The organism is Burkholderia sp. APQ4-4ca (assembly GCF_057837105.1).
Window position 1 is genome coordinate 4,790 of the sequence record NZ_JBYQCG010000172.1, and the last position, 46,347, is coordinate 51,136.

Below are 46,347 nucleotides of genomic sequence, written 5' to 3' on the forward strand. Positions count from 1 at the left end.
GCGACGATATTGTCTTGGACGTCGATATCGACAGCGAGCGTCGACGAAGTACCGGCCCCGTCAAACCCTCCCCCTCAACCACTCCAGCAGCGCCGCCTGCGCACTCCCGTCCACCACCGGCGCCGGCGTCAACAGGTAGTAATCCGATCCATCCTCGACGAACCCCATCGGCGCAACCAGCACACCGCTTTCGATGTCGTCGCGCACCAGATGCCACGGCCCGATCGCCACGCCGAGCCCCGCGACGGCTGCTTGCAGACTGAAATAGAAATGATCGAACTTCTGCCCACGCCCGCGCGCGGCCGGCTGATTCGCCGCCCCCGCCCACGTGTTCCATGCGTCCGGCCGGGTCCGCGTATGCAGCAGCGCGGCGTCGGGCTTCAACGTGCGGCCGCCGCGACGCGACGCAAACCACGCACCGACCTTGTCCGGCCGGCAAACCGGCCCCACCCGTTCGGCGAACAGATGCTCGGCGTGACATCCCGCCTGCCACGCGAAATCGTTGCGACGAATCGCCATGTCGACCCCGCTGTCGAACGAGAACGGCCCGCCCGCGGCGGCCAGATGGATGTCGACGCCCGCATGCCGCGCCTGGAAATCCGGCCAGCGCGGGATCAGCCAGCGCATCAGGAGCGTCGGCTCGCACGACAGCACCGAACGCCGCGCACGGGCGGCTTCGCTGCGCAACGCGTGGGCGGCGTGACGCATCAGGCCCAGACCGTCATGGACAGCCCGAGCGAGCGTGCGGCCCGCATCGGTCAGGAACACGCGCCGGCTGCGCCGCTCGAACAGCGCCACGCCCAGATCGTCCTCGAGCAAGCGCACCGCGCGGCTGACCGCGCCATGGGTCAGGCACAGCTCGTCGGCCGCGCGACTGAAATTCTCGTGACGCGCCGCCGCGTCGAAACAGCGCAGCGCCATCAGCGACGGCAGGTTCGTCCGAGTCGATTGTGATTCAGACTCACCATTCTGGTCAGAAATCATCGTTTTTCCTGATGTAGCACGATCGATACGATTGTGCCATCAACATATCCGTTCCAGGAACAACGCCATGACCGAACTGATAGTCGTAGTCACCATTACGCTGCTCGCCGTCGTCAGCCCGGGGCCGGACTTCGCGATGGTCACGCGCAACAGCCTGATGCTGTCGCGTCGTTCCGGCGTGCTCACCGCATGCGGGATCGGGCTCGGCGTAACGGTCCACGTGAGCTACACGCTGCTGGGCGTCGGGCTCCTGATCCGTCAGTCGCCGTGGCTATTCAATGCCGTCAAGCTGATCGGCGCGATCTACCTGATCTACCTCGGCGCAAAGATGCTCATGACGAAAGCCGGCAACGCGCAAAGCGACGCCAGCGTGGCGCCGCTGTCCGATCTCGCGGCGCTGCGCACGGGCTTCCTGACCAATGCGCTGAACCCCAAAACCACGGTGTTCATCGTCAGCCTGTTCATGCAGGCAGTGCGGCCCGACACGCCGTTGACCGTGCAGATCGGCTACGGCGCCTTCATCGCGGCCACCCATGCCGGCTGGTTCAGCCTCGTGGCGATCTGTTTCTCGGCCACGGCGGTCCGCGATCGCCTGCTGTCGCTGCGGCACCGGATCGATCGCACGTTCGGATGCCTGCTGGTGGGCTTCGGCGTCGCGCTCGCCATCGCACGCGGCGGGCGCTGACATGCGACCCGCGCCGGATGCGCGGCGGCGCCGGACGCCGGCGCCGGCAACGTCAGAACGTCGGTGCGATCGCCCGTGCTTCGTCGAGCGCCCGGCTCCGGTCGGCCTTCCCGTCCGGGCCGAACAACGTGCGCTCGACGACGATCCCCGTGATGTCCGTCACGCCCACGAACTTGAGCCACGTTTCCATGTAAGGGCGCTGCAGATCGAATTCGGCGGCCGGCGTAAACGACCCCGGCGACTGATAGGCGAGCCCGCGTGCGTAGACCACCGCCGCCTTTTTCCCGGCCAGCTTGCCGGTGAAACCCGCTCCGTCGAACGTGAACAACACGTCCTTCTGCGAAATCACGTCGATCAGGTGCTTGAGCTTGTACGGAATGCTGAAATTCCACAGCGGCACGCCAAACAGGAATTTGTCGGCTTCGTGGAACGGCGCCGCGAGCCGCTCGATCCGCTGCCACGCCGCCGCCTGCTCCGGCGTCAATGCCGTGCCGCTCAGTCCGGCATATTTCGCGGCCAGCGCCGCGGCGTCGAATTCGGGCATCGGCAGATCCCAGATATCGATCTTCCGGATCTCGTGATCGGGATGAGCCTGCCGGTACGCGTCGAGAAATGCATTGCACACCTCGATCGACGCCGAATAGCCCTTGTTGGGTGAGCCTTCGATATAGAGCACGCGTGTCATCGCGCCAGTCCTTGCCAAGAGTGACGACGGCGCGCGGGATGCGCGCTCGCCCACTTCGCTTCCAAGCCTATCGGGTCGGCCTATAATCCGGAAACGATATTAATTGATCGAATTAACCTGAATTGGTGATGGATGAATACTCCCCTCGACACGGCGCTGCTTCATACCTTCGTTGCGGTTGCCGACGTGCGCAGCTTCACCGGCGCCGGGCGTCGGCTGAACCTCAGCCAGTCCGCGGTCAGCGCGCAGATCCTGCGTCTCGAGGAACAGGTCGGTCAGGCACTGCTCGTGCGCAACACGCGCAGCGTCACGCTCACCGGGCATGGCGAGACGCTGCTCGGCTACGCACGCGCGATGCTCAATCTGAGCGAGGAAGCGCGCGCCAGGCTGGGAACGGGTGACGCCACCGACGTCAAGCTGCGGATCGGCGTGTCGGAGGACTTTGCAGGCGGCTGGCTGCCGGACCTGATGCGCCGCCATGGCGCCGCGCGGCGCGGGCTGCGGCTGGATCTGGTCGTCGACATCGGCGACAGCCTGTTTCGCCGGCACGCCAACGGCGAATTCGATGTCGTGATCGGCAGCCGATGCTCCCACGCGGGCCACGGCGCGACGTTGTGGCAAGAGCCGCTCGCCTGGGCGTTCGCGCGCCACGAGCCGCTTCCGGAAGGCGACGTGCCGCTCGCGTGTTTCCCCGATCCGTGCCCATACCGGGGCGCCGCCATCACGGCGCTCGCGCGGGCCGGCATGCGCTACCGGATCGCGTGCGAAAGCCCCAGCGTGACCGGCATCCGCGCCTTCGCACGAGCCGGCATCGCGATCGCGCCGGTGCCGCGCAGCGTGATCGACGACACGCTTCGCGAATTGGGGTCGCCCGAAGGTTTGCCCGAACTGCCGGAGATGGAGTTCGTGATGATGCACGACGCGCGAATGCCGGCCGCCGTCGAGTTCGCCGCGACGATTCTGGACGAGACGGCTGCCCGCACGGGCGCGGGCAAACGCAGTCGGATGTAGCGGTAGCGCCCGCGTGCGTATTGCCGGCGCAAGCATGGCACTTCGCCGGACTCGAATCGCCGGCGGGGACGACGTTCAAACCACCTCGAAGCGCAACCCGGCATGGCGAATCAGGCGTTCGATGTAGCGTTCGTCGAACATCGTCGCGGGCGTCCAGAACCCGCCGCCGCGCCCGGTCTTCACGCCGTCGCGACTGCAATCGATCGCGAGACCGATCGCGGCCTGGCCGAGCATCTTGCCGGTGGAGCCATAGCCCGGATCGCGATCGCCGGTGACTTTCACACGCAAGGTTCGGCCGTCGTCGGCGCGGCCGAAGAAGCGCAAATCGTAGCGGCCAGCCTGCTGGGCCTCGACGCTCGGGCCTTCGCCGGGCTTCGGCAGCAGGAAGCGCTCCATCAGGCCGCGCACCGGCGCGATGAGGACACCCATCATGAACGCACCGAGGCCCGCCACCATCGTCAGCGCGGCCAAGCGCCCCTTCAGGCCCGCGCCGGTCATCACGGCTTCGTCATAGGTAAAGCGGCTGCCGTACGCGTTGCCCGCCAGCGCATTGGAGCGGTGCACGACGCGCTCGTTGATCGCCGCCATCACGAACGGCGCGATCCACGCTTCACAGTCGCGATCGAATTCGGCCGATCGAACCGCATGCTGCCGCACCGTGAAGCCATGCCGTTGCGGGCACAACGAATAAGGATCGAGCAGTTCCCTGCGCAATGCGGGATCGGCCGCCGCTTCGCGCACCACGTTGATCACGCTGGCCACGGTGCCGCCCGACGCACCGCCCTTCAGCGTTTTCACGCGCATCTTCACGCGAGCGGCCGGCACGCCCCACTGCTGCCGCGCCTGTTGCTGCAGGAAGAAAACGCCCATGTCCGACGGCACCGAATCGAAGCCGCAGCAATGCACGAGGCGCGCGCCCGATTGCCGGGCCGCGGGCTCGTACTTGTCGATCATCCGTTTGATCCATTGCGTCTCGCCGGTGAGATCGCAGTAGTCGGTGCCGGTCTGCGCGCAGACGCGGACCAGCGGCTCGCCGTATAGCGCGTAAGGGCCGACGGTGGATACGACCACCCGCGTTTGCGCGCACAGCGCCCGAAGCTGCGTTTCGTCGGCCGCGTCGGCGACGATGATCGGCACCTGCTGCCCGGCCGCGCCGAGCGCATCCCTGACCTGCCTGAGCTTCGCGTCGGATCGGCCTGCGATCGCCCAGCGCAGCGACTCGTCCGCACCGGCGTCCGCCAGATAATCGGACAGATAGCGGGCCAGGATCTGCCCGACGAAACTGGTGGCGCCGAATACGACGAGATCGTAGGTCGGTTGGGGCATGGACGACTCCTTCGGTGCGCGCACGTCGCACGCATCCGTATCGTTAGCGTGGCTTTCCGGGTTCATCGAAGGCCGTCAAGGGCGTGGGCAGATTCAGCACCAGTTGCGCATCCTTGACCACGTCGAGACGCATGATTGTGGATGCGCCGAGCCCGTCGAGCAACTGGCTGAGCGGCCCACCGTGCCGCACGAGCTCGACGTTGCGCGGCAACAGGCGCTGCGCGAACGACAGCATGTTGGTCTGCACCGACGCCTGATGCCACGCGCCGTCGATGCGGTTGACCATCGTCGTCGTGCCCATGTGCGATTGCGACGGCACGCTGGTCAGCGCGGGCAGCGGCACGCTCAGGCTCAGATCCGGCCGCCCGCCCGGGCCGGCGATACCCGCGCGCGCCGTGGCGCCGATGTTCACGTCGATATCAGCAAGCCACTTGGGCAGTTGGTAGCCGTGCACGCCGCGCACCCGCGCGATTTCCGTCGTGACCGGCAGCGCCAGCACGTGCGCGAAGAAACTTCGACGCCGCATCGAGTCGATCAGCTCGAGCGCGTGCGAGCCTTTCGCGCCGGGCCGGCGGATCACCACCGCGACCGATACTTCGTCATACGGATCGTTGTCGCACACCGCGTACGAAAAGAACGTCAATGCGACGAGCCCGTATCCGGGCAATGCCCGCAGCGGTTCGAGCGGAACCGGCAGCATGGTGCGCAGGCGTTCGAGCGGCGCAAGAAACAGCAGTTGAATGCTGCTGGAACGATAGTAGAAGTTCGGCGCCCAGGTCGGCCCCCCTCGCGACATCACCTGACGCTTCGGAATCCGCCGGAAAAAATCGATGTTCCCCGCGGCGGGATCGCGCGCCACCGCGTCCAGGTCCGGATTCATCCGGAATCGGTCGTAGTACCCGCCCTCTGGCACGTCGACCGTATGCGGCCCGAATTCGACCTGTGTAAAACGCCTGTCCATGTTCGTTGTCTCCCGTCGATGGTCGAGCAGCGGCAGGCGAGATACGAAGCCTGCCGATTCGCTGTCGTCGGCGAGCACTCTAAGCTTCAAGTCAACTTCAAGGTCAAGGCGACGAGTAGAGGAACCTGTCGGAGTGCGGCGGCACGGCGGGCGGGCAACGCCGCGAATCGAACAGGACGATCATGTCGCGTATATGCGATCGGCTTGCCGCCGACAGCGTTGGCTTATAGTGCCGGTTGCCCATTCGACGAGGAGAACAACCATGAAACTGCAGGCCAGCGGTCCATTCGAGGTGAAGCTGAATCCGCAACCGCTGAGTCACGTTGCGGAAAGCAGCGGGCTCGGCCGCATGTCGCTGGACAAGCATTTTCACGGCGACCTCGAAGCCGTCAGCCAGGGAGAAATGCTCGCGTTTCGCAGCAGCGTCCAGGGTTCGGCCGGCTACGTCGCGATGGAAACCGTCAAAGGCGTGCTCGGCGGACGCAAAGGCAGCTTCGTGCTGCAGCACAGCTCCACCATGACGCGCGGGCAGCCGACGCAGTCGATCACGGTCGTGCCCGATTCCGGCACGGACGAATTGGTCGGCCTCTCCGGCACGATGCGCATCGATCTCGACCACGGCCAGCACGCATACCGCTTCGACTACACGTTGCCGGACGCACCGCAATAAGCGCGCACGTCACGCGTGCGCCGCTTCGTGCAGCCTGAACTGCGCGACCGCCGCGCTCAGCCGCGCGCCCTGTTCGTCGAGCGACAGCGCCGCGGCCGCCGCCTCCTCGACCAGCGCGGCATTGCGCTGCATCGTCTGCTCCATCTGGATCACCGCGGCATTCACCTGCTCGATGCCCGACGACTGTTCGTCGAATGCCTGGCTGGTTTCGCCCATGATCGCGTTGACGCGCTCGACCGCCGCGACGAGCTCGGTCATTGCCGAGCCGGCCCGCGCGACGAGCCCGCTGCCGTCTTCCACGCGTCGCGCGGAATGGCCGATCAGCTCGCGAATTTCCTTCGCCGCCGCGGCACAGCGCTGCGCGAGCCCGCGCACCTCGGTCGCGACGACCGCGAACCCGCGCCCCTGCTCGCCCGCGCGCGCGGCTTCGACGGCGGCGTTCAACGCGAGGATGTTGGTCTGAAACGCGATGCTCTCGATCACGCCGACGATGCCGGAGATGCGCGTGGAGCTGGTCGAAATTTCCGACATCGTCTCGACGACGCGCTGCATCGCTTCGCCGCCGCGCGACGCGATGCCGGCCGCGCCCTCGACGTACGTGCGCGCATCGCGCGCGTTGTCCGCGTTCTGGCGCACGGCCGCCGTCAGTTGCTCGACGCTCGCGGCCGCCTGCTGCAACGACACGGCCTGCTGCTCGGTGCGTGCCGACAGGTCGACGTTGCCGCTCGCGATCGTGCGCACGTCGCCGACGATCGTCTCGGTGCTCGCGCGCACCTGGCTCACGGTTTCGACGAGGCCGTCCTGCATCCGCTTCAGCGCATTCAGCAGATACGCCATCTCGTTCTCGCCGGGAACGACGACCGCGCCGGTCAGGTCGCCTTTCGAGATTTTCTCGAACTGGTCGACCGCGAGATTGATCGGCTCGATGATCGCCTTCGCGAGCACGCGCTGCGCCAGGAACCCGACGACGAGCGCCAGCCCCGCGACCGCCCCCATCCCCCACACGATCCGGTGGAAATTGACGCCGGCCGCCTCGTAGCGCGCCTTCTGGCGCGTGACCTGGAACGATTCGAGCGCGTCGATCGCCGCCTGGTACGCGGCGAACAATGCGGGCGGCGCGGTGCGTTGCGTGTCGAGGAAGTTGAACGCGTCGTCGCCGTCGAGCTGCGACAGCGCCTTCAGGAACACGCGGTCGAGCAGCGCGCGACGGTGGTTCTGCAGCGTGTCGAACAGCGCCTGCTCGCCGGCGTCGCGCGCATGCAGACGCGTGTACGCGTCCAGTTCGTCGTTGCTCTGCTTGAGCAGCGTGTGAAGTTGCGCGACTTCCTCTTTCGCGGGCTGGCCCGCGCTGATGATCTGCGCGACGTCGCTCATGCGTTCGCGCAGCACCAGCATCCGCTCGGAACTGGTCTTCAGATGCAGCAGCGACGCGGTATCGTCGCGGTACATCGCCTCGAGCGAGCCGTTGCCGACGTAAAGCGCCGCGATGCAGGCGCCGACCACCAGCACGAGCAGCACGGTATAGCCGGCGATGGTCGCGACGAGGCCACCACGGATAGTGAGTTGTTTTCGCATGACGTTCCCTTGAGCCGGCCGGGCATGGCCAGCGGCGGATGTGAATTCCGGAACACGAACGACGCGCGCCGTCACGCAATACGCGGCGCGGGGGCTGCGTACGGGTTAACGGCGCGGGGAACGGGCGGCTTTTATCCGCACGCGACGTGAATCTTGACAATTGCGACAGCGGGACGCGAAAGCAGCGCGACTGCCGGCCGTCGCCGGGCCTGGAGCGAATCGCTTCGGGCGAAAGGTCGCGCTGGTGCGTGGCGATCTGCCAAACGTTTCCCCACGCGCCCTTCACCATCGCCCGCCGGTCGCCGTACGGCATGTCGGCAGGCGGTTCCAGCGGGATCGCTTGCGCCGCGAGCGTGCGTCGATAGGTGGAATCGGTGTCCTCGACGTTCACGTACAGGAACGCCGGCATCGGGTCACGCGTCGGTCTCGTAAAACAGGCCGTATTCGCCGTTCGTTCGCCTGATGCGCGCGAAACCCGGTTCGCCCAGATGCATGCCGGCGATCAGCAGCCCTTCCGCGCTGACCCGGTCCAGCAGCCGCGAACGCGTGGCCGCCGCCTGCGGCGCATCCTGATCGAACGCAATCGACACGTCCGGCCGCTTGATCTGGATATGCGGAAAATGCACGACGTCGCCCCACACGAGCAGGCCCTGATCGCCGGATTCGAGCACATAGCCGGTATGTCCGTCGGTATGCCCCGGTAGCGGTATGGCTGCGATTCCGGGCAGCACGTCGCCTTCATCGAAGGTCCGCAGCGCGTCGCCGTAAGCGTCGAATGCCCGGCGCGCGATCCGGAAATTGCCGCGGGCGCGTTCGCTGGCGCGGCTCAGGTTGCCGTCGTCGCGCCAGAATTCGACCTCGCGTCGATGCGCGACCAGCTCCGCATTCGGAAACGCCACGTGTCCGGCCGCATTCACCAGCCCGCCGACGTGGTCGGGATGCGCGTGGGTGAGCAGGACGGCGTCGATCGCGGCAGGCTCGATGCCGGCGAGCCGCAAATTGTCCATCAGGCGGCCGCCCCATTCCTTGATACCGCCGGCTCCGGCATCGATGAGAATCGTGCGGCCCGCGCCGCGCACGACGTAGCAGTTGATATGCACGGCGGACGGCTCCTCCTGCCCGGCCGCACGCTGCATCCCGGCCGCGTCGGTCGCATCGATATTCGACAGGAAATCGAGGCTCGCCGTGAGGTAGCCGTCGCTGATCGCGGTGATCGTGAAATCCCCGACACGCCGGCCGGGAAACGTAACGTTGGACATCGTGCTTCTCCGCAGTGGCTAGTTTCGGGCGTGAAGGTCCGGCGCGGCATGACCGAAGCAACGGATGCGCGCCGTCAGCCCCGTGCGGCGAACGATCGCGTGATCCAGCGTCTCCATGAACGCGTTCATGAGCGCGGGCGGGCGAGACGACGCCGCGCGATACCGGATTTCCGCGAAAACGGGGTGCCCGCAGCCGTGCCGGACCGCCACGTAAATGACGTGGACGTTCGTCAGTTCCGCCTGAAGGACATCCGTACAGAGTTCGATGCAGTCGCCGGACAGTTCGGCGAGGCGCGCGTCGGGCGGCATGCGCTCCGCATCGATATGGAACGTCACGTTAGGCATCGCGGGCGGCCTTCGTCAGTTGTTCGGTCATCGGTGCGTAAAGGTGAAGCCCGGCCGGCACGCTCCCGGCAAGCGGCGCATCGCTGCGCGGCAGGACCGCGAGCCAGCGGCGCGCCGGACACTGCTCCAGTGCGACGGCCTGCATGGCCAGCGGCTCGAGGCCCAGTTCGATCAGCGAGTCGGGCCCGCGGGCACTCAGCGCGAGCAGTTCGTCGGCATTGACCGCCGGCGCACGACCGATATCGCCATAGAGGTTGCGGTGCCAGTCGGTGATGTGTTGCTGCCACCGCGCGAAATTGCCGCCGCCCTTCTGCCGATAGTCATCGCCGGTCAGCACGTCGAGGCCGTCGATCGTGTGAACGGCCAGATACACGGGGCAACCGCCGCTGATCGCCCTGAAACGCTGCGACGTGTGAAAACCGGCCACCGAGATGAGGGCCGGCAGCTTGTCGAGGCTGTAGAAATCGTTCCATTCGGCTTCGCTGGCCGGGTCGGCGAAGCTGCATTCCACGGTGTAGATCATCGGTTCGTCCTCTGCGTCGATTGACGGATATTCAGTGCAGTGACGTAATGCTAATCTGCGGTTTCCCGCGTAGATATCGACTTAAAGTCAGCATTCAGTGACATTTGATCAAGCTGACGGTCGAACGCGCTCCGACCGGCGAGACCCCGATGCGACGCAAGATCCCGAGCAATTCCGCGCTCCTGGCCTTCGAGGCCGCGGCCCGGCACGGCAGCTTCGCCCGCGCCGCCGACGAACTGGCGCGCACCGAGGGCGCGGTCAGTCGGCAGATCGGCCGGCTCGAGGCGTTCCTTGGCGTGACGCTGTTCGAGCGCGTCGGCAACCGGGTGCGGCTGGCGCCCAACGGCACGCGATACGCGGTACAGGTGCGCGAGATTCTGGATCGGCTGGAACGGGACAGCCTGTATCTGATGGGGCAGCCCGTCGAAGGCGCGAGCATCGACATCGCCGCGATTCCGACTTTCGCGACCCGCTGGCTGATCCCGCGGCTGAAGCGCTTTCAGGCGCGCCATCCGAACGTCACCGTGCACATCGCCGAACGGATGGAGCCGTTCCTGCTGGCCGGCAGCGGCTTCGACGCGGCCATTCATTTCGCGCATCCGGCCTGGGCCGGCATGCATCTGCATCCGCTGCTGGAAGAGGTGCTGGTGCCCGTCTGCAGTCCGGCGCTCGTCGAAGGCGCTGGCGCCAATCCGTCGCTGGATGCGCTGCCGCGCCTTCATCGGCGGCAGAATCCGGATGCGTGGCAGGTTTACGCGGAAGAGGCCGGCATCGTGCTGACCAATTCGGCGGTCGGCCCGCGATACGATCTGCATTCGATGCTGATCGAGGCCGCGCTGGCCGGCGTCGGCGTCGCGCTGGTGCCGCGCCTTTACATCGGGGCCGAGCTCGAGCAGGGGCGTCTGGTCGCGCCCTGGCCCGACGGCAAAGCGGTGACGAAAAATTTCTGCCTCGTGCTGCCCGAGCCGATCGAATTGAGCGCGGCGCCGGTGCGGGCGTTTGCGGAGTGGGTGGTGGGCGAGGCGCAAGGTGGGGCCGGTTGAGGCCGCCCCCGTCGTTCATCGCGGTACGAATCAGGAAAGCCCTTTACGGATGATGCAAACCGACATCGAAGCCCCCGGGCCTGCCGGCCCGCTGCGCGGCACGCTGTTGTCTCCTGCGACGGGCGATGTCCCGGTGGTGCTGATCGTGCCGGGATCGGGCCCGACCGACCGGAACGGCAACAATCCCTACGGCATTCAGGCATCGATCTATCGTTTGCTGGCCGAAGGATTGCTCGGTCAAGGTATCGCGTCGGTTCGCATCGACAAGCGCGGCATGTACGGTAGCGCGTCGGCGATCGCGGATGCGGACGACGTCACGATCGACGATTACGCGGCGGACGTTCGCGCGTGGGTGGCCGCCATCCGGGCGCGGACCGGTGCGCGCCGCGTATGGGTGCTCGGACATAGCGAAGGAGGATGGGTCGCGTTGTCGGCGGCGCGGCAGACGGCCGATATTAGCGGCCTGATCCTCGTAGCCACACCGGGACGGCCGCTCGGGCAGGTATTGGCGCGGCAACTGCAGTCGAACCCCGCGAATGCCGGTGTCCTGCGCAACGCGATGTCGATACTCGAATCGCTCGAAGCCGGCAAGACGGTCGACGCGGCCGGCATCGATCCCGCGCTGATGCCGTTGTTCAGGCCGCAGGTTCAGCGGTTCCTGATGAGCGAACTGGCCATCGATCCGGCGGCCCTTCTCACCGGCTATACGAAGCCGGTCCTGATCGTGCAGGGTGCGCGGGATATTCAGGTTGGCGTGCAGGATGCGCAGCGGTTGAAGGACGCGAATCCACGCGCCCGGCTGACGATCGTCGCGAATGCCAATCACGTGCTCAAAACCGTTCACACGGACGCGCGGGATGAAAACCTTGCCGCGTACTCACACCCGGATCTTCCTTTGGCCAGCGGGGTGGTGGAAGCCATTTCGGCATTCGTTCGGGAATCGACCGGCGGCGGGATGGGTCGCCCTGCACTTTCGCAACGGAAAAACGCGCGATGACGCACCTGATTCGATTCCGGGTTCGGCCTGTTTATCACGGTAGCGATCTGCTGGTCGAAATACTCGACGACCACCGCGCGGCCGATTTTCCGGATCTCGCCGGGATTCTCCGGGATGCGCTGCACGCCGTCCGGCTCCCGCATCCGGACGGCCTCGACGACCCGCACGTCGCCTTGTCGCAGGACCGCTATTTCAGCTATTGGACGTACGATCGCGGCCACTATGAAATCGACGACGATATCTGGGGCTGGTGCGTCACCGCGCCGGTGAACAACCGGGCCATCGTCGCGGACATCGAGCGGGCGCTGCTCGCGACCGGCAGATTCAGCAAGGAAGCCGTGGATTTCGGCAAGTTTGCGTGACGCAAAGCGATCGCCTCCGCCGGTACGTCGAACCGGTCCACTCCTCCGCTAATCGAGGTACGGCTTCAATACGCCCCCGGTCCAGTCCATGACAGCCCGCCCACGCGGCGAAAGGTTGCGCCGATGCGCGACGACGAGCGACGCGGCGCAATAGGACCGGCGGCACTTCATCCGCGCTTCGGCACGGGCAGTGGCGAAGCTGCCCGTGTCGAACCGGGCGCGCGCATCCTCGCGAACGCATCGCGCAAATCCGCGCAAAACGCATCGCCGATCATCGACAGCGGCTGCGACGCGGACGTCACCAGGTAGAAGTGATCGGGCACGGCCGGTTCGAACGGCTTGACGACCACACGCTCGCCCGCGTACGCGGCCGTCACCGGATCGATCAGCGCGACGCCGGCGCCGTTCGCGACGAACGCGACGATCGTCCGCGACAACTGCGCCTCGATCGACAGCACGCGCGACACGCCGGCTTCGACGAATACGCGGTCGATCGCGCTGCGCGCCTCGAAACTCGGCGGAAACGAGATGAACGATTCGTCGCGCAGGTCGGCCGGGTGCACGACGCGCTTGCGCGCAAGCCGATGCCCGCGCGGCACGATGCAGCACATCGCGCTTTCCGCGAGCCGCTCGCCGCGCACGGCCGGATGCGGGACGGGTTCGGCGATCAGCCCGACGTCGCATTGCCCCGACGCGACCTTGTCGACGACGGTGGACGCACTGTGCGCGAGCAGCGTGATGTCGACGCCCGGATGCGCGACCGAAAAACGCGTGACGATTTCCGGCAGCAGGTCGAGCGCGACGGCCGGCGAACCCGCCACGCGCAGCGTGCCGCGCCGCATCGCGCGGATCTGTTCGGCGGCCTGCGCGACGCGGTCGAGGCCGACGAACGCGCGTTCGACCTCTTCGTACAACACGCGCGCCTGCGCGGTCGGCGTGAAGCGCCCCTGCTGCCGCTCGAACAGCACGAAGCCGATCCGCGCCTCGAGATCGGCGATCAGCCGGCTCACGGCCGGTTGCGAGATATGCAGATCGCGCGCCGCGCGCGTGACGGTATGGCGCTGCATCACCGCGCGAAACGCTTCGATCTGGCGAATTCTGAGCGAGGGCGTGGTCATAACACTGGATTATGAGTCGTTGATCAAGCTGTATTGGACAGCCCATTTTGCCTGTCCGAACATCGGTTCCGCAACGTACTGAAAGCAAGGAGCCCTGCCGCCATGGGATATAACACGCAACCGCCTCACCCGCGACACCGGAGCCGCGCATGACCGTGCGCCGCTTCGACGTCGTCGTGGCCGGCGGCGGTCTCGTGGGCATGGCCATCGCGTGGGGCATCGCGCGTCTCGGCCAGCGCGTCGCGGTGTGCGACGGCGACGACATCGCGTTTCGCGCGGCGCGCGGCAATTTCGGGCTCGTATGGGTGCAGGGCAAAGGCGGCCGCTGCCTGCCGTATGCGCGCTGGTCGTGCGAATCGTCGGCGCGCTGGCGCGCGTTCGCCGCGCAGTTGCAGCGCGAAACGGGCGTGGACTGCGCGTTCGACCGCCCGGGCGGCATCGAGTTGTTCGAGCAGCGAGCGGAACTCGATAGCGCAACTGGCCTGCTCGAATCGCTGCACCGGCAGGACGCCGCGCTGTCGTACAAGGTGCTCGATCCGGCGGCGCTGCGCCGACGCATTCCCGCGGCGTCGGCATCGCTGGCCGGCGCGCTGTGGTCGCCGAACGACGGTCACGCGAATCCGCTCTACACATTGCGCGCGATGTTGCACGCGTTCCAGCAGTGCGGCGGCGTCTATCTGCCGCGCAGCGAAGTCACGGAGATCCGCCCGCGCGCCGGGCGCTTCGAGATCGACACGCGTCACACACGGCTCGAAACCGGGCGCGTGGTGCTCGCGGCCGGCCTCGACAACGCGCGGCTCGCGCCGATGGTCGACCTGCGCGCGCCGATCTCGCCGCTGCGCGGCCAGATCATGGTCACCGAGCGCCTCGCGCCGTTTCTCGACTATCCGACGCTCGTCGTGCGCCAGACATCGGAAGGGTCGGTGTTGCTCGGCGACTCGGCCGAAGACGTCGGCTTCGACGACGGGCAGACGCGCCAGGCGATGGTCGACATCGCGCGCCGCGCCCGTACCGCATTCCCCGTGCTCGCGCATGCACGCATCGTGCGCGCATGGGGTGCGCTGCGCATCATGACGCCCGACGGCCTGCCCGTCTACGAGGCGTCGGCCACGTACCCCGGCGCGTTCATCGCGATCTGCCACAGCGGCGTGACGCTCGCGGCGACCCACGCCGATCTCGTCGCGCCGTGGATCGCCGGCGGCGCCGCGCCGGCCGACCTGTCCGCCTTTACCACCGCGCGCTTCGCCGCGCCCACGGAAGCCCGGCATGTTTGAATCCCTCGTTCCCGCCGCCGCGATGCTCGAACGCGTGCGCATCCATATCGACGGCACGCCGCACGACGTGCCCGCGCAATACAGCGTCGCGGCCGCGATGCTCGCCGCCGGTTCGGCCGCGTGCCGCACGAGCGCGGTGAGCGGCGCGCCGCGCGGCCCGTTCTGCATGATGGGCGTGTGCTTCGACTGCCTCGTCGACATCGACGGCGTGCCGAACGTACAAGGCTGCATGACGCCCGTCGCCGACGGCATGCAGGTGCGCACGATGCACGGCAAGGCGAGGCTCGCATGACGCGCCGCCAGTGCGACCTGCTGATCGTCGGCGCCGGGCCGGCCGGGATGGCGGCGGCGACTGCCGCGTGTGCGGCCGGCTTGTCGGTCGTCGTCGCCGACGAAGGCCGCGCGCCCGGCGGTCAGATCTATCGCGACGTGGCCGACGCGCCGGCGCCGCTCGCGCAATGGCTCGGCGCTGACTACACGGCAGGGCGCCCGCTCGTCGACGGCCTGCTCGCCAGCGGCGCGCATTACCTGCCGCGCAGTGTCGTGTGGCAAATCGCGTTCGAGCCGGAACCCGTCGCGATGCTCACGCAAAGCGGTCCGTCGCGCGGCACGCTCGAAATCGGCGCACGCGCGGTGCTGATCGCGACCGGCGCGCAGGAGCGGCCGTGGCCGGTGCCGGGCTGGACCTTACCCGCCGTGATGGGCGTCGGCGCCGCGCAGACGTTGCTGAAAGCGTCGGGGCTCGCACCATCGGCCGACGCCGTGCTCGCGGGTAGCGGCCCGCTGCTGTGGTTGTTCGCCGCGCAATTGCTGAATGCCGGCCGGCGCGTGCGCGCGCTGGTCGACACGACACCGCGCGACGCGTGGCGCCGCGCGCTCCCGCATGCGCTGCCGGCGCTGCGCGGCGCCGACTATCTGCTCAAGGGCTGGCGCATGTTGCGCGCGGTGCGCGACGCCGGCATTCCGGTCTATCGCGGCGCGACCGATATCCGCATCGACGGCGACGACCGCGCCGAACGCATCCGCTTTCGCGACGCGCAAGGCGTCGTGCAAACGCTCGACACGTCGCTCGTGCTGCTGCATCAGGGTGTCGTTCCGTCGACGCAGCTCGCGCGTTCGCTCGGCTGTGCGCACGAATGGGACGAATCGTCGGCATGCTGGCGGCCGCGGTGCGACGCGCGCGGCCGCAGCAGCGTGCCGCACGTGTGGATCGCGGGCGACGGCGCCGGCATCGGCGGCGCGCGGGCGGCGGCGCTGGCCGGCGAAGTGTCGGCGCTCGACGTCGCCGCGCGACTCGGTGCGCTCGACGTGCAACGGCAGGCCGCACGCGAACGCCCGGTGCTGCACGCGTTGCGCCGCCATCTCGCGGTGCGCCCGCTGCTCGACGCGCTGTACACGCCGCCCGCCGCGCTGCGCCGCCCCGATGACGACACGATCGTCTGCCGCTGCGAGGAAGTCACGGCCGGCGAGATCCGCCAGCTCGCGGCGCTCGGCTGCCAGGGGCCGAACCAGATGAAGGCGTTGACGCGCTGCGGGATGGGCCCGTGCCAGGGACGCTGGTGCGGCACGACGGTCGGCGAACTGATCGCCGACGTGCAGCAGCGCAGCGTCGGCGACGTCGGTCACTACCGGATCCGCGCGCCGATCAAGCCGGTGACCGTCGGCGAGATGGCCGACGCGCTCGAACTGTCGAACGATTTTCAGCGCGGCGAGTTTCCGAGCTGACGCGCACGCCTACGCTTCCCCACCCGAACGGAGCCTGACCATGAAGACGCGCATCACGATTCTCCTTTCCGCCGCCGCGATGGCCTTCGCGTCGCCGGCGTCGGCGAAGGAATGGACGACCATCCGCATCGGCGTCGATCCGACCTACCCGCCGTTCGAGTCGACCGCGACCGACGGTAGCGTGAAGGGTTTCGACATCGATCTCGGCAACGCGCTGTGCGCGAAGCTGAATGCGAAATGCGTGTGGGTGTCGAGCAGTTTCGACGGACTGATTCCAGGGCTGCAGGCGCGCAAGTTCGACGTGATCCTGTCGTCGATGGCCGCGACCGAACAACGGCGCCAGCAGATCGACTTCACCGATCGCCTGTATCGCAACCAGACGCGATTGATCGCGCGCACCGGATCGGGGCTGCTGCCGGATGCGGCGAAGCTCGCCGGCAAGCGCATCGCGGTCGAACAGGGCACGATCCAGGAAACCTATGCGCGCGAGAAGTGGGCGGCCGCGAAGGTCGAGGTCGTGCCGTACCCGAGCTACGACCAGGCATATGCGGATCTCGTCACCGGGCGCGTCGACGGCGTGCTGATGGATGCCGTGCAAGGCCAGCTCGGGTTCCTCGCGACGCCGCGCGGCAAGGGCTTCTCGTTCGCGGGCGGCGTGGTGTACGACGCGAAGATCATGGGCAATGGCGACGCGGCCGGCGTGCGCAAGGCCGACATCGACCTGCGCGACGCACTCAATCGCGCCATCGCGCAGATTCGCAGCGACGGCACGTACAACAAGATCCAGTCGAAATACTTCGACTTCGACATGTACGGGAATTGACGGCGAATACGGGTTCGGTTCGACTTCGCCCGTGCGGTTCATGCGAGCGCCGCGTCGTGCAGCGCTCGGCGGGTGCCGCGCCGCGTCAGCCGTCTCGAGGTTGCGTGGATAAGTCCTTTCTGGACATAATCCGCCTATCTTGAGTCCGATAAGGTCTGACATGCTCGACATCCGCCAGCTTCAGTACTTCATCGCGGTCGCGGAAGAAGAACACGTCGGCCGCGCCGCCGAGCGTCTGCATATTTCGCAATCGCCGCTCAGCCGCCAGATCGCGCAGCTCGAGGAAAAGCTCGGCCTCACGCTGTTCGAACGCAGCCAGCAGCGCATTCGCCTGACGCGCGACGGGCGCACGTTCCTCAGCGAAGCGCACGCATTCCTGCGCCATGCGAACCGGCTCGAATCGCTCGCGCGCCGGCTCGGTCGCGGCGACGAAGGCGGGCTGTGCATCGGCTACCTCGAAACGGCCACGCACTCGGGCGTGCTGCCGCGCGCGCTGAAAACGCTGCGCGCCGAACGCCCGTCCGTTCATATCGCTTTGTATAACTATCAATCGGCCGCGCAGCTCGAAGGCTTGCGCGAGCGCAGCCTCGACATCGCGCTCGTCACCGAGCCGCCCGCGCCGGACGATCCCGAGCTCGAATCGACGAAGGTGCTGGACGATCCGATGCTGCTCGCGATGCCCGACGGGCATCCGCTCGCGAAGAAAAAGACGCTCGTCGCCGGCGATCTCGCCGCGCAGGCATGGATCGGCGTCACGCAGCAGGACAGTGCGCCGCGTCACGGTGCGTTCGTCGCGGCCTGCGCGAAGGCCGGCTTCTCGCCGGACATTTCGGTGGAAGCAACCGAGCCGCTCGCCGCGCTCGGCCTCGTCGCCGCCGGGCTCGGCGTGACGATGATCCAGCAGAGCCTGCGTCACCAGGTGCCGGAAGGCGTCGTGCTGCGCGAGCTGCCGTGGTTCAGCTATCGCACGCCGCTGTGGGCGGCGTGGCACAAGGTCAACCTGCGGCCGCTGGTCGGCATCTTCCGCGAGATCCTGACCGGCGAGGACGCCATCGCGACAGTCGGCAAATAACTCGACGAAAGCGCGGGGCGGCGTTGCAACGCCTTGTGCGCCGGTCGCGCGTGCGTCGAGCTTTGCGGATCAACGATCGGCCGGCAGCGGTGCATTGGCCGCGATCAGGCCTTGTTCGCGCATCTCGCGCCAGAAGTCGGCCGGAATCGCCACGTTCAGCGCCGCCTGGTCTTCCGCGATCCGCTCCGGACGGCTCGCGCCCGGGATCACCGCGACGGTGGCCGGATGCGACATCGAGAACTGCAACGCGGCGGCCTTGATCGGCACGTCGTAACGCGCGGCGATCGCCTTGATCCGGTCGACCTTCGCGAGGATGTCCGGCGAAGCCTTCTGGTATTCGAAGTGCGTGCCGCCCGCGAGCACGCCCGAGCTGTACGGGCCGCCAACGACGATCCCGACGTTCCGCGCGGCCGCCGCCGGCATCACGCGTTGCAGCGCGCGCTCGTGGTCGAGCAGCGTGTAGCGGCCGGCCAGCAGCATGCCGTCCGGTTGCGGTTCGGCGAGGTCGAGCACCAGTTCGATCGGTTCGACGCGGTTCACGCCGAGGCCCCATGCGTTGATCACGCCTTCTTCGCGCAGCTTGCCCAGCACGCGGAACGCGCCCTTGCGCGCCACTTCGAATTGCGCGAGCCATTCGTCGCCGTAGAAGTCCTGCGCGATGTCGTGCACCCACACGATATCGAGGCGGTCGGTGCGCAGGCGCTTCAGGCTGTCCTCGATCGAGCGCAACGTCGCATCGGCCGAATAGTCGTTGACGATGCGATTCGGCCGGCCGTGCTCGAACAGGCCGCCCTTCTCGCCGAGATCGCGCGCCGACACGTCCTCGATTTCGTCGAGGATCACGCGGCCGACCTTCGTGCTCAGCACGTATTCGTCGCGCGGATGGTTCGCCAGCGCGTCGCCGAGGCGGATTTCCGCAAGACCGGCGCCGTAGAACGGGGCCGAATCGAAATAACGCATGCCGTGTTGCCACGCGGCTTCGACGGTGGCCGCGGCTTCCGCGTCGGGGATATTGCGAAACATGTTGCCGAGCGGGGCGGTACCGAAACCGAGGATCTTGTTGCCGGGCAGCTTGTCGTTGAGACTCACGATTTTTCTCCAGGGAAGGATGGAAAGCGAGTTCAGTCTAGGGGCGCGGGTTAAGTCTGTCCAAGACGGAATTCAACATAGTTGAGTCCCGCGAGGTCTGATTCGGCGATTGGCGGCGTGTTTCGATCCGTGGCGCCGGCGCGCTGTTCGGGCGAACTGCCCGACAGGCAAGGCTACCGAGCGAATTCACGTTCGATTCATGACTCAGGCTCAAAAATGACTTGGCCGGGCGGCCATTTTTCCCGGTCGCCGCGATACCTATATTGGGTGCACTCGCAACGACATCGACGTGGTCGACGTGGATTGCGGCTGACTCCACCCCACAGGTACCCATGATGAAAACGCGCGTTTCCTCCACCCTCGCCGCCCTGCTCCTTTCCGCACCGGCGCTGTCGTTCGCGCAACAAGCCGGCCATCCACCGACCCGCGCCGAAGTGAAGGCCGAGATGGCCCGCCTCGCGGCGGTCGGCTACACCCCGGCGCTGGATCACAACCAGTATCCGGCCGCGATCCTTGCCGCGGAAAAGCGCGTGCGCGAAAACGCCGTCGCGCAGGGCGCGCCGAACGCCGCCCCGGTCGCCGTCGCGCACCGGTCCGGTGACGACGTGCCCGGCCGCGACGAGCCGCGCGGCCACCGATCCGCCGATGTAGCCGGCCGCGCCCGTCACGAACATCCTGAGGCCTTTCATCCGTTGCTCCGGGCGCGAGACGGGCCATGCGGTACGCGTCCGGCAAGATGTCGTGTGTCGCAGTATCGACGGCCGGCGCCGGCGGCGAAAGGCATGAGTCACTAAAACAGTTTCGCGCGCGGCGGGATGATCGACCGTGTCAGACGAAGCCTTCTTCGACCAGCGTGCAGCCGTCGGCCGTGATCTCGTGCCGCTGGCCCGAGCCGCCGACCACGCGGCTCCAGCTCGCGGATACGAGCACGGCGGCGGCGCCGTCCGTGCGCAGCGCGTAGTCGAAGCCGCCATACATGCCGGGCACCACGAACCACATGCGGTCGGCCTGCGCGTCGTATTCGAGCAGCGGTTCGAGTTCGGGCAAACGTAGCGCGTCGAGCCGCAGGTTCGCGATGCGGCCGACGATCATGTCGTGGAAATGGCGTTGAATGGCGCACAGCGTGCCGTCGGGCACGAAACGCCGCGGCTGTGGCGTCAACAGCTCGACCAGATGCCGATGTCCGCGCCGCGCGGCGATATCGACCGGGCGCTCGCGGCGCGCATCGCGCAGCGTGCGCCATGCACCGAGCCGCAGCAGTTCACCGACGACCTCCCGCGGTGCGCCGCCATACGCGGCCTGATGCAGCGGCGCGTAAAGCGACGTGCCGCCCGGCCGCGTCGCGTTGACGAGCGCCGGCTGTTGCGCCAGGCGTTCAAGCAGCGTCGTCCATGCGCCGTCGCGCGCCGCGTCGGCCAGCGCATGCCGGCTCGCCAGCTGCGCGCCGTCGAGCACGTTCACGCCCGTGATTCCGTCCCATGCGATGCTCAATCGGCTGTCCTCCGTCGCCCGGTGCCTCGCTCGCCGGGCACCGGATTGCCCGCCCATCATAAGCATTTCCCGACGGGCGAGCGTGGCGACGTTACCGCGCGTCGCCGAGCGCGCCGAGAATCCGGTATGCGGCCTTCACGCGGTCCTCGATCGGCACGTTGCCGTTCGCGAGCATCACGATTCCGATCCGCTTCGCGGGAACGAACGCGACGTACGTACTGAAGCCACCGGTCGACCCCGTCTTGTTGATCCAGGTCGCGGGGTTCGGCGCGAGCGGCGGCTGGATCGCGCTCGCCGGCACCGCGTCGAACAGCATCTTCGGCGCGTTGCCCGCGAGCAGCGTCGGCAGCGCGACCGGGTACGGATACTGTTCCCAGATCAGATCCTGCGTCAGCGGCCCCGCGCGGAAATAGCCCGTGTGCGTGCGTTCGATCGCGCGCTGCAGGCGCGGCGCCGTCGGGATCATCCCCATGTTCGCCTGCACGAAGCGCAACAGGTCGGCCGCCGTGGTCCGCACGCCGTACGCCGGCTGCCACAGCATGCCCTCCGTCATCCGGACCGGCTTGCCGTCCTTCGTGTAGCCCTGCGCATAGTCGGCCATGCGCGCGTCGGGCATGTCGATGTACGTGTGCGTCATCCCGAGCGCGGGAAAGAGCCGCTGCGCCATCAGCGTCGCGAAGTCCTCGTGCGCCGCCTTCGCGGTTAGCCAGCCGAGCATGCCGATCGCGACGTTCGAATACTTGCGATGCGTGCCCGGCGCATACGCCGGCCGCCACGCGTCGAGATAGCGGACGAGGCTCGCGTCGTCGCGGATGCTGTCCGGCACCTGCAGCGGCGTCCCGCCGGGCGTGTGCGTGCCGAGCTGGAGCAGCGTCACGACGCCAAACGGCCTGCCTTGCAGCTCGGGCAGATATTGGGCCACGGCGTCCGCGAGCGACAGTTCGCCGCGCTCCTGCGCGTCCGCGGCGAGCGTCGCGGTCAGCGTCTTGCTGACCGAGCCGATCTCGAACAGCGTGTCGCCCGTCACCGGCTTGCCGGTCTGCTTCGACATCACGCCGTAGTCGAACACGTACGGCTTGCCGTCGGCGACGATGCCGATCGCCATGCCGGGAATCGCGTACTGCTTCATCAGCGGCGCGACCTGGCGCGTGACGGTGTCGTGGAGCGCGTCCTGCGTGACGGCGGCCGCGCGACCGGCCGTGGCGGTCGCGCATGCGGCGACGAACAGGGTCGCGGCAAAGCGTGTCGCGTTGAATCGCATGGGTGCGGTTCCTTTCGATTTCCGATGGTTGCATGGACAACAGATCCGGCCGCGCCGCGCCGCGCGCGTCGGCCGTCCTGTCGAAGCAGGACTATCCGCTACCGCCCGGCCGCCAACAATCGACGATATGTTGCGCGAGCCGAAAGAAAAACTTATGAGATACGCAACATGCGGGATGGGGGTGGGGGCCGCGCCCCCTCGGAGCCGCATGCCCATTTTTCAGGAAAACCTGCCGGTTTCTACAGCATCGAACCCGCTGGCCGAATGGCGCCGTATCGAAAGTCGACGAAAAAGAGATAAGTCTGGTCAGATCCACGCGCGCGGCTGGCGGCGCGATTGATTCATCCGCCCGGATCGAAGTAGACTCGCGGAAGCCAAAAATAAAATCCGACCTGAGAGAAACAATGAATCGCCATTTCCCGATCGCCCGCTTCCGCGTCGTTGGCTCCCGCGTGGTCGCGTGATTTTCACGCACCGACCGACCTGAACCGAAATACGCGACGCCGCCGCGTTTCTGCGCGCGCACGTTCGCCGTTTCGTCGTTGAGCCAGAAGAATCGCCAGGGTGGGCGCACCGTCCGCGCCCACCCGGCCCGACCGGAGAGCGAGCCCGTGACCGAAACCGTGGCCGCGTCGGCCTATCGGCCGCGCGATGTCGTCAATGCGCCCGACATCAAGGCGGCCATCGCACGCCGCAGCGCCGAGCGCGGCGATCCGGCCGAGATCCGCGCGTGGCTGGGCAACCATTTCTTCCGCTGGGTCGTCGGCGCATTCGAGCAGGCTCGGCCGCTCGCATCGCTCTCCGATTACCGCGCCCTCGCCGGCGCCGACTGGCCGGCGCCCGAGTGGCTCGTGCGCCGGTTCCGCGGGCAATCGGCGTCCGCGCCGTCCGAGGCATCTCCGGCATCCGGCCCGACGCCCACCGCGGAGAAGGCGTCGCTCTACTTCATCGATCCCGAGCACATGCTGCTGATCGACCGCGAACGCGTGCTGGTCGAATTCCTGCGCTCGCGCGCCGGCACGCGGCTCGCGCAGAAACTGCAACGCATCACCTGCGCGATGGCGCTCGACATGTGGGAACGCGAGCACCAGCGGATGCAGGCGCGCCGCGACAAGGGCTGGGTGCCGAGCAGCGGCCTCGCGCTGCGCGAGGTGCTGCGCACGCCCAACGGGATCGTGTTCGAATTCGTCGGTGATCATGCGGCGCTGCGCGAGGAACTCGCGTACGAGTCGTACTACATGCAGCACTGTCTCGGCCAGTTCGCGGATCGCCGCCGGCTGCGCGGCGGCTACGGCGAGCAGTACGCGCAAGCCGCACGGGACGGCCGGCTGCGCCTCTTCACGCTGCGCGGCGCAGGCAACCAGCCGCACGTGACGATCAGCCTGCAGGCGAGCGGCGACGGCCTGCGCATCGACCAGATCAAGGGCAAGCAGAATCGCCATCCGGTGCGCCGCTATGCGGACGACGTCCGCCAGTTCCTGCGCGCGCTCGCGCCGCGCGGCGAGCGTCATCCCGATTGCGAGGGCATGGGCCTCGTCTTCGAACCGGATGCGCCGGGGGCGGCCACCGGCGCGTGGACCTTCGTCACCGACGTGCGCTCGTCCGACCATCTGCTGAGCGTGATGAGCGAGAACTTCCACCTGATCGAGCATTTCGAGCAACCGCCGGCCGTGCTGCAATGGCTGCTGCTGCGCAACGCGCCCTATGCGCTCGGCCAGTTGCGCCAGATCGATCCGGCCGTCGCGGCGGCCGCGCGCCATGCGTTGCCGGCCGATGCGCTGCCGGCCGCGCACCTACCCGACGCGGCGACCGCGGCAGCCGCATTCGAGATCGAAGGCATCGCGATCGATCCCGCGCTGTGCGCGGCATTCGCGTTGCCCGCGCCGACGGACGGGAGCGCGTCATGCTGACACTGCTGCTTGGCGCGGCCGTGCTGTGGCTCGTGTGGTACGTGTGGCGCTCGTTGCGGGTCGCCGCACGGATGGTGCGCGAAGTCGACGCCGATCAGGCCGCGGGCGCCGACAGCACGGTGCCGGTGCGGCAAACCACGGCCGTCAGGCTCGCGCATGCGCAGGCCGAGCAGGCGCCGCCGAACCGCCGCCGCTGGGCGCTCGCGCTGGCCGACATCCTGCTGATCCGCAACGGGCTGCGCTGCGATTGCGACGACCTCGTCCATGCGCTGCCCGATGCGCAGCGCGAACAGCTCGCGCGCCAGGTGCGGCGCGAACTCGACCTGCCGGCCGACCTGCCCGAGTGGCAGATCGTGCAACGCGTGCCGTCGATCCTCGCGGGCTGGATTCGCGGCGTCGGCCGCTCGCACGACGGCTTCTACGAACAGCTCGCCGCCGTCGGGCGCGTGCGCGACGCACTCGCGTTCGATTGCGCGCGCACCGCGTTTCTCGTGCGCTGCATCGCGCTGCTCGGCTGGGCGTCCGAACAGCACGCGTGGATCGTGCTGCTGCTCAACGCGCAGCGCGCGCAGGACAGCTTCGACAGCTGGGAGGACTTCGGGCTCGCGTATGCGCGGGCGCGCCAGCAGTGGCTGCGCGGCAGCGGCCAGGACGGCCCCGCGTCGTCGCGCGCCACGCAGGAAGTACGCGAGTACCTGCGCAATCCGTCCGGAAACTGGCTTTCGCTGCCGTGGAAGCGCTACCGCATCTTCGATCCCCAACCCGTTTCGTCATGACCGCCGATACCGACATGTCCTCCGCTTGCGCCGATCTGATTCCGCCCGCGACATCCCGCTGGTTCATTTGCGACGTCGACGCGCTGTTGCGCGCCGGCGACCATGCCGCGCTCGACGCGCAACTCGATGCCGCGCTCGCCGCGAGCTTCGCCGATCGCACCACCGAGGCGCGGTACGTCGACGCGCTGCCGGCCGACGTGCAGCCGTGCATCGACGCAGGCGCCGAAGGCCTCGCGCGCCTGCGCGCATGGCAGGCCGCGAACCCGCGCTCCGCGCACGCGTGGCTGTGCGAAGCCCACTACTGGCACCACTGGGCCTACGAATACCGCGGCAGCGGCTGGGCCGAAACGGTGACCGAAGCCGGATGGATCGGCGCGCATGCGTGCGCGACGCTGACGCTCGTCGCCGCGCTGCGCGCGCTGGTGCTCGCGCCGACGATGTGGAGCGCGCCGATGGTGATCTTCACGAGCGTGTCGTCGTTCGGCGAACCCGAGTGGCTCGCGCAGCTCGTGCGCGAGCGCCGCTGGCCCGTCACCCAACTGCACCTGAACGCCGGCGCCGAAGACGAAGCCACGCACGCCGAACTGCAGCACATGTTCGCGCGTTCCGGGCTGAATCCCGACGTGCCGGTCGCCTGCCCGCCGGAATTTCCGGACGCGCTGCCCGGCCCCGTGCACGGCAAGAAGCTGCGCAAGGAAAAGTGGTACTGGATGGAAGCGACGCTGCACATCCATCCGAAGCTGTTCTTCCCGATGCGCACGTTCATCTGGTACATGCAGCCGCGCTGGGGCGGCTCGCACGATCACGTCCGCGCGTTCGTCGCGTCCGATGCGTGCGCGCACCTCGATGCGGTCGAGAAAGACCGGCTGCTGCACGAGATCTGGCGCGACGACTACGCCGGCAACACGCTCGATGCGGATGACGACGACGACCATGCGCGCCACGCGATGACCGCGACGCTCGCGCGCGCGCAGGCCGCGCTGCATCCCTATCACCGCTCGGAGACACTGCGCTGGCTCGCGCACAGCCATTTCGAGCGCGGCGAGTACGAACAGGCCTACGCGCGGCTGCAGGAAGCCGAACGCAGCACGCCGATCGACGACAACCGCGCGATGGGGATGGGTTTGCGACTGGCGCTCCGGCTCGATCCACATGGCGACTGGCTGACCCGCGCGGTCGAACGTGCATCGGACGCTCGCGCGTGCACGTCGGCGATGATCCTGCGCGGCTATGCCCATCGCACCGGCACGTTCGGTTTCGTGCAGGATCCCGCGCGCGGCGACGCATGGCTCGAGGCCGCGCGCCTGAACGAGTCTGGCTCGCTCGCATGGAACCAGATCGCCAGCGCGCTGGAGTACGACAACCGGCGCCCCGCCGATGCCTTCGCCATCTGCGAGCTCGGCTACGAGGCGGGCGGCGATTCGTGCGGCTACCTGCTCGGATGCTTCTACAAGGACGGCACGCATGTCGAGGCCGACCCGTACCGCGCCGCCCACTACTTCCGCGAGTCGATGGAAGCCGGCGGCAACATGGCCGCGTACCGGCTCGGCTACACGTACCATCAGATCGGGCAGACGAGCACGGACCGGGCCGAACGCGCGCGCATGCAGGTCGAGGCCGTCGAAGCCGCGCGCAAGGCGCACGAGATGGGGCATACCGACGGCCTCGAGTGCATGCTGATGTTCATCGGCGACATCGAAGATTATCCGTCGCGCCATCGCTACGTCGACGAGCTGCGCCGGCATGCCGAAGGGGGCCACCCGGCCGCGATGGCCGCACTGTCGTTCTTCCTTGCCGACATCAACGACAAGTCGCTGTACGACTATCGCGAAAGCGTGCGCTGGATCATGGGGGCGCAGGCCATCGCGCCGGACGACGAATACGTGCGCACCATCACGCGTGTCAGCCACGAGGACGGCATGCTCGGGAAGCTGCGCTACAAGCTGCAGCGCAAGCAGATCAAGGCGCACGAGATTCCCGGCGCCGACAACGCGATGGTCTGAGCATGGCCGACGCACGCGCCCGCTCGCCGGCGGGCCGTGCGTCCTGGCCGCGTATCACCCCGGCAGCCGGTCGAGAAACGCCAGCATCGCCGCGTTGAACCGCGCGGGTCGCTGCAACGGCGCGAAATGGCTCACGCCGGGCAGCATCGTCAGCGTCGCGCCCGGGATCGTCCGCGCGAGGTACGCCGCATGTTCCGGCCGGATGAATTCGTCGTGCTCGCCCTGCACGACCGCAACCGGCACGGCGATCGCCGCGAGATCCTGCGCGGTGTAATTCGGTTGCGTGCGCATCATTTCGCTGACGGCCGCGACGAACGCGTCGAACTGGTCCGGTGTCGCGGACAGTCGCGCATAGTCCTTCCGATGCCGCGCGAAACAGCGGTCGATCAGCGGGCTCGGCACGATCTCCTTCGTCCCGCCGGGATCCATGTTGCAGGCGAAGAAGAACACGCCGGCCGCGCGTTCCGGCGCGCGGGCGGCCAGCACGAGCGCGATGCAGGCGCCGTCGCTCCAGCCGACGAAGCGTGCACGGTCGACGTGCAGCACGTCGAGGACGGCCAGCACGTCCGATGCCATGCGTTCGTACGAATAGGGGCGGTCGTCGCGGGTGCTGCGGCCGTGCCCGCGGCTGTCGATCACGATCGCGCGGTAGCCGGCCGCGCGCAGCGCCGGCACCTGGTTGCCCCAGTTGCCGCCGTGGCCGAGGCCGCCGTGCAGCAGCACGACCGCCGGCCCCTGGCCGAACGACGCGTGCCAGATGCGCGCGCCGTCATGCTCGAGCCATCCTTCGACGTCGGCTGCCGGCAGCGGCGTGCCGCCGTGTACGTCGAAGCGAACGAGTTCGTCGTCGTCGAGTTCCGCGTTCATCGTTCAGCCGTCCTTGAGAGGGAGACGAACTGGCGATTGTAATGCGTGCGGCCGATGCCGCCACGGCCGCTCAGGCCTGCGTCGACACCAGCCCGCCCGACTGCGAGGCGCCGGATTTTTCGAGCGCCGCGGCAAGTTGCGAGATCGCCGTCGCGAGCGCGGCTGAAATCGTGCCGGCTTCCGCGCTCAGCGACTGCTGCTCGACGGCCGCGGCCGGGTCGTCCTTTGCACGCTGGGCCGCGGTGGCCATCTGCCGCTCCAAGGTCGCGAGCTGCTTCTGCAGCCGCTCGATCAGCGCCTTCAACTGGGCGACCGCCGGGTCTTCCGGCGATGCGTCCGTTGCGCCGGACGTGGCACCCGTGACGCCGGTGGAATCCTTCGTGCCGGTGGTGCTAGTGGTGCCGTTGGTGCTGGTAGCGCCGGTCGCACTGGTGACGCCGGTCGTGCCCGTCGTGCTCGCGGCATCCGTCGCGCCGCCCCTGGACGACGTCGCGGCGGTCGGGTTCGCGGCCACACCGCTGTCCGCGAGCGGCGATCGCGCGGTCGTGGAGAAATCGATCTGCATCGTGTCGGTCCGTGTATCGGTAAACGAAGTGACAAGGGGCGAAAATCGCCTCCCCCTCGTTTACGGCATTCGTCACACGAAACTTGAATATCGGGTCGGGTGAATTGCCCGGCGATAAACGCAATTGATCGCGAAAGGGCCAGATTGGCGGCATGACGGCGCTGGTAAAATCGCCGCTTCGCCGGCTGGAAGCACGCATCGGACGCCTTGTCGAGGCCCGATCGCGCGATGCCGCCGGCTCCGGCTCGCGGACTGTCGAGGCGCGGCATGCAACGTATGCCGACGACGCCCTCGCAACTTCCCGAGTCGCCTTTTCCGTCCGCCTGCATGCGTGCCCCGCTCACCGACCGAGCGTCGAACGCCGTGCGGCACGCATTCACTTCATCACGCATTCGAGGAACACACGATGGCCCGCATCGGCGCCTTCTGCATCACGACGTGGCTCGCCGCCGCGATTCTCTACTTCGGCCAGCACTCCGTCGCGATGATCGCGCTCAGCGGCGTCGTGGTTTTCGGCGGGTTCGATCTGCTGCGTCCGTAACGGCGGTCGTGCGGCCCGGTGTGGTCACACCGCGCGCGCCTTTCCGCACGCATCCTCATGTGCGCGTCGCCGGTCCGCCCACCCCTTCGACCCTTGAAGGAGCGCATGCCGCTCACGACCGAACGGCCCGCACAGTTCCGTCGTGATCCGCGCCACCGGCTTGCGCGATCCACCACGCTTCGTCGAGTCGCGCGATGATGTTTTCCGCTATCTCACGGCTGAGCCGCAAGCCGCCGACAAGCCCGCCACACGCGTCAGCGCGGCAACGTCCTCAACGAAGACGGGCCGCCCGTCAGCGCGATCCGCTTGCCCGTGTCGCGCAGCCTGCCGCCTTCGACCGCATACAGCGCAAGCTGCCGTTCGACGTTGAACTGCACGATCACGTGCCGGCTGTCGGCGGTAAACGCGATGCCTTGCGCGGCTTCGCCGCCCGGCACCTCGTTCACCTTCACGGCCTGCCCGTCGCGAATCTCGAACAGCAGCACCTTGCCGAGCTTGTGGCGGCCCGGGTTGTCGGCCGTCAGGTTCGAGCCGTCCATCGCCTGCACCGCGATCCACTTCCCGTTCGGCGAAATCGCGACGCCTTCCGGCAGCGACGGCACCGTCAAATACTGGACCGTGCGGAACGGCACGCGCGACACGTCGATCAGCGCGACCGAATCGGCGTCGCCCGCGAGCGTGCCGGTATAGCCCGGCAGCCCGGCGAGCCCGACGTTGCTGACCACGGCCCAGCGGTTGTCGCTCGACACGTCGATCGTGTAAGGCGCGACGCCCGTGCTCAACCGCGTGCCGCTGTCGGTCACCTTGCCGTCGTCGACGTTCAGCACCGCGATGCCCTGCTCGTCGCGCAGCGACACGAGCGCATGCTTGCCGTCGTGCGTGAAGCTGATCCCGGCCAGCCGCTTCTTGCCGATTTTCAGGTTGCCGTCGAGCGTCACCTGCGTGCCGTCGATGCGCAGGATCGACACGCTGCCGTCGACATTGGCGACGAGCGCGAGCCGGCCCGAGCGATCGATCGCGATCCCTTGCGGATGCGTGCCGAGCTCGATGCGCGTGATCGCGGGCGGCGCGCTGTCGAGATTCACGACCTGCAGGAACGTGTCGAATACGAGCTGCTTCGCGGCCGTGTCGTAGCGCGTCGGCGCGCCGACCAGCGCGAGCTTCGCATCGGGCGTGAGCGCGACGGCCTGCGGCGGCCCCTGGATGCCGTTCTCGACGTCGACCTGCAACGCGACCTTCGGCGGGAACGTGCTGGCGTCGAGCAGCGTCAGCGTGTCGGCGGGCGGGGAAGGCAGATAGGTGTCGCGGCCCTCGACGCGCTGGTACTTGCCGTCGTTGCCGGACACGATCCAGTCGGCGGCATGCACGACGGTCGTCGTGGCGAGGGCCAGCGCGGCGAGCAGGCGCGCGCTGCGCTGGCGGAACGGATTCGAATGCATGGCGGTCGGTTCTCCGGATCGGTTGCGGACGCAATGGATTGCCGACCCTGCTGCCCGACGGGCCGGCGCCATCGCATGATGCCCGAAAGCGCGCGAGCCCGGTGACCGCTCGACGATATCGTCGAGCCGATACACCGGCCGCGCGAGCCGTTCGTAGCGGAATAACCCGTAGTCCGAACCGGTCACGCCGTGGCTGTCGCATTCGGGACGGCTTGCGAACCGCCCGTCGCCATGAAGGATTTTTCCACTGATTCGTGGTTCGAATCAATTTTTATCCAGGCCACCCTTCGCCTTTCATGTTCTTCCGTCGGATCCTCGTCTGATGAATGTCGGCGACATGATTCTACGTTCTACGCTTGCGGCCCCTGTATGCCTGCGATGCAAATGTTCAATCGGCTCGCGCATCGAAAAAACCGAGACCGGAACACGCGGTAAATCGAAGTAAATCGACTCGCGTAGAATGCCCGACCATCCATCCGAGCGGGGCCACGCTTCCATTCCACTCGCACCGGACAATACCCACAAAAACCGCGGCAATCGCGACGATCGTCGACCGACGAAGCCTTCATGAGCCAACCGATCCTGTACCTCCTCGCCGGCAACGGCAGCGCTGCCGACTGGTGGGACGACGCGCTGCCCCACTTCCGGCGCTATCGCCCCGTGCCGCTCGAACTGCCGGGCTTCGGCGATCATCCCGCGCCGCCGTGCGGGGATCTCGCCGCGTATGCGCAGGCGCTGCTCGACGCGACCGAACCCGGGCACGCGATCATGGCGGTCGGCGTGAATGCGCTGGTGGTCCTGCACGCGTTGCAGCGGCGCCCCGGCCACTTCGGCCGCAGCGTGCTGCTTGCCCCGGTCGGCGCGTTCCTGTGGGAGCGGCGCCTGCCGAAACTGATGGCGCCGAAGCCGCTGCGCAAGACCATCCACTGGCTGCTCGCGCACTACCCCGCGCTGTTCGCCCGCCAGTTCTCGAACCGGACCTGGACGCCCGCGCAGTATCGCCGCATGGGCGCCGGCTATGCCCGTTGCCGCGCGTTCCTGCCGCACTGGGATCTCGTGCGCGCCGATACCGCGCTGCCGCTGCTCGAGTGGGTCGCCGATCGCATCGAACTCGTGTGGGGCGACCAGGACGCCGTGCTCGGTGTCCGTCAGGCCGCCGCGTGGTCGGCGATCCTCGCGCGCGCCGACCTGAGCGTGACGCTGCAGCCCGGCTGGGGACACTATCCGTGGATCGATGCGCCGGCGGCGTTCGCGCGGTGGCTCGAAGGAGGCGACACGGGCTTCGTCGCGCATACCAAAGGCGGGCGCCTCGCGCTGGCCGCGATGGCCGGGCTGCCGGTGCCGCCCGCGCTGTCGCTGACTGCCGCCGACGATCCACGCCTGCCCGGCTTTCTCGCGAGCCATCCGGACGCCGGGTGGGCGATCCGCTCGTCGAGCCATGGCGAGGACCAGGCCGACGCGGCGAACGCCGGCCTGCATACGACGTTCCTGCGCGTACCGGCATCGCAAGCCGCCGCGCGCGTGGCCGAACTGCTCGATGGCGGCCTCGAGGAAGCCGTCGTGCAGCGCTTCATCACGCCCGTGCTGTCGGGTATCGCGTTCGTGCGCCATCTCGCGGTCGAAGTCGAATGGGTCGAAGGCCACCTCGAAACGCTCGCCGACGGGCAGGCCAGCCCGCAGCGCGCGATTCTGTCGCGGCTCGGCGAGCCGTGGCAGCGCGGCACGTTCCCGACCGCGCACGGCCTGAGCGCGCGGCAGCTGTGGGACTTCCTGCAACGCGTGCTGCGCGCGTTCCATTACGTGCCGGGCGACGTCGAATGGGCGTGGGACGGCGCGCAGCTGTGGCTGCTACAGTACCGTCCGATCAGCACCTACGGCTGGCATCGCCACCTGACCGCCGCGAACATCGCCGAGATCCTGCCGCCGCAGCCGAGCCGGCTCGTCGAATATGCGCAACGGCGGGCAGCCGGCAGCATCCCGGCCATCATGGCGCGCTGGGATGCGCGCGTGCTGCGCGACAACGAACCGTTCACCGCGCTCTATGGCGGCGCGTCGTACATCAACAACGACCTGTTCCTCGCGCGTCTCGCGGACTGGGGCGTATCGGCCGCCCACTACAGCGGCGAGATCGGCGGCGCGACTCCGCCGCTGCGCTGGCGACCGCTGCGCCTGCTGCGCGCGTTGCCGGTGTTCTGGCGCATGCTGCGCGTCGCGCGCGGGCACCTGACGACGCTCGCGCGCGGCCTGGAACGCTTCGACCGGGAGCTGGCGACGCTCGTCGAACGGCGCGCCGACGGCCAGCAACTGGCCGACTGGTTCACGCGCTTCTACGTGTTCGTCGTGCAGGGCAACCTGTGCATCGCGTCATCGCTGGCGAGCAGCGGCGGCACCCTGTGGGGACGCCCGCCGACCGCGTACGGTCAACTCGACGACAGCCCGCACCGCCTGCCGTGGGAAACCGATCCGGGCACCGCGCGGCCCGCGGCCGCCGACCTGCCGCTGCAGGCGTTTCCCGACTGGCCGCTGCCGGTCCGCGTACTGCACGCGCTCGGCGCGCCCGGCATGCGCGGCTGGTATCTGCAGGTGCGCGAGTGGTATCGCGACAACCTGATGCGCGTGTTCTTCCGCCTGCATCACGCGATGCCGGCCGCCGACCGCGACACGTGGTTCGCGCCTCACTCCGAGCGTCGCGATCGCAACGGCGGCTTCTGGCAGGACGGCAGCGAAGGCACCGACGAGGCCGCCGGCTTCATGATCTATCCGGGTGACATGCAAGGCGTGCTCGGTCGCGACATCCTGCTCGAAGACACGCTCGACCCGGGCCGGCACGCGCAGTACCAGGCCGCCCGCGCGGTGATCGCGCGCATGGGCGGCCGGCTGTCGCACGGCGCGACGCTGCTGCGCGAACTGCGCAAGCCGTCGGCCGTGCTCCCGCGCGTCGATGCGGCGTGGGTCGGGCACGAAGTGCGGCTCAGCGACGGCCGGCTGACGCTCGTCGAATAGGACGCGCGCCGGCTCGGCGATCCGGCAACCGCGTCGCGCACAGCGGTTGCCGCCTGCCGAATCGACACGCATCAGCGCAGCGGCGTGCGGATTTTTCCGTCGACCTTCAACGTGCGCCGGTCGCGCGCGGCCTCGTATTCGACCGTCTGCGCGGGCGTGACCGCGCCATAGGACCGGCCGTTCACATAGACGACGCCGTCGCGCAATTCGACCCGGTCGCCGTTGACCGTCGCGGTGGCCCGGTCGCCCTGCAGCACGGCGCCCGAACAACCGGCGCTCGAGAAGCTGCGGACCGACGTGCCCGGCGTCGCGGCGTTCCCGCCGCCGGGGTCCGCCGCATGCGCGGCGCTGCACGGCGGCGCATCCAGGGTGCCGGCCGCATGGAGCGGCGGCGCCCCGATGCCGCTCCCGGCAAACAATGCGATCGTCATCGGCAGCAGCTTGTTCATCATGATCTCCGGGGCTCGTAGCCGTCGATCGACGGTCGATCGGCGCCCTGCTCGCAGGTCGGGCAACACCGCCCAGTATGCGACCACTTCGCCGCGCGCGGCCATCCGCTTCAATACCCGTCGCGACACCGCTGTCCGAGCCGGCTCCCCGCGCTTCGCCCATTCGGCCACCGGCAGCACGAAAGCCCCTCCCGCAACCGCTCCTCGTGAAAATCCGCCTTGCTCGAGTTGCGACTCGCAACTATTATTGATTGCGATACGCAACCGTTCGGGAGCAAGCCATGGACCTCATCGACGCACCAGCCAAGCCGCGCGACGCGACGATCCTCGAGCTGCGCGACTTCTCGCGCAAACTGGTGCGCGAGCTCGGCTTCATGCGTGCGACGCTGGCCGACAGCGACTGGGCGCCGTCGGCGGTGCATGCGATCCTCGAGATCGGGATGGCGCCCGGCATCAACGCGAAGGATCTCGGCGCCATCCTGCGGCTCGACAAATCGAACACGAGCCGGCAACTCGCACGGCTCGAAGCGGCGGGTATCGTCGAGCGGCGCGTGTCGAGCGAGGATGCGCGCGCGATCGAGCTGTACCTGAGCCCCGAAGGCAAAAAGCTCCGGAATAGAATCGACACGTTCGCGACCGACCAGGTGTCGAATGCGCTGCGCCGCATGATTCCGGCCGACCAGCAGGCGCTGCTGCGTTCGCTGGCGCTGTATGCCGATGCGCTCGCGCAGGACAACGCGGCCAGGCCGCCCGTCGCGGCCGCCGATGCGCCGTCGATTCGCGACGGCTATCAGCCGGGCTGCATCGGCGACATCGCGAGCCTGCATGCACGCTTCTATGCGGAGCACTGGGGTTTCGGCGCGTTCTTCGAACAGCGGGTGGCGACCGAGCTGGCCGCTTTCGCGGGTGCGCTGCCGGCCGACGGCAAGGCGCTGTGGCTGTGCGAGGAAGACGGCCGGACGCTCGCGTCGCTCGCGATCGACGGCGACCCGGCGACGGGCGTCGCGCACCTGCGCTGGTTCATCGTCAACGACGCGTTGCGCGGCTCGGGCGTCGGGCGTCAGTTGATGACGCTGGCGATGCGTTTCGTCGACGAACACCGGTTTCGCGAAACCTACCTGTGGACGTTCAAGGGGCTCGATGCCGCACGCCATCTGTACGAGTCGTTCGGCTTTGCGCTGACGAGCGAGTCCGCGGGCACGCAGTGGGGAACCGAGGTGGTCGAGCAGCGCTTCAGCCGGGCGGGGCCGGCTGGCGGGTGAGATCGGCGGAAAACGGTGGGTAATGCGCGGAAAACGGCAAGGAAGCGGGAAAGGAAAACGTCGATCCGGTGCGGCGGCGCGGCCGGCGATGTCGCGATCAGGCCGGACACCGAATGAACGACAGCGGGCCGGCGGGGAAACGCCGTCCGGCCCGCCCTATCGAACCGGACGGCGCCGGACGGCCTTGCCGCACGGTGGGCGTCAGCCCTGATCGTCCCCGGGCCACCAGGTCTTGGCCTCGCGGTCGACGGCGAGCGTGTCGAGATCCTTGCCTTCGAGCCATTTCGGCCGCGGGCCGCGCCCCGACCACGAGCGGCCGGTCGACGGATCGTAGTACTTCGCGGGCGCCTTGCGCTTGCGCTGGACGATGTAGCCGAGCGCGCTCAGCACTTCCTGCTGCGAAATTCCCAACAGCTCGACCTGTTCCTTGAAGGCCGCGAGCGCGGCTTGCTTCTCCTTCTGCTTCGCCTCTGACAGCTTGATGTTCAGGTCCCGAAGTTGTGCTTCGAGTTCCTGCAGGGCCTGGGTCATGTATTCATCCTCTTTGGGCATGTTTTTGCAAAAAGCTCCGATGGCCGAACCTACCACGAAGTTCCGCCAATAGGGGCTGTCAAATCGGTGAATCGTCCACCTGAGCCGGCATGATTTGCGCGATGCGCACCAAACGACGTCGTGCGTCACTGACAGGCAGGACCAGGCCGGCAACGGGCGGCACGCCGCGTACGCCTGCACGGGACGAACGGCGGCGGCAAGTGATTCGCCGCACCTGACAGGGGCGCGGCATGGCGCGAATGATAGCAGTGCGCGGCGCCGTGTTGCAGAAGTCGCCGATCGGAGTCGATGCGGGCCCGGCGGTTCAGCGGTCTTCGCTGCCGGCCTCCCATGCAATCCGGTCGAACAGCGCGCGCAGCTTCGCGCCACGCGCCGCATTCAGCGCCGTCGCGTGCGCGACGCGGCCGGCCAGGTGCGCGCGGAAATCCGGATGCGCGTCGCGATTCTGCGACGCCGGACCGTGCCGGATGCAGTTGGTCAGGATCGCCTTCAGGCGATCGAACGTGTCGCGCGCGAGGTTCGGATGACGGTTGACGACCACGCCGGCCAGTTGCTGCCGCGTGCCGCGCCGCATCACCCGCGTCTTGCGCCATTGCAGCGCGAAGCCTTCGTCGAGCGCGATCGCGGCGACCCGGATTTGCAGCCGCTCGATGTCGCGCGCGAGCGCCCCGCCGCCGGAAAATGCGAGATCGTCCGCATAGCGCGTGTAAGTCGCATCGAGCGAACGCGCGAGCGCGGCGAGCCGCATGTCGAACCGGAACGCGCACAGGTTCGCGAGCGCCGGCGACGTCGGCGCACCTTGCGGCAGATGCCGTTCGCGATAGCGCTGGCGGCCGAGCCAGTCGAGCCGGTCGCGCAGGTCCGGCGCGAGCAGCCGCGCCGACGGCACGCGATTGGTGCACAGCCCGGTGAGCGTGCGCGCGACTTCGGCCGGATACCCGAGCGTCGCGAATAGCGCATGGACGCGCGCGGCGCGCACGGACACGAAGAAATCCGCGAGGTCGAAGCGCACGACGACGTCGCGATCCGCATGCGGCGCCGCGAACGACACGATCCCGTGCCCCTTCCGAAAACCGTGTACCGCGCCGTGCGGCGCGATGCGATCGAGCAGCCCGTGCAGGATGCGGCGCTGCGCTTCGCGCAGCCGTCCCTTCGGGATTTCGACGAGGCGGCACCCGCCGCCGCGCTTGTCGACCGGGACGTACGTGTAGTGATGCAGCGGCGTGGCGCTGCCGCGCGCATCGACGCGCCAGTGATCGGACAGCCAGTCGAGTTCCGGTGTGCCGATGCCGAGCCAGCCGGCGAGATCGCCGGGCGTCGGCCATTGCGGCACGTCGCAGCCGGCGAGCGGCGCGGGCGGCGGTCGCTGGACCAGCGGCCGGCGCACGACGCGGATCGTCACCGGCCGACGGTCGCCATACCACGCACGCACGAACGCGGGCGCGTCGGCGAGGATCGCCGCGAGCGCGTCGGTGTCGGTATCGGCCCAGTTCGCGGCGAAGCGGACGAGCGCAAGGTCCGCGCATTCGTGCGTCCACGGCGGCGCGTCGCCGAGCACGGCCGCCATCCGCGCGACGACGCCGGCGCGCTCGGGCGAACCGGCGAGCATCGCCTCGGCAATCGTTCGGATGGTGTCGCGCAGGGATGAGTACATGGACGGAGCGGGGCGGGACGATGAGCCAACGTGGCTGGTGCTGCGAGCGCCGTCGTTGCGCAACGCGCAACATGCGCGCTTGCGACGCATCGGCGTATCGATCTGATCCACGGGGTAGCCCCGTGGTCCTGGAACATCGGCTGCCTGTTCCGGGGGTGTGCTTGACCCACCGCCCCGCGTCGCGACTTTAAGCGGCGACGACGCCAGGTGTCAAATCGAGCCGGACGATGCGCGGCGGCGGCGCGCTGCGCTCGCCCGGTTCCCCGACGCTCCCGGCCGATGCGGCAAACGGCCCGCTCCGCCCAGACCCCTGCTTCCCTACATGTTTCCCGCCAGATGAAACCGCGACGCCGGATGCCACAGCCTGACCGACGTGGCGACCTGTTCGCCGACCCACGTCCGGCGTCGCAACAGCAAACACGGCTCACCGATTTCCATCACGAGATGCCGGCGCACCTGCGCATTGGGCTTCTCCGCGTAGATCTGGAACTCCGCACGCTGGATCGGCGCCAGTCGCACCATGTAATGATTCGGCGTCTCGAGCGTGAAGTCCTGCTCCAGATACGCGGGAAACAACGCCGGATTGACGTAGCGATCCTCGAACTGGATCGGTTCGTCCTCCTCGTAATGCACGATCCGCGAATGAAACACGGGCCCGGCGCGCAGTCCGAGCGCGTCGATCGCGTCCGGGTCGACGCTGCGCTCGATCATCAGCACGCGCGCACTGTGCCGATGGCCACGCTCGGCGATCTCGTCCGCGATGTTGCGGATTTCCAGCACCGTCGACTCGTAATGCCGGCGCTCGACGAACGTGCCGGCACCCTGGATGCGAGTCAGCACGCGCTCGGCCGTCAGTTCGCGCAGCGCGCGCGACACCGTCATCCGGGCCACGCCGAATTCCTTGACCAGTTCCGCCTCGGTCGGGATCGCGGCGCCGGGCTTCCAGTCGCCCTTCGCGATCCGCTCGACGACGTAGCGCTTGATCTGCTGATAGGCAGGCAGCGCCCGCGCCGGTACGGTGTCGGCCGATGCCGACGCCTGCCGTGCGGAAAGTTTGCGTTCCGTTTCGCTCATGCGCCCTCGACCGGATGAATGTGGGGCAATCGGCCCGTCCTTGACCGTCGTCACTGCAACGACGGCGCCGCACCGGCGACGATGCCGGCCGCGATCGCGATATCGTCCGCGAGCGGCCGGTCGTCGTGATACGCCGGCACGCGTTCGCGCACATGCCGCCACAGCGCGTCGGTCGACGCGGCCCGCGCCGTTTCGGCCGGCTGCAGGTCGTACGCCTGCGCGGCCGCCAGCAGCTCGATCGCGAGCACGCACGTCGTATTCTCGATGATGTCGAGCGCCTTCAGCGCGGCCGGCGTCGCGTGACACAGGTGATCTTCCTGCAGCCCCGACGTGATGCCGCCGTCGAGGCTCGCCGGCGCGGCAAGCCGCTGATTCTGCGCGACCAGCGCGACCGCCGTGTACTGCGCGATCATGAAACCCGAACAACTGCCTCCCGGTGCGGCAAGAAACGCCGGCAACCCGCTGACGAGCGGATTCACGAGCCGGTCGAGACGCCGTTCGGCGATCGCCGCGACCTGGGCCATCGCCGCCGCGAGGCTGTCCATCGCGAGCGCGATGCCGGCGCCGACCGCATGCGCCTGCGAATGCACGGCCGGCGCCTCCCGCGTGCCGGCGACGATCGGATTGTCGGTGACGGAGGCGAGTTCGCGATCGACGACCTCCGCCGTGACGTCGAACACGTCGCGCGCCGCGCCGTGCACGTGCGGAATCGTGCGCAGGCTGAGCGGATCCTGCGTATGCCGGCCGCTCGCCGCGGCCAGCATGCCGCTGTCCGCCAGCAGTGCACGCAAACGGCCGCCGACCTGACCGATACCGGGCGAAATCCGCAACGCGAGCGAAGCCGGATCGAATGCGGCGAGTTGCCCGCCGAGATTCTCGAAGCTCATCGCAGCGATCCAGTCGGCCCAGTCGAGCAACCGCTCGGCGCGCGCCAGCGCGAATGCCGCCAGCCCCGTGACGCACGGCGTCCCGTTGACCAGGCTCAACCCCTCCTTCGCGCCGAGAACGAGCGGTGCGCGGCCGATGCGCCGCAGCGCCTCGCCGCCGCGCATGCGTTCGCCGCGCAGCCGCGCATGGCCGTGCCCGACGCAGACGAGCGCGACGTGCGCCATGTGCGTCAGGTACCCGACCGAGCCGTGGGCCGGCACTTCGGGCAGGCAATCGTGCTCGAGCAGCGCGACGAGCTGTTCGACGACGTCGGCCCGGACGCCCGAATGCCCGTGCGCATAGTTGTTGATCGCGGCCGCGATGATCGCGCGCGTTTCGGCCGCGCCGAGCGGCAGGCCGACGCCCACCGCATGACTCATCAGGATGTTGTGCGACAGCGTGCTCTGCTGGGCCGGCGATACGATCACGTCGCACAGCGCGCCGACGCCGGTATTGACGCCATAGGCGCGAATCCCGCGCGCAACGATCTCGTCGACGAGTTCGCGAGCGGCCACGACGCGCGCGCGCGCATCGTCGGCCAACGCCAGCGGCTCGCCGGCCGCCACCGCCGCAACCTGCCGCCAGTCGAGCGGCTGCGCCGCACGGAATACGGTCATGGCAGCCTCAGTTCGCGGTGCGGTCGTGGTGGCTCGACACGAATTGCCGGAAGCGCTCGGAGGTCTGCCCGTCGAACACTTCGTCGGGCGTGCCGTCCGTATCGACCTCGCCCTGATGCAGGAACATCACGCGATTCGACACGTGGCGTGCAAAACCCATTTCATGCGTGACGACCAGCATCGTGCGCCCCTCCTCCGCCAGCGAGCGCATCACGCGCAGCACCTCCCCGACCAGTTCCGGGTCGAGCGCCGACGTCGGTTCGTCGAACAGCATCACCTTCGGATGCATCGCCAGCGCGCGGGCAATCGCGACGCGTTGCTGCTGGCCGCCCGACAGGTGCGCGGGATAGTAGCCGCGCTTGTCCGCGAGACCGACGCGTGCGAGCAACGCCTCGGCCTCCTCCACCGCTTCCGCGCGACTGCGCTTCTGCACGCGCAGCGGCCCCTCGACGAGGTTGTCGAGCACCGTCATGTGGGACCACAGGTTGAAGTTCTGAAACACCATCCCGAGCTGCGAGCGGATCCGGTCGACCTGGTGCCGGTCGCTCGGATGCAGCTTGCCGTCGCGCGCGCGCTTCATCGCCAGTTCTTCGCCTGCGAGCGCGACGGAGCCGTCGTCGGGCGTCTCGAGCAGGTTCAGGCAGCGCAGGAACGTGCTCTTGCCCGATCCGCTCGCGCCGAGGATCGAGATGACGTCCCCCTCGTGCGCGTCGAGCGAAATGCCCTTCAACACGTGATGATCGCCGAACGACTTGTGGATGTTTCTGACCGACAGCGCAACGGGAGCAGTGGTGTTCATCGGATTCTCTTTGAAAGGACGGGGGACGCTCAGGAGGCGGCGCGCTGAGGATTGCGCGCCGCCGCGGCGGGCGCACCGGACGGCTTCGGCGCACGCAGGTGCCCGGAGAGCCGCCATTCGAGCGCGCCGAGCAGGCGCACGACGATGAAGTTCAGGCCCAGATAGATCAGAGCCGCGCAGACGAACACCTCGGTCGTCCGGTAGGTTTGCTGAATGATCTGCTGCGCGACGCCCGTCACTTCCCACACCGTGACGAGGCTCGCCAGCGCGGTCGACTTGACGAGCAGCACGGCCTCGGTCGAATACGCGGGCAGGCACTGGCGCAGCGCGATCGGGCCGATCACGCGCCGCAGCAGCGCGAAGCCCGACAGGCCGATCGAATAGCCGGCCTCGATCTGCCCGACCGGTACGGCCATCAACCCGCCGCGCAGGATTTCGGCCGTGTAGCCGGCGGTGCACAGCGCAAGCGACAGCACCGCGCAGACGTACGGCTCGCGCAGCACCGGCCACATGAAGCTGTCGCGGATCACGCCGAACTGGCCGAGCCCGTAATACACGAGAAACATCTGGATCAGCAGCGGCGAGCCGCGAAACACGAGGATGTAGGCCCGCGCGAAGCGGTTCGGCAGCCAGCGCGGCGACACGCGCATCGTGACGATCACGAGCGACAGCAGGCCGCCGAGCACCAGCGATGCGAAGAACAGGCCGAGCGTGGTCGGTACGGCCGCGAGCAGCTGGCGCAGCGTATCGACGAGAAAAGCGAAATCGATGGACATGCCCGTTCTCCGTCAGTTGCGCGCGAAATTGCGGCGGAACGACCGGCCGACGATCGCTTCCGCTCGGTTGAACACGCGGTTCGACAAGCCCGTCATCAGCAGATACAGCGCACCGCCCGCGACGAAGAACACGAAGTACTGGTGCGTCGAATTGGCGGCGATCTGGCTCGTGCGGAGCAACTCGGCGAGACCGGTAACCGAAATCAGTGCGGAATCCTTCAGGCTCAGTTGCCACACGTTGCCGATACCGGGCAGCGCGAAGCGCAGCACCTGCGGCACCAGGATGCGCCGCAGCACCATGCTGCGCGGCATGCCGATCGAGCGAGCCGCTTCGAGCTCGCCTGTCGACACCGCGAGCACAGCCGCGCGATAGACCTCTGCCTGATAGGCGCCCGAGATCATCCCGACCGCGAGCGCACCGATCACGAACGGCGGCACGCCGATGAAGCCTTCCGCGCCGAACCACTGGCCGACGGCCGTCACGAGCGTCGAGCCGCCGAAGTAGAACAGATAGATGACGAGCAGTTCAGGCACGCCGCGAAATACCGTCGTATACAGATCGCCGAGCAGGCGCAGGCTGCGGTAGCGCGACAGCTTCGCGGCCGCGATCGCCGCGCCGATCACGGCGCCGACCGCGAGCGCCGCGAGCGTCAGCGCGACCGTCATCAATGCGGCGAGAAGCAGCACACCGCCCCAGCCTTCGGTACCGAAGCCGAGCATTTCAAGAATCTCCATGCGTGCCTCCCTGCATGCGTTGAATGAATCCGCTGGATGCGTGCCGCCGCGCGTCGTTCGACGACCTTACGCGGCGGCGGCCGAACGCGCGCTTACGGCGTGACGTCGGTCTTGAACCACTTGTCGGCGAGCTTCTTCACGGTGCCGTCCGCGAGCGCCGCGGCGATCGCCGTATCGAACTTCGTCTTCAGGTCGGCATCCTGCTTGCGAAACGCGAGCCCCTCGCCCGGCCCCCAGATCGGGCCGCCGAGCTTCGGCCCCGCGAGCACGATCGATGCGTTGTCCTTCTTCGCGTTGTTCGCCGCGTAGTACGTGACGTCGTCGAACGACGCATCGATGCGCCCCGCGACCAGATCGAGATCGCGTTCGGGCGACGTCTTGTACACGCGAATCGACGCGATGTCCTTGAAGCTGTCGTTGATGAATTTCGTGTAGACGGTGCCCGACTGGATACCGATCGTCTTGCCCTTCAGCTGCTTGCGCAGCATGTCGACGGTGGGCTTGTCCGCGTTGGCGTCACCCGTGAGCTTGACGATCGGTGCGCCGGGCGCGGCCTTCGGCAGGATCTTCGTATCGGTGACGGCGAACGTCGCCGGCGTCGCCGCATACGGACGCGAGAACAGCAGGATCTTTTCGCGATCGGGCGTGATGGAAATCGCATCCATCAGGACATCGAACTTGCCGGCCTGCAGGCCGGGGATCATTCCGTCCCAATCCTGCGCGACCATGTTGCACTGCACCTTGATCCGCTCGCACACGTTGGCGAGCAGCTCCGGTTCGAAACCGCCCAGCTTGCCGCCCGGCAGCGTGAGGTTCCACGGCGCGTAGCCGCCTTCGAGCGCGACCGTCACCGTCTTCCATTCCTTGGCCTGGACCGGCGCCGCGAGCGTTGCCGCCGCAGCCGCGATGACGCCGATCGTCCTGATTGCCCACTTGATGCGCTTGCCGTTCACGAGATTTCTCCTTGCGTTGAGGTTCGCCATCCCTTCGGTGCAGCAAGCCGCCTCAGGAATTTGTCTATACAAGAATGCAAGAACAAAAACGGCGTAGCAAGTCGTGGTCAATAAAAACCGGGTAAACGCGGGAAATCCCCTAATTTCAAGGGCCTAGCGTGCATCGTTGCAGGGAATCCCGGCACATGTTTGGTGCAATTCGAGTGATCGAATCTCACGGATGACTAGACAAATTTTGAATTCGATCGCACGCCCGCTCGACCACGAAACATGTCTGAGGAATGGCGGCTCGCGGGTGCTGCGCGTGGCCGAATGGGATGGCGACGCGCAATACGGCCTCTGCATCGGGGTCGAGCGGCCCACCATCGTCAGCGGCGCGGGGGCCGCGTTGGGTCAATGAAGATCGGGCGGCAGCACGCGTGACTCCCGGAGAGGGATTGAGCCGCTGCACGACCCGCGGCGGATTCGCGAATGGATACCGGCGGGCTACCGCGCCTGCGGCGCATCGCGCAGCACGGCCCGCAACGCGGTATCGAACGGCGTCGCGTGATCGATCCCGAGCGCGCGCACGCGCGCCGCATCCAGATGACAGTCGTACGGGCGCGGTGTCGCGTCGGTCGGCTGGGTGATCGGCGCGAGCGACGCGTCGATGCCGAGCGCGGCCGCGATGCGCTGCGCGATGTCGTACTTCGTCATCGGCTCCTCGCCCGACCAATGGCGAATGCCCGTGACGGATTCACCCGCGAGATGACGCAGCGTCAGGTCGCGGATGACTTGCGCGACGTCCGGCGTGTAGGTCGGGTAACGGATCGCCCATGCGTCCATGCCGACCGCGCCGGCGCCCGGACGCGCCGACGCGACGACGGCCGGCACGAGGGTCGTGACGGCCGATTCGCTCCAGTCGGCGATCGGGCCGAAGAGCAGCGGCAGGCGCAGCACGCACGACAGCGGCGAGGCGGCCAGGAGCGCAGCCTCGCCTTCCAGTTTGGTGCGGCCGTAGATGTTCAGTGGATTCGGCGTGGCATCCTCGCCGTAGGGGGCGGCCTTGCCGTCGAAGACGTAGTCGGTCGAAATGCCGAGCGTCCATGCGCCGTATCGCGCGGCAAGCGCGCCGACGCGGGCCGGCGCGGCAACGTTGATGGCGCGGGCCGCGGCCGGGTCGCGTTCGCAGACGTCGGGGCGGCGTTCGGCCGCGCAAAGAATTACCGCCGCCGGTCGATAGGTTTCAAAGACGCGTTCGAGGGACGACTGGTCGAGGACGTCGAGCTCGGCGACGTTTTCCGGCGGCAGCGCGAGAAGTTTCGCGCCGGCGGTTTGCGGGTTCCGGATGGTGGCCAGCAGCGTCAGCGACGGTTCGCGAGCCAGGCAGGTCGCGACCGCGCGGCCGAGCAGGCCGGAGGCGCCGATGAGCAGGATGGTATTGCGCGGGGTCGACGGGAATGGGTTTGGCATGGTGGCGATAAATCACAGGAAACGAACGTATTATCGAGCCTCTTGGATGGCAGGAACGATCGCCGCGCAACGCTTCGGTCTACTGACTCGCATCCGGTCTCGAACATGCGCCCCGTTCTTCGCCCATTTCGCACCGGCCCACGGCTCCACGCAATGCGTGATCCGCGACGCGGATTCCGGCCACGAGCCGGTGCGCTGTACGCCGTGCCTCGGCACGCCACCGAACGCGCCGTCACCCGAAAAAAGCGACGGCGCGGGCAACCTGCATCGAGCCAACAAGGTTGGTTGCGATCAGACGATCGATTTGCTCGTCGGTTAATTCCTCGGCGGCGCCAAGGACGCCATAGCCGGCATTGTTCACGACGACATCGATCCGGCCGAGATCTGCGAAGGCGTGGGCAGTCACTTCCCTGATGGCGATGGTGTCCGTAACATCCAGCTGCGCCCGCCAAAGACGGTCGCCATAGTTGGTTTTCAGATCAGCCGGTGCGCCGGGCGTGCGGAGCGTGCCGGCCGCCTGGTCTCCGCGCGCAAGCAACCGTTCCGCCAGCGCTCGGCCGAGGCCGCTGCCGACACCGGTGATCAACCAGGTGCGTTGAAGGTTCGACATTGGTTAGTTTTCCTCAAGCCTTTGGGCGAACAGACTCAGCGTGAGCGCACGATAGTCGTCTTCCGAGCTACTGCGGCGAGCGTTCAGCAACGGATGGATGTCCTCGGTCGGCGCATAGCGGAGTCGATCGGAGCCATCGGTAGCGGCTGCGTAGATTGCGCCGACAACCTTCTCGACGGCGTCCGGCTGCGCGGTGCTGGCCATGCCTCCGTAAAGTTGCCCCACGTGCTGGAGGAACGGCTCATAGGCGTCGATTGCCTGCACACCGGCAGCTTCCGCGCCCATGCGGCTCATGAAGTTAGTCTGAGGTGCACCGCCCGGCTCAACGAGCTTCACCTTGATCCCGAGAGCAGAGAGTTCATAGGACAGACCTTCCGACCATCCTTCCAGGGCGAACTTCGACGCGCTATAGATCGAGGCCATCGGGAACCCGATAGCGCCAGCGCCCGAACTGACATTGATAATGGTGCCCGCACCATTCGCGCGGAAATGCGGCAGGATGGCACGAACGACATCCATCGGGCCAAAAACGTTCACGTCGAACTGCCGCCGAATCGCATCGTCCGACGCGCCCTCGAAGACGGCGAACAAACCATACCCCGCATTGTTGACGACTGCGTCGATTCGGCCGAAGCGTGCGATGCCTTGGGTAATCGCTGATGCAATGCTTTGCTTGTCCTGGACATCCAGGCGCGTGACCAGCGTGTTGGCCGCATCGAAAATCTCACCGGTACCTGCGCCAGGATTGCGCATCGTTGCAACGACATTCCAGCCCTGCGCTGCGAAGAATTTGGCCGTCGCTTCACCGAAGCCCGACGAGGCGCCCGTAATCAAAACTGTCTTCATTAGAGAGATCTCCTCTGTTCAATATCGTCAATGTATGGTCTATGATTGATGATGTAAACCGTTCAATCATGGACAGAAAGATGAAGGAAAATGGACAATGGAAGATTTCGGGATACGCACGCTTGGCGTAGTGAGCGCCGTAGCGGCGCATGGGAGCTTCAGGGGAGCCGCACTTGACCTGGACATGTCCCCCTCATCCGTAAGTCACATGGTCGCCAGCCTTGAAGCCAGGCTGGGCATACGACTGTTCCTTCGGAA

Annotated in this window: 48 protein-coding genes and 1 pseudogene; 21 read left to right on the forward strand and 28 right to left on the reverse strand. The window is 67.8% G+C overall.

Going from position 1 to position 46,347, the window contains the following annotated elements:
- Positions 1–60 precede the first annotated feature (60 nt).
- Positions 61–984, reverse strand: coding sequence for a LysR family transcriptional regulator (locus AC3IFE_RS19665; RefSeq protein WP_489191648.1), 924 nt, complete (start codon positions 982–984; stop codon positions 61–63).
- Positions 985–1,051: 67 nt separating this feature from the next.
- Here AC3IFE_RS19665 and AC3IFE_RS19670 point away from each other — a divergent pair, with 67 nt between their 5' ends.
- Entirely contained in the window at positions 1,052–1,669 is a 618-nt protein-coding gene (locus AC3IFE_RS19670) for a LysE family translocator (protein ID WP_489191649.1), read from the forward strand.
- Positions 1,670–1,721: 52 nt separating this feature from the next.
- On the opposite strand, the gene AC3IFE_RS19675 is transcribed toward AC3IFE_RS19670, so the two are convergent.
- Positions 1,722–2,354: an FMN-dependent NADH-azoreductase gene (locus AC3IFE_RS19675; protein ID WP_489191650.1), complete on the reverse strand. Its 633-nt coding sequence runs from the start codon at positions 2,352–2,354 to the stop codon at positions 1,722–1,724.
- A 132-nt stretch (positions 2,355–2,486) separates the two neighbouring features.
- Between AC3IFE_RS19675 and AC3IFE_RS19680 the strand changes: the two genes are divergently transcribed.
- Positions 2,487–3,365, forward strand: coding sequence for a LysR substrate-binding domain-containing protein (locus AC3IFE_RS19680; protein WP_489191651.1), 879 nt, complete (start codon positions 2,487–2,489; stop codon positions 3,363–3,365).
- Positions 3,366–3,440: 75 nt separating this feature from the next.
- On the opposite strand, the gene AC3IFE_RS19685 is transcribed toward AC3IFE_RS19680, so the two are convergent.
- Together AC3IFE_RS19685 and AC3IFE_RS19690 are read right to left on the reverse strand one after the other, a co-directional pair.
- Complete coding sequence (locus AC3IFE_RS19685) at positions 3,441–4,691, reverse strand: saccharopine dehydrogenase family protein (protein WP_489191652.1); 1,251 nt, start codon at positions 4,689–4,691, stop codon at positions 3,441–3,443.
- A gap of 43 nt (positions 4,692–4,734) precedes the next feature.
- Positions 4,735–5,652, reverse strand: coding sequence for an acetoacetate decarboxylase family protein (locus AC3IFE_RS19690; protein WP_301737137.1), 918 nt, complete (start codon positions 5,650–5,652; stop codon positions 4,735–4,737).
- 262 nt (positions 5,653–5,914) lie between these two features.
- On the opposite strand from AC3IFE_RS19690, the gene AC3IFE_RS19695 reads away from it, so the two are divergent.
- Entirely contained in the window at positions 5,915–6,322 is a 408-nt protein-coding gene (locus AC3IFE_RS19695) for a DUF3224 domain-containing protein (protein WP_301737138.1), read from the forward strand.
- 9 nt (positions 6,323–6,331) lie between these two features.
- Here AC3IFE_RS19695 and AC3IFE_RS19700 read toward each other — a convergent pair whose 3' ends face one another.
- The 4 genes from AC3IFE_RS19700 to AC3IFE_RS19715 form a co-directional block, all read right to left on the reverse strand.
- A complete protein-coding gene (locus AC3IFE_RS19700) occupies positions 6,332–7,897 on the reverse strand; it encodes a methyl-accepting chemotaxis protein (protein ID WP_301737139.1) in 1,566 nt (521 codons plus the stop codon).
- A gap of 413 nt (positions 7,898–8,310) precedes the next feature.
- Entirely contained in the window at positions 8,311–9,156 is an 846-nt protein-coding gene (locus AC3IFE_RS19705; protein ID WP_489191653.1) for an MBL fold metallo-hydrolase, read from the reverse strand.
- A gap of 18 nt (positions 9,157–9,174) precedes the next feature.
- A complete protein-coding gene (locus tag AC3IFE_RS19710) occupies positions 9,175–9,501 on the reverse strand; it encodes a hypothetical protein (protein WP_489191654.1) in 327 nt (108 codons plus the stop codon).
- On the reverse strand, positions 9,494–10,024 hold the full coding sequence (locus AC3IFE_RS19715; protein ID WP_489191655.1) for a sugar ABC transporter: 531 nt from the start codon (positions 10,022–10,024) through the stop codon (positions 9,494–9,496). Before AC3IFE_RS19715 ends, AC3IFE_RS19710 begins: the two co-directional genes overlap by 8 nt.
- Before the next feature lie 149 nt (positions 10,025–10,173).
- Between AC3IFE_RS19715 and AC3IFE_RS19720 the strand changes: the two genes are divergently transcribed.
- The 3 genes from AC3IFE_RS19720 to AC3IFE_RS19730 are packed head-to-tail and all read left to right on the forward strand — an operon-like array spanning position 10,174 to position 12,426.
- Positions 10,174–11,067: a LysR substrate-binding domain-containing protein gene (locus tag AC3IFE_RS19720; RefSeq protein WP_489191722.1), complete on the forward strand. Its 894-nt coding sequence runs from the start codon at positions 10,174–10,176 to the stop codon at positions 11,065–11,067.
- A gap of 49 nt (positions 11,068–11,116) precedes the next feature.
- A complete protein-coding gene (locus AC3IFE_RS19725; protein ID WP_489191656.1) occupies positions 11,117–12,064 on the forward strand; it encodes an alpha/beta hydrolase in 948 nt (315 codons plus the stop codon).
- Positions 12,061–12,426, forward strand: coding sequence for a hypothetical protein (locus AC3IFE_RS19730; RefSeq protein WP_089471568.1), 366 nt, complete (start codon positions 12,061–12,063; stop codon positions 12,424–12,426). Before AC3IFE_RS19725 ends, AC3IFE_RS19730 begins: the two co-directional genes overlap by 4 nt.
- A 48-nt stretch (positions 12,427–12,474) precedes the next feature.
- On the opposite strand, the pseudogene AC3IFE_RS19735 reads toward AC3IFE_RS19730, so the two are convergent.
- A pseudogene (locus AC3IFE_RS19735) lies at positions 12,475–12,573 on the reverse strand (LysR family transcriptional regulator); the annotation flags it as partial.
- 20 nt (positions 12,574–12,593) lie between these two features.
- Complete coding sequence (locus tag AC3IFE_RS19740) at positions 12,594–13,544, reverse strand: LysR substrate-binding domain-containing protein (RefSeq protein ID WP_489191657.1); 951 nt, start codon at positions 13,542–13,544, stop codon at positions 12,594–12,596.
- 149 nt (positions 13,545–13,693) lie between these two features.
- Between AC3IFE_RS19740 and AC3IFE_RS19745 the strand changes: the two genes are divergently transcribed.
- From AC3IFE_RS19745 to AC3IFE_RS19765, 5 genes are all read left to right on the forward strand, one after another.
- A complete protein-coding gene (locus tag AC3IFE_RS19745; RefSeq protein ID WP_489191658.1) occupies positions 13,694–14,818 on the forward strand; it encodes an NAD(P)/FAD-dependent oxidoreductase in 1,125 nt (374 codons plus the stop codon).
- Positions 14,811–15,110 carry a (2Fe-2S)-binding protein gene (locus tag AC3IFE_RS19750; protein WP_301737146.1) on the forward strand — a complete coding sequence of 100 codons (300 nt, stop codon included), beginning with the start codon at positions 14,811–14,813 and terminating at the stop codon, positions 15,108–15,110. The genes AC3IFE_RS19745 and AC3IFE_RS19750 overlap by 8 nt, the downstream gene beginning before the upstream one ends.
- Positions 15,107–16,543 carry an FAD/NAD(P)-dependent oxidoreductase gene (locus tag AC3IFE_RS19755; protein WP_489191659.1) on the forward strand — a complete coding sequence of 479 codons (1,437 nt, stop codon included), beginning with the start codon at positions 15,107–15,109 and terminating at the stop codon, positions 16,541–16,543. Before AC3IFE_RS19750 ends, AC3IFE_RS19755 begins: the two co-directional genes overlap by 4 nt.
- A 40-nt stretch (positions 16,544–16,583) precedes the next feature.
- Complete coding sequence (locus AC3IFE_RS19760) at positions 16,584–17,366, forward strand: ABC transporter substrate-binding protein (RefSeq protein WP_489191660.1); 783 nt, start codon at positions 16,584–16,586, stop codon at positions 17,364–17,366.
- 160 nt (positions 17,367–17,526) lie between these two features.
- On the forward strand, positions 17,527–18,438 hold the full coding sequence (locus tag AC3IFE_RS19765) for a LysR family transcriptional regulator (protein ID WP_301737148.1): 912 nt from the start codon (positions 17,527–17,529) through the stop codon (positions 18,436–18,438).
- 69 nt (positions 18,439–18,507) lie between these two features.
- Here AC3IFE_RS19765 and AC3IFE_RS19770 read toward each other — a convergent pair whose 3' ends face one another.
- Complete coding sequence (locus AC3IFE_RS19770) at positions 18,508–19,527, reverse strand: aldo/keto reductase (RefSeq protein ID WP_489191661.1); 1,020 nt, start codon at positions 19,525–19,527, stop codon at positions 18,508–18,510.
- Positions 19,528–19,862: 335 nt separating this feature from the next.
- Here AC3IFE_RS19770 and AC3IFE_RS19775 point away from each other — a divergent pair, with 335 nt between their 5' ends.
- Positions 19,863–20,321, forward strand: a complete 459-nt coding sequence (locus tag AC3IFE_RS19775; RefSeq protein WP_489191662.1) for a DUF4148 domain-containing protein — start codon at positions 19,863–19,865, stop codon at positions 20,319–20,321.
- A gap of 34 nt (positions 20,322–20,355) precedes the next feature.
- On the opposite strand, the gene AC3IFE_RS19780 is transcribed toward AC3IFE_RS19775, so the two are convergent.
- Positions 20,356–21,018 (reverse strand): ankyrin repeat domain-containing protein, encoded by a 663-nt coding sequence (locus AC3IFE_RS19780; protein WP_489191663.1) that lies wholly within the window; start codon positions 21,016–21,018, stop codon positions 20,356–20,358.
- A gap of 91 nt (positions 21,019–21,109) precedes the next feature.
- Positions 21,110–22,279 carry a class C beta-lactamase gene (gene ampC / locus AC3IFE_RS19785; RefSeq protein WP_489191664.1) on the reverse strand — a complete coding sequence of 390 codons (1,170 nt, stop codon included), beginning with the start codon at positions 22,277–22,279 and terminating at the stop codon, positions 21,110–21,112.
- Positions 22,280–22,487: 208 nt separating this feature from the next.
- Here ampC and AC3IFE_RS19790 point away from each other — a divergent pair, with 208 nt between their 5' ends.
- The 4 genes from AC3IFE_RS19790 (at position 22,488) to AC3IFE_RS19805 (ending at position 26,968) form a co-directional block, all read left to right on the forward strand.
- The gene (locus tag AC3IFE_RS19790) at positions 22,488–22,619 is read left to right on the forward strand and encodes a hypothetical protein (protein WP_489191665.1); all 132 of its coding nucleotides are present in this window, start codon (positions 22,488–22,490) and stop codon (positions 22,617–22,619) included.
- Positions 22,620–22,890: 271 nt separating this feature from the next.
- Positions 22,891–24,189: a hypothetical protein gene (locus AC3IFE_RS19795; protein WP_489191666.1), complete on the forward strand. Its 1,299-nt coding sequence runs from the start codon at positions 22,891–22,893 to the stop codon at positions 24,187–24,189.
- Positions 24,183–24,965 carry a DUF1266 domain-containing protein gene (locus AC3IFE_RS19800; RefSeq protein WP_089471739.1) on the forward strand — a complete coding sequence of 261 codons (783 nt, stop codon included), beginning with the start codon at positions 24,183–24,185 and terminating at the stop codon, positions 24,963–24,965. Before AC3IFE_RS19795 ends, AC3IFE_RS19800 begins: the two co-directional genes overlap by 7 nt.
- Before the next feature lie 14 nt (positions 24,966–24,979).
- Positions 24,980–26,968 carry a DUF4034 domain-containing protein gene (locus tag AC3IFE_RS19805; RefSeq protein ID WP_489191667.1) on the forward strand — a complete coding sequence of 663 codons (1,989 nt, stop codon included), beginning with the start codon at positions 24,980–24,982 and terminating at the stop codon, positions 26,966–26,968.
- Between the two features lie 54 nt (positions 26,969–27,022).
- Here the strand turns inward: AC3IFE_RS19805 and AC3IFE_RS19810 are convergent, their stop codons facing one another.
- Complete coding sequence (locus AC3IFE_RS19810) at positions 27,023–27,835, reverse strand: alpha/beta fold hydrolase (protein ID WP_489191668.1); 813 nt, start codon at positions 27,833–27,835, stop codon at positions 27,023–27,025.
- A 70-nt stretch (positions 27,836–27,905) separates the two neighbouring features.
- A complete protein-coding gene (locus AC3IFE_RS19815) occupies positions 27,906–28,400 on the reverse strand; it encodes a hypothetical protein (protein ID WP_489191669.1) in 495 nt (164 codons plus the stop codon).
- Positions 28,401–28,806: 406 nt separating this feature from the next.
- On the opposite strand from AC3IFE_RS19815, the gene AC3IFE_RS19820 reads away from it, so the two are divergent.
- The gene (locus tag AC3IFE_RS19820) at positions 28,807–28,941 is read left to right on the forward strand and encodes a hypothetical protein (protein WP_006405345.1); all 135 of its coding nucleotides are present in this window, start codon (positions 28,807–28,809) and stop codon (positions 28,939–28,941) included.
- Between the two features lie 254 nt (positions 28,942–29,195).
- On the opposite strand, the gene AC3IFE_RS19825 is transcribed toward AC3IFE_RS19820, so the two are convergent.
- Positions 29,196–30,380 carry a YncE family protein gene (locus tag AC3IFE_RS19825; protein WP_489191670.1) on the reverse strand — a complete coding sequence of 395 codons (1,185 nt, stop codon included), beginning with the start codon at positions 30,378–30,380 and terminating at the stop codon, positions 29,196–29,198.
- 567 nt (positions 30,381–30,947) lie between these two features.
- On the opposite strand from AC3IFE_RS19825, the gene AC3IFE_RS19830 reads away from it, so the two are divergent.
- Positions 30,948–33,383, forward strand: coding sequence for a PEP-utilizing enzyme (locus AC3IFE_RS19830; RefSeq protein WP_489191671.1), 2,436 nt, complete (start codon positions 30,948–30,950; stop codon positions 33,381–33,383).
- Between the two features lie 71 nt (positions 33,384–33,454).
- Here AC3IFE_RS19830 and AC3IFE_RS19835 read toward each other — a convergent pair whose 3' ends face one another.
- Positions 33,455–34,012, reverse strand: coding sequence for a hypothetical protein (locus tag AC3IFE_RS19835; protein WP_489191672.1), 558 nt, complete (start codon positions 34,010–34,012; stop codon positions 33,455–33,457).
- 101 nt (positions 34,013–34,113) lie between these two features.
- On the opposite strand from AC3IFE_RS19835, the gene AC3IFE_RS19840 reads away from it, so the two are divergent.
- Positions 34,114–35,094 (forward strand): bifunctional helix-turn-helix transcriptional regulator/GNAT family N-acetyltransferase, encoded by a 981-nt coding sequence (locus AC3IFE_RS19840; RefSeq protein ID WP_089471584.1) that lies wholly within the window; start codon positions 34,114–34,116, stop codon positions 35,092–35,094.
- A gap of 201 nt (positions 35,095–35,295) precedes the next feature.
- Here AC3IFE_RS19840 and AC3IFE_RS19845 read toward each other — a convergent pair whose 3' ends face one another.
- From AC3IFE_RS19845 to AC3IFE_RS19880, 8 genes are all read right to left on the reverse strand, one after another.
- Positions 35,296–35,625 carry an H-NS histone family protein gene (locus AC3IFE_RS19845; RefSeq protein WP_069619754.1) on the reverse strand — a complete coding sequence of 110 codons (330 nt, stop codon included), beginning with the start codon at positions 35,623–35,625 and terminating at the stop codon, positions 35,296–35,298.
- Between the two features lie 325 nt (positions 35,626–35,950).
- Entirely contained in the window at positions 35,951–37,300 is a 1,350-nt protein-coding gene (locus AC3IFE_RS19850; RefSeq protein ID WP_489191673.1) for a reverse transcriptase family protein, read from the reverse strand.
- Between the two features lie 318 nt (positions 37,301–37,618).
- Entirely contained in the window at positions 37,619–38,374 is a 756-nt protein-coding gene (hutC, locus tag AC3IFE_RS19855) for a histidine utilization transcriptional repressor HutC (RefSeq protein ID WP_301737161.1), read from the reverse strand.
- 50 nt (positions 38,375–38,424) lie between these two features.
- On the reverse strand, positions 38,425–39,918 hold the full coding sequence (locus AC3IFE_RS19860) for an HAL/PAL/TAL family ammonia-lyase (RefSeq protein ID WP_489191674.1): 1,494 nt from the start codon (positions 39,916–39,918) through the stop codon (positions 38,425–38,427).
- Between the two features lie 7 nt (positions 39,919–39,925).
- Positions 39,926–40,717: an ABC transporter ATP-binding protein gene (locus AC3IFE_RS19865; RefSeq protein WP_489191675.1), complete on the reverse strand. Its 792-nt coding sequence runs from the start codon at positions 40,715–40,717 to the stop codon at positions 39,926–39,928.
- A 29-nt stretch (positions 40,718–40,746) separates the two neighbouring features.
- Positions 40,747–41,493, reverse strand: coding sequence for an ABC transporter permease (locus AC3IFE_RS19870; RefSeq protein WP_489191676.1), 747 nt, complete (start codon positions 41,491–41,493; stop codon positions 40,747–40,749).
- Positions 41,494–41,505: 12 nt separating this feature from the next.
- Positions 41,506–42,228, reverse strand: a complete 723-nt coding sequence (locus AC3IFE_RS19875; protein ID WP_301737163.1) for an ABC transporter permease — start codon at positions 42,226–42,228, stop codon at positions 41,506–41,508.
- Positions 42,229–42,320: 92 nt separating this feature from the next.
- Positions 42,321–43,181, reverse strand: a complete 861-nt coding sequence (locus tag AC3IFE_RS19880) for a transporter substrate-binding domain-containing protein (RefSeq protein ID WP_089471741.1) — start codon at positions 43,179–43,181, stop codon at positions 42,321–42,323.
- A 220-nt stretch (positions 43,182–43,401) separates the two neighbouring features.
- On the opposite strand from AC3IFE_RS19880, the gene AC3IFE_RS19885 reads away from it, so the two are divergent.
- The gene (locus AC3IFE_RS19885; RefSeq protein ID WP_089471591.1) at positions 43,402–43,581 is read left to right on the forward strand and encodes a hypothetical protein; all 180 of its coding nucleotides are present in this window, start codon (positions 43,402–43,404) and stop codon (positions 43,579–43,581) included.
- A gap of 86 nt (positions 43,582–43,667) precedes the next feature.
- Here AC3IFE_RS19885 and AC3IFE_RS19890 read toward each other — a convergent pair whose 3' ends face one another.
- From AC3IFE_RS19890 to AC3IFE_RS19900, 3 genes are all read right to left on the reverse strand, one after another.
- A complete protein-coding gene (locus tag AC3IFE_RS19890; protein ID WP_489191677.1) occupies positions 43,668–44,633 on the reverse strand; it encodes a dTDP-4-dehydrorhamnose reductase family protein in 966 nt (321 codons plus the stop codon).
- A gap of 232 nt (positions 44,634–44,865) precedes the next feature.
- Positions 44,866–45,243 (reverse strand): SDR family NAD(P)-dependent oxidoreductase, encoded by a 378-nt coding sequence (locus tag AC3IFE_RS19895; RefSeq protein ID WP_489191678.1) that lies wholly within the window; start codon positions 45,241–45,243, stop codon positions 44,866–44,868.
- 3 nt (positions 45,244–45,246) lie between these two features.
- Positions 45,247–46,089, reverse strand: coding sequence for an SDR family oxidoreductase (locus AC3IFE_RS19900; RefSeq protein WP_489191679.1), 843 nt, complete (start codon positions 46,087–46,089; stop codon positions 45,247–45,249).
- 97 nt (positions 46,090–46,186) lie between these two features.
- Between AC3IFE_RS19900 and AC3IFE_RS19905 the strand changes: the two genes are divergently transcribed.
- The coding region (locus tag AC3IFE_RS19905; protein ID WP_489191723.1) for a helix-turn-helix domain-containing protein at positions 46,187–46,347 on the forward strand (161 nt) is incomplete at its 3' end.

Bases quoted from the DNA above. Each gene is read 5' to 3' on its own strand.
- AC3IFE_RS19665 (WP_489191648.1), bottom strand. From the start codon at position 984: ATGATTTCTGACCAGAATGGTGAGTCTGAATCACAATCGACTCGGACG.
- AC3IFE_RS19670 (WP_489191649.1), top strand. From the start codon at position 1,052: ATGACCGAACTGATAGTCGTAGTCACCATTACGCTGCTCGCCGTCGTC.
- AC3IFE_RS19675 (WP_489191650.1), bottom strand. From the start codon at position 2,354: ATGACACGCGTGCTCTATATCGAAGGCTCACCCAACAAGGGCTATTCG.
- AC3IFE_RS19680 (WP_489191651.1), top strand. From the start codon at position 2,487: ATGAATACTCCCCTCGACACGGCGCTGCTTCATACCTTCGTTGCGGTT.
- AC3IFE_RS19685 (WP_489191652.1), bottom strand. From the start codon at position 4,691: ATGCCCCAACCGACCTACGATCTCGTCGTATTCGGCGCCACCAGTTTC.
- AC3IFE_RS19690 (WP_301737137.1), bottom strand. From the start codon at position 5,652: ATGGACAGGCGTTTTACACAGGTCGAATTCGGGCCGCATACGGTCGAC.
- AC3IFE_RS19695 (WP_301737138.1), top strand. From the start codon at position 5,915: ATGAAACTGCAGGCCAGCGGTCCATTCGAGGTGAAGCTGAATCCGCAA.
- AC3IFE_RS19700 (WP_301737139.1), bottom strand. From the start codon at position 7,897: ATGCGAAAACAACTCACTATCCGTGGTGGCCTCGTCGCGACCATCGCC.
- AC3IFE_RS19705 (WP_489191653.1), bottom strand. From the start codon at position 9,156: ATGTCCAACGTTACGTTTCCCGGCCGGCGTGTCGGGGATTTCACGATC.
- AC3IFE_RS19710 (WP_489191654.1), bottom strand. From the start codon at position 9,501: ATGCCTAACGTGACGTTCCATATCGATGCGGAGCGCATGCCGCCCGAC.
- AC3IFE_RS19715 (WP_489191655.1), bottom strand. From the start codon at position 10,024: ATGATCTACACCGTGGAATGCAGCTTCGCCGACCCGGCCAGCGAAGCC.
- AC3IFE_RS19720 (WP_489191722.1), top strand. From the start codon at position 10,174: ATGCGACGCAAGATCCCGAGCAATTCCGCGCTCCTGGCCTTCGAGGCC.
- AC3IFE_RS19725 (WP_489191656.1), top strand. From the start codon at position 11,117: ATGATGCAAACCGACATCGAAGCCCCCGGGCCTGCCGGCCCGCTGCGC.
- AC3IFE_RS19730 (WP_089471568.1), top strand. From the start codon at position 12,061: ATGACGCACCTGATTCGATTCCGGGTTCGGCCTGTTTATCACGGTAGC.
- AC3IFE_RS19740 (WP_489191657.1), bottom strand. From the start codon at position 13,544: ATGACCACGCCCTCGCTCAGAATTCGCCAGATCGAAGCGTTTCGCGCG.
- AC3IFE_RS19745 (WP_489191658.1), top strand. From the start codon at position 13,694: ATGACCGTGCGCCGCTTCGACGTCGTCGTGGCCGGCGGCGGTCTCGTG.
- AC3IFE_RS19750 (WP_301737146.1), top strand. From the start codon at position 14,811: ATGTTTGAATCCCTCGTTCCCGCCGCCGCGATGCTCGAACGCGTGCGC.
- AC3IFE_RS19755 (WP_489191659.1), top strand. From the start codon at position 15,107: ATGACGCGCCGCCAGTGCGACCTGCTGATCGTCGGCGCCGGGCCGGCC.
- AC3IFE_RS19760 (WP_489191660.1), top strand. From the start codon at position 16,584: ATGAAGACGCGCATCACGATTCTCCTTTCCGCCGCCGCGATGGCCTTC.
- AC3IFE_RS19765 (WP_301737148.1), top strand. From the start codon at position 17,527: ATGCTCGACATCCGCCAGCTTCAGTACTTCATCGCGGTCGCGGAAGAA.
- AC3IFE_RS19775 (WP_489191662.1), top strand. From the start codon at position 19,863: ATGAAAACGCGCGTTTCCTCCACCCTCGCCGCCCTGCTCCTTTCCGCA.
- ampC (WP_489191664.1), bottom strand. From the start codon at position 22,279: ATGCGATTCAACGCGACACGCTTTGCCGCGACCCTGTTCGTCGCCGCA.
- AC3IFE_RS19790 (WP_489191665.1), top strand. From the start codon at position 22,488: ATGCCCATTTTTCAGGAAAACCTGCCGGTTTCTACAGCATCGAACCCG.
- AC3IFE_RS19800 (WP_089471739.1), top strand. From the start codon at position 24,183: ATGCTGACACTGCTGCTTGGCGCGGCCGTGCTGTGGCTCGTGTGGTAC.
- AC3IFE_RS19805 (WP_489191667.1), top strand. From the start codon at position 24,980: ATGTCCTCCGCTTGCGCCGATCTGATTCCGCCCGCGACATCCCGCTGG.
- AC3IFE_RS19810 (WP_489191668.1), bottom strand. From the start codon at position 27,835: ATGAACGCGGAACTCGACGACGACGAACTCGTTCGCTTCGACGTACAC.
- AC3IFE_RS19815 (WP_489191669.1), bottom strand. From the start codon at position 28,400: ATGCAGATCGATTTCTCCACGACCGCGCGATCGCCGCTCGCGGACAGC.
- AC3IFE_RS19820 (WP_006405345.1), top strand. From the start codon at position 28,807: ATGGCCCGCATCGGCGCCTTCTGCATCACGACGTGGCTCGCCGCCGCG.
- AC3IFE_RS19825 (WP_489191670.1), bottom strand. From the start codon at position 30,380: ATGCATTCGAATCCGTTCCGCCAGCGCAGCGCGCGCCTGCTCGCCGCG.
- AC3IFE_RS19830 (WP_489191671.1), top strand. From the start codon at position 30,948: ATGAGCCAACCGATCCTGTACCTCCTCGCCGGCAACGGCAGCGCTGCC.
- AC3IFE_RS19840 (WP_089471584.1), top strand. From the start codon at position 34,114: ATGGACCTCATCGACGCACCAGCCAAGCCGCGCGACGCGACGATCCTC.
- AC3IFE_RS19845 (WP_069619754.1), bottom strand. From the start codon at position 35,625: ATGACCCAGGCCCTGCAGGAACTCGAAGCACAACTTCGGGACCTGAAC.
- AC3IFE_RS19850 (WP_489191673.1), bottom strand. From the start codon at position 37,300: ATGTACTCATCCCTGCGCGACACCATCCGAACGATTGCCGAGGCGATG.
- hutC (WP_301737161.1), bottom strand. From the start codon at position 38,374: ATGAGCGAAACGGAACGCAAACTTTCCGCACGGCAGGCGTCGGCATCG.
- AC3IFE_RS19860 (WP_489191674.1), bottom strand. From the start codon at position 39,918: ATGACCGTATTCCGTGCGGCGCAGCCGCTCGACTGGCGGCAGGTTGCG.
- AC3IFE_RS19865 (WP_489191675.1), bottom strand. From the start codon at position 40,717: ATGAACACCACTGCTCCCGTTGCGCTGTCGGTCAGAAACATCCACAAG.
- AC3IFE_RS19870 (WP_489191676.1), bottom strand. From the start codon at position 41,493: ATGTCCATCGATTTCGCTTTTCTCGTCGATACGCTGCGCCAGCTGCTC.
- AC3IFE_RS19875 (WP_301737163.1), bottom strand. From the start codon at position 42,228: ATGGAGATTCTTGAAATGCTCGGCTTCGGTACCGAAGGCTGGGGCGGT.
- AC3IFE_RS19885 (WP_089471591.1), top strand. From the start codon at position 43,402: ATGACTAGACAAATTTTGAATTCGATCGCACGCCCGCTCGACCACGAA.
- AC3IFE_RS19890 (WP_489191677.1), bottom strand. From the start codon at position 44,633: ATGCCAAACCCATTCCCGTCGACCCCGCGCAATACCATCCTGCTCATC.
- AC3IFE_RS19895 (WP_489191678.1), bottom strand. From the start codon at position 45,243: ATGTCGAACCTTCAACGCACCTGGTTGATCACCGGTGTCGGCAGCGGC.
- AC3IFE_RS19900 (WP_489191679.1), bottom strand. From the start codon at position 46,089: ATGAAGACAGTTTTGATTACGGGCGCCTCGTCGGGCTTCGGTGAAGCG.